Source organism: Pseudomonas sp. PDM32 (genome assembly GCF_019219225.1).
Lineage (GTDB): Bacteria > Pseudomonadota > Gammaproteobacteria > Pseudomonadales > Pseudomonadaceae > Aquipseudomonas > Aquipseudomonas laurylsulfatiphila.
In genome coordinates this window covers 56,519-114,189 of record NZ_JAHUWE010000018.1, presented here as the reverse complement: position 1 = coordinate 114,189, position 57,671 = coordinate 56,519, and the positions used below count along the sequence as shown (strand labels likewise).

The window sequence follows — 57,671 nt, the reverse complement described above, 5'->3', positions numbered from 1 at the left end:
CTGCCCAAAGGCCTGGCCAAACTCTCGCGCTTCCAGACACCGCACCGGGCCATTCTGGCCGGTGGCGTGATCGGCATTGCGGCCATCTACAGCGATGGCCTGGTCAACCTGCAAGGCATGACGCTGACGGCGGCGATGATCACCATGTCGGTATTCGGCGCCATCGTGATGTACATCATCAGTATGCTGAGCCTGTTCAAACTGCGTAAAACCGAACCGAACCTGGAACGCACCTTCCGCGCACCGGGCTATCCGATCGTACCGGGGATCGCGCTGTTCCTGGCGGTGGTGTGCCTGGTGGCGATGGCGTGGTTCAACACCTTGATCGGCCTGATCTTCCTCGGTTTCATGATCGCCGGTTACCTGTACTTCCAGTTGACCGCCCGGCAGCGCTCCGAAGCACCGGCGGACGCTATGCTCGAAGGTATCTAAATGCACCGGTGCCGGGCCCGCTGCCCGGCGCCTGCATGATTGAAGTGCACGCCGCCCCCTGTAGGGGCTGTCGGATGCAACGAGACTGCGATCTTTTGATCTTGCCCTTAAGGATCGCAGCCTCGTTGCACTCGACAGTTCCTACAGGGGAGTCGGGGTGAATTTGCGACATTTACAGAACAGAAGGACACCGTCCCCATGGCCACATTCGCCCATACCGTCGGCGCCCAGACTTACCGCTTTGACAGCCTCAAGGAAGTGATGGCCAAGGCCAGCCCGGCCCGCTCCGGAGATTTTCTGGCCGGCGTCGCCGCGCTCAACGATGGCGAGCGAGTGGCCGCACAGATGGCTTTGGCCGACACGCCGCTAAGTCACTTTCTGCAGGAAGCACTGATCCCCTACGAATCCGATGAAGTGACGCGCCTGATCATCGACACCCACGACAAAAATGCCTTCGCGGTCGTCAGCCACCTCACCGTCGGCGGTTTTCGCGACTGGCTGCTCAGTGATGCCGCCGATGAACAGGTCCTGCGCGCTCTGGCACCCGGTCTGACGCCGGAAATGGCCGCCGCCGTATCAAAGATCATGCGTGTGCAGGATCTGGTGCTGGTGGCGCAAAAAATCCGCGTGGTCACGCAGTTTCGCGGCACCCTGGGTCTGCGCGGGCGCCTGTCCACGCGACTGCAACCCAACCACCCCACCGACGAACCGGCCGGCATCGCCGCGAGCATTCTCGACGGCCTGCTGCACGGCAATGGCGACGCGATGATCGGCATCAACCCGGCCACCGACAGCATTGCCTCGATTTGCGCGATGCTGGAGATGCTCGACGCAATCATCCAGCGCTACGAAATCCCGACCCAGGCGTGTGTGCTGACCCATGTCACCACCTCGATCGAAGCGGTCAATCGCGGCGTCCCTTTGGATCTGGTATTCCAGTCGATCGCCGGCACCGAGGCGGCCAATGCCAGTTTCGGCATCAACCTGAACGTGTTGAAGGAAGGCTATGACGCCGGATTGAGCCTGAATCGCGGCACCCTGGGCCAGAACCTGATGTACTTCGAAACCGGCCAGGGCAGCGCTCTGTCGGCCAACGCTCACCATGGCGTCGATCAACAAACCTGCGAAACCCGCGCCTATGCCGTCGCGCGTCACTTCAACCCGTTTCTGGTCAACACCGTTGTCGGCTTTATCGGCCCGGAATACCTGTACAACGGCAAACAGATCATCCGCGCCGGCCTGGAGGACCACTTCTGCGGCAAATTGCTCGGTGTGCCCATGGGTTGCGACATCTGCTACACCAACCACGCCGAAGCCGACCAGGACGATATGGACACCCTGCTGACCCTGCTGGGTGTCGCCGGGATCAACTTCATCATGGGTATCCCGGGTTCCGACGACATCATGCTCAACTACCAGACCACCTCGTTCCACGATGCGCTCTACGCCAGGCAGACCCTGGGGTTGAAGCCCGCGCCGGAGTTCGAGCAATGGCTGGCGAAAATGGGCATCTTCACTCAATCGGACGGCAGGATTCTCTTCGGTGACAGCCTTCCGCCGGCCTTTCGGCAGGCCTTGGCGCAATTAGGATGAGCAATGACATGGATAAACTACCCTTCGACCCCCACAACCCATGGCTGGAACTGCGACGCCTGACACCGGCGCGAATTGCCCTGGGCCGAACCGGCACCAGTATTCCCACCCGCGCGCAACTGGACTTCCAGTACGCCCACGCCCAGGCACGGGATGCGGTGCACTTGCCGTTCGATCACGCGGCACTCAACTCACAACTGGCCGAACGCGGACACCAAAGCCTTTTACTGCACAGCGCCGCAATCGACCGCAACAGTTACCTGCAACGCCCGGACCTGGGACGAAAGCTGAGTGACGCGTCGGCAAAGACCCTGCGTGACTACGCTGCAGCGCATCCTGGCGGAGTCGATCTGGTGATTGTGATTGCTGACGGCCTGTCGGCACTGGCCGTTCATCGCCATACCCTGCCCTTTCTGGCACGTCTCGAAGAACAGATTGCAGCCGAAGGCTGGACTGTTGCGCCGATAATATTGGTGGAGCAGGGGCGCGTGGCGGTCGCTGACGAAATCGGTGAACTGCTGGGTGCGAAAATGACCGTCATCCTCATCGGCGAACGCCCTGGCCTCAGCTCCCCGGACAGCCTGGGTTTATATTTCACCTACAATCCCAAGGTCGGCCTTACCGATGCCTACCGCAATTGCATCTCCAACGTGCGGCTCGAAGGCCTGAGTTACGGCATGGCGGCACACCGTTTGCTGTATTTGATGCGCGAAGCCTGCCGACGGCAGTTGTCAGGGGTCAATCTGAAGGATGAAGCACAGGTTCAGACACTGGAATCGGACGCGGGAGCCGACATGAAAGATAATTTCCTGCTTGGGCCACCGAATGCCTGAACCGCTTCCGCATTGCACATTCGTACCAGTTTAAGGCAGGATCGTTACACGGCCGCCAAGGGTTTCCCATCGCCGTCAGAGACGTAAGACAGCCACTTGAAGACGAGACCTACCATGCGGATTATTCAAGCGACCCTCGAACACCTGGACCTGCTGACCCCGTTGTTCGTCAAATATCGCGAGTTTTATGGCTCCCTGCCGTATCCGGACTCGTCCCGGGCGTTCCTCGAAAAACGCCTGCGTCGCAAGGAATCGGTGATCTACCTGGCGCTGTCCGATGACGACAGCCACAAGCTGATGGGCTTCTGTCAGCTGTACCCGAGCTTCTCCTCGCTGTCACTCAAACGTGTGTGGATCCTCAACGACATCTATGTCGCCGAGGACGCCCGCCGCCAGCTGGTGGCCGACAACCTGATCCGTACCGCGAAAAAAATGGCCAAGGAAACCAATGCCGTACGCATGCGCGTTTCCACCAGCAGCAACAACGAAATCGCGCAGAAAACCTACGAATCCATCGGATTCAAGGTAGACACCGAATTCAAGAACTATGTGCTGCCGATCAGCGACGAACTCTGAATCACCTGCGCCCTGCTCGCGTTGGCATCGCGAGCAGGTTCGCTCCCACCTGTTCGTTATCAAACATCAGCCCTGTCATGACATTCCCCGCTACAATCTCGACGCGATTTTCACCAGTCGCCTCGTATAATCCCGATATTCCCGGCTTGTAAGAAAAACTACCCCTATCCGTAGTCTTACGCGAAGTCATCCGCACAGGCCTGCAGAGTCGGGCCAATACCACAGGTGCTATCCATGGATTTCAACCCGATCGACATTGTCCTGCATCTCGATGTCTACCTCGACATGCTTGTAGCCAACTACGGGGCATGGATCTACGCCATTCTGTTCATGGTTATCTTTTGTGAAACCGGCCTGGTGGTCATGCCCTTCCTGCCGGGCGACTCCCTGCTGTTCATCGCCGGCGCCGTGGCGGCCGGTGGCGGCATGGACCCGGTATTGCTCGGCGGCCTGCTGATGCTGGCGGCGATCCTGGGCGACAGCACCAACTACATCATCGGACGAACGGCGGGTGAAAAACTGTTCAGCAATCCGAACTCGAAGATCTTCCGCCGCGACTACCTGCAACAAACCCACGATTTCTACGACAAGCATGGCGGCAAAACCGTGACCCTGGCGCGCTTCCTGCCCATCATCCGGACCTTTGCCCCCTTCGTCGCCGGGGTGGGGAAAATGCCCTATCCGCGCTTCTTCGCCTTCAGCGTGCTGGGCACCATCCTCTGGGTCGGCGGCCTGGTGACACTCGGTTATTTCTTCGGCAACGTACCGTTCATCAAGAAGAACCTGTCGCTGCTGATTGTGGGCATCATCCTGTTGTCGCTGGTGCCGATGATCATCGGCATGGTGCGTAGCCGCCTTGCCGGTTCGAGCTCAAAAGCCGAATCGCGCTGACAGGATGTGGTCCCTGAGCGCCTGGCGTCGCCGGCGCACCCTGGCCAGGCACCCGATTGCCGATGACATGTGGCAACGGGTGCGCCATCACCTGAGCTTTCTCGATGGCATCAGTGCCGCCGAAGACCAATGGCTGCGCGAAGCCTGCGTGCTGTTCCTCGAAGACAAGCACCTGACCGCCCTGCCCGGCGTCGAACTGCACCAGGAGCAACGCCTGCTGCTCGCCGCCCAGGCGCAACTGCCGCTGCTTCACCTCGGCGACCTGAACTGGTATCAGGGCTTCCACGAAATCATTCTCTACCCCGATGACTTCCTCAGCCCCCAGCGCCATCGCGACGCCAGCGGTGTCGAGCATGAATGGGACGGTGAGCACAGCGGTGAAGCTTGGCAGCAAGGCCCGATTATCCTCGCCTGGCCCGGCGTTTTGGCCAGCGGAGGCTGGGAAGGCTACAACCTGGTGATCCACGAACTGGCGCACAAACTCGACATGCTCAACGGTGACGCCAATGGCCTGCCGCCACTGCATCCCGACATGCGGGTCAGCGACTGGGCCCAGGTCATGCTAGAGGCCTACGACGACCTGGACCGGCAACTGGAACGCAATCCCGACGCTGAAACCGCCATCGATCCGTACGCCGCCGAAAACCCTGCCGAGTTTTTCGCCGTCACCAGCGAATACTTCTTCAGCGCTCCGGATTTGCTACACGAGGCTTATCCACAGGTGTACCAGCAGCTGAAGCTGTTCTATCGCCAGGACCCGCTGGCAAGGTTGAAGCAACTTCAGGCGCATGACCCTGTCTATCAGGCACACCAGTGAGCGCCATACGACTTCTGGTACATGGCGTCGACACAGGAATATGCCTATAATCGCCGCCACTTTTTGGTCAATCCGGCCAAGTGTTTCTGGTCAACTAACGGGGGCAACGCCCAATGAGCTACAGCAAGATTCCGGCTGGCAAAGACCTGCCGAACGACATCTACGTCGCGATCGAGATTCCGGCCAACCACGCGCCGATCAAATACGAAATCGACAAAGACAGCGATTGCCTGTTCGTTGACCGTTTCATGGCCACCCCAATGTTCTACCCGGCCAACTACGGTTACATCCCGAACACCCTGGCTGACGACGGTGATCCCCTCGACGTGCTGGTCGTGACCCCTTACCCGGTTGCTCCTGGTTCGGTGATCCGCGCTCGCCCGGTCGGCATCCTGAACATGACCGACGACGGCGGCGGCGATGCCAAAGTCATCGCAGTTCCGCACGACAAGCTGTCCCAGCTGTACGTCGACGTCAAGGAATACACCGACCTGCCAGCACTGCTGATCCAGCAGATCGAGCACTTCTTTGCGAACTACAAAGATCTCGAAAAAGGCAAATGGGTGAAGATCGAAGGCTGGGCCGGTGCAGACGCCGCCCGTGACGCGATCACCAAGTCGGTTGCAGCCTATAAAGGTTAAGAGAAGCCGCGAGCTTCCAGCGACAGGCTTCAAGAAAAACCCCGGGTGATCCGGGGTTTTTTGTGGGCGCTTGGTAAGTACGTTAAACATGATGTTTAGCCTTGTTCGATCTTCGTTTTTGTATGTTTAAAATTCCTCAAGAACGTCTTACATCCGGTCGTAAATTACCCACGAAATTTGAACGAGGCGTTTATTCAAACCCTTACCCGCCGTCAGTAGACTCGCGTTCATGAAAAAGAACACTAGCGGCCCACGCTTTAAAGCGCTCCTCGAAGCAGCGAACATCACAACCACCGGATTTGCCGACTTTCTGGATACGGCTCCGCAAAATGTCCATAACTGGTACACCCGCGGCGTGCCTGCCCATTGCATGGAAGAAGTCGCCAGAAAACTCTCCGTCAACAGTGACTGGCTGAAAACCGGCGAAGGCTCGAAAGACGCCCGGCATCTGCGCCTGATCGAGGAGTCAGGCAACATCTTCGACGCCCAAACCATCCGCGGTATCTACACGGTCATCGAGCCTGTCGACGTCGAACTGCCTTTCTACAAAGAAGCTGTCATCGCCCCAGGATCCAACAAAACCCACGTCATAGAAGATCCCGAGACATCCATTCGCCTGCCCCGCAGCCATCTCGACTCACTGGAAATCAACCACGCCGATGCAATCTGCGCCTTCATGAGCGGCAACAGCATGGGCGAGAAAATTGAAGACGGTTCGACCCTGGCGATTGATCGTGGCCTGACCCAGATTATCGATGGCGAGATCTACGCCATCGAACATGACGGCATGCTGCGCATCAAGTACCTGCACCGACTACCGGGCAACTCCCTGCGATTGCGCAGCCACAACCGCGCCGAGTACCCGGATGAAATCTTCCGGGCGGCACAAATCGAGGAACAGAACATCCGGGTACTGGGCTGGGTGTTCTGGTGGTCGACCCTGAACAAACGGCGGCCGGCGGTGCCGTTTCTTTAAACGCTCCACAACGCCCATCGGCCATCCAGCCAAGTGGCCGAACAGCTCTGCACGGCACTTCCCGCTGGGAATTTCCGTCAAACCTGCGTATGCTGCGCCCCACATTTACGCATCCACCCGCCCTGCGGCTCAGATGCGCTGACCTGACAGATAACTTTCTCACCAGGTCCCACAGCCGGACGCAAGATCCGGGTGTACGTTTTGAAGGCTGGCGCGGTTTACCAAAAATGATCCAAGCCAGTCCCCGAGAAGCCGGCCACAAGCCGGCTTTTTAATGCCTGAAAACCAAGCACTACGCAGCTCTCCAAACTAGATATCGATTTGTTCCCCCATTTATTCCCCCACCCCTCCCAAAGCAGATAGTGCGCTTCTGCCAGCACTACATCCATCAACCCAAAACGGCAACATGCTGCTGAAGACAAAATTGGTGATGATTACGCTAGCTCACCTCTGACTCCGAAAGCACAAGTCAGCCCGCCGAAACCAACCTGCTCAACGGAACTATGCCGCTTCTTAGCCTTACTTATGGCTACGCGGTTTTGACATCCGATTCGCTGGTTCCTGAAAAAAAAATGCGTAAATTAAGGATCGTCCGCAGCACTCCGCTGCGCCTTGTTAGGACTCGACGATGGCCGCTAAGCAACCCTCCTCTCTACCCCGCCGAATTCTGCGTTTGCCCACTGTACTATCCCTTACCGGGCTAGGCCGCACCTACATTTACGAACAGATGAAGATGGGAAAATTCCCACAATCCAAACCTATCGGGGTTCGAGCTGTTGGCTGGGATAGCCTGGAAATCGAGGCCTGGGTAAACGAGCGGCTGAATGGGAACTGAACTCATGAAATCTGCGCCTGACAATGAGTCCTTTCTCCTCAAAACCCCACTACCACTAATGTCAGATACAGGGGACACTAAGCTTTACCCTGTGGACTCGCTACCAGAAACTTTGCGCGACGCTACGCTAGCCATTGCAGAGCACGTACAGGCCCCTCTTGCTTTAGCCGGGCAATGCGTACTTGGTGCCTTAGCTCATATAGCCCAGACACGCAGAAATGCCCCCCATCTGCATAATCCTTCTGGCATGCCGTGCTCGCTGAACATGCTCACCTTAGGCATGTCTGGTGATCGCAAAAGCGCCTGTCGAGATTTAGCATTCGCCGTTATCGACAAATCGGAACTCACGGCATATCGAGCATATAAGCAATCACTCAGGGAAACTCACAAGTCAGCCAATTTGCTCACGGGCAAAGCACGAGCCGAATTTCTCATTGCAAACCCGCTGCCAGCAGACCCCCGCAGCCAATATACGGATGCGACATTCGAGCCAATCGCTGGAGATTTCATTCGAGGCAAGTCTGCAGCGTCCTGGGACAGCGACGAAGGTGGACAGCTTTTTGGTGGGTCTTCACTCAAGGCTGATACCAGAGTCTCAACGCTGGGCGGGCTGTGTAAAGCGTTTGACAAAGGATATTTTTCACGCCACAGATCCGCAGGAAACTTGGAGGGCTCCGGCACAGCGGAACATCGACGCCTGAGCATTCATCTTATGGCTCAGCCAGTGGCGGTGCAGGAAGCTCTAGATGATCCTTTGATGAGGGGCCAAGGTTTTCTACCGAGATTCTTATTTGCATACCCCGACAGCATTGCGGGTACTCGCTTCCTAAGCATTGAGCAGCTTGCACTGAACAGCTACAACGATCCACGCCTGCAGCATTTCTGGAACACTTGTAGGGAAATTATGGCCAGTCCCGAGTACATTGATCCCGAAACCAGTGAAGTGCACCCACCGGTACTGGAACTGAATGCCGGGGCAACTCACGTTTGGCTGGACTTCTACAACGAAGTTGAACGCGATCAACACCCACTAGGAAAGTACGGTGCCATGCGCGCCTTTGCGGGGCGTGCTGCCGAAATTGCCCGACGATTGAGTACAGTGTTGGCCTGCGTAGAAGGCGCAGATCTAATCGATGCGGAATGCATGCGCAAAGCCTGCACACTTGTCGAGTACTCTCTGTCTGAATGGCTTCGCTATGGCGCGGGTGAGAAACCTAATTCGGAGCTAACGCATGCCAACGAACTTGTGAATTGGCTTCTTGCCCCATCCCGCGTATTGCATTGGACCGAATTTCACCGCGACAAGCTCAGCAAATCAGGACCTCCAGCCATGCGTCCTGCAAAAGTGCGCGACAAACTGCTGAAGATTTTGGTCGCCCATAATTACTTACTAACCTCCGACAACAAAAACTTCCAGATGAATCCCCTTGCGAAATCTGAGGATTGTGCGGGAATGCAGCAAACATGCGACCTCACTGATATGTGGCGCCTGCGGGAAGGCGCGGGGGGCCTTCGGGAGTCGCCACTTTCCGCGATGCTCCTCAAGCTGTCTACAGGCACAGAAAGCGCTTAAACCGTACGCCCCCTCAGATTCCTCAAATCCCTCAGCCCTCGCCCTGCTGCCGCCATTGAATCGGCTTCAGCAGGACGCTCAAATTCATAGTCTTATGCGCGATCAACCATCGTGTCTTGGCACAAGAAATCAATATCTGGCTGAATAAGACGAATGGGGGCATTTGACCTTAGCGAGTCTGATCCTGGATGCAGGTGTACGCGGTGAAATCCGAATGGCTGGCTATGAACAGATTCTCGACTCTGGAAGTATAAAAGCAACCGGCTCCCTGCCAGCTTGCCCTAGTGCAGCGGGTCAAAGAAACTAGCACGATGGCAGAAAGCTTTCACAGGATGCGATACAGTAAGGCCCTGGGGCGGGGAAGCCATTGATCAGCGCGAAGCGTAGTCAATGAGCATCGTTGCTATACGTGTGGAATGGATTTGGAATAAAAAATGGAAAGTAAGTATCATAACAATAGACCATGGCACCCCGCGGAAACCTACAAGCTTATTGCAAGCATAAAAAATATAAAAAAGAGAAATTTGCTGAGAGGCTATAGTGCGAGGCCCCGCGTCACTGGAAACGACGCTAAAACCATTCGAAACGGAAACACTGCGTATGACAGCATGATCATAGGCGCCCTATTAAAGGGACGACATGGCTTGTTAGATGGAGTACGCGATAACAAAAAAAAGACCAGCACTGATCTATTCACCATGAGCAACTTCCCCCCAGTGGACTGGAGGAACGAAGTTTGCTACACAGCTGGCTACATCAATTCAACATGTGAATCCGCAATTGAGATGTTGTCGGCTATTGAATCACTCGCTCAGCTAGAAAATATGGAGTCTGAGCACGCCATCAAGACATTACTTAATTTAAGTCAAAAACATGGCGCCTCAAACTTTCTATCTTACAAACTTGCTTATCTGAGAACGTCAAGAGAATTACCAGCAAAATTATTGGCTGACGTTTCCAAGATAGAGGATGAAATCTGTCACCGCGAAAATGCTGGACTACACTTTAGCGCGTTAGAAAACTTGAGCTCGAAAATATCTCTATTTTTAGTGGCTCAAAGAAAAATCAGCGGCCTTGCGGGAATGATAGATGGAAATTTTAGAAAGTCACTTTCATTAAGCAACTTCATCCCCACTCCCTTAGATGAAGATGATGTGGCCGGCTATCTACTGCGAGCCTCAGAATCATGTCTGCTTGATACAGTACATGCCACACTTGTAATATTTAATCTCTCGCATGAATTCAAATCAGTTAAAAGAGAGTTTGAGCAGCGCCTAAATCCGGATTTTTTATTAAAACTTACCGAGCTAATTCGATACACCTCCAGTGTGGCAGATGGCGAAATCATCACAGACTACTATCGTTCCTTAGGTGAAGATAGTGACACCCTAGACCTATACAGGACCTCCGCGGCATTTCTTGAGCGGCCTAAATTTGCCATCTACAGAAATAAATTTGATCGCGTAATAAGTGCGCGGCTACTCGCCGAAATAATTAATAATCAAGTGAATGAACCTGAAAAAACGCTTGACGTAAAACACCTGCTGCTGGCACCAGACAAAACTCCTCTTGATGAAAATTTTCCAATCAAACTTGATGCATTCTATAGAACCTTCCTTTTTTTAAGATTGATACGCAATAGAGCCAGCCTACTAAGCTTAACAAGCGACGAGATAAAATTTATATTTGAGAATACCACAGGGTTGGAAACACTATTAACAGAAGACGAAATGAGGACCATCTATGTCACTGCACCTCCAGAGACTAAAAGTCTAGTTACTGTTCTGGCGCTAGCACTATTTAGAAAAAAATCCGTGGATCCGGATATTGACTTTGAGTTCCGAACAGATTTTATCTCACATGTTAACAGTGCGCACCACGGCTCGATTCTAGAATTCATAGATGACCTGCTCAATGATTCACCTCAGATTGCAAGCTACATTGTTGGATCGCTTGATGAGGTTACACTTGAGAAGATGTACACATTAGTTACAAACGCTTCCCAAGCGTCCCAGATACGGTGTGACATACTGCGAGCACTAGGCCAAAAACTCAATCGAATAGAATACTTCATTGAGGCCGACGCCATCACTACACGATCCAAAGTATCCAAACTTCAACAGTACTTTGACAGCAGTCGAATGTATGTTGACAGTATATCCATGAAAAAATGGCTTGATAGCAACCCTACCGTATCCACTGAGCAATACAGAGCTTTATACCCTAGAATTGAAGCCACACTATCTTCAATCGAAAATGACAGTGGCGGTGAAACTCTTATCATTCATCTAAATGACCAAAGTGAATATCTTATTTCACAGATCGCAAAAGACGCATTTGAGCAGTTCTGTTTAAATACAGAGTTCGGAATTGAATCATACCTTGGCCGCCGAATTAGACACAACACGCTTGATGGGGTTACAACGGACACCGTGGACGCAGTATTGCGAAAACCGGAATATCAAGTTGTATTGGCTAACCCTGCCACTCGCCGGACAGTTGAGTCTTGGATGGCAACCTACAAATCCATCGTGGACAAACTAAGAAGAGAGCACTTGCAATTCAAATCTAACGGACGCCTTTTTAATGCCGCCTTAGAACTGGAAGACTCTTCGACCAAGGAAAATATTCGAGTACTAACCAACACACTTAGAGCAACCGGTGGTAGCGAGCTACTCAATGACTTGATCATTGCATTTTGCTGGAAACAAATTACACCACAACTTGAAAGTGCGGCTCACTTTATAAAAACCACCTTATTGCTAGAAGCCAACGCTTCTATAGACAAATACTTCTCATCTTACAACAGCGCACCTGAACTGCAAATTAAAGCTGAATTGCATGAAGCGGTGAACGAAGTATTCAAAAAAGTGGCTGACTGGTTTCAAGTACCACAAACAGGATTCATTTCCGCATCAGTAAGAGACCTATGTCAAATTATTCTCATCGACTTGAACAGGGAAAACCTAGTTGAATTTGTAGGAGACGATCTAGATATAAAATACACAGGCATAAGTGTGCATCGTCTGTACGATTGCCTGGCAGTCTTACTGCAAAACGCGCACAAGCACGGAGAAGACAACACTTTAATAATAATTAGTGTATGTGCGCATCGAGCGGATGCTGACTCCGTACTGAATTTCGTATCGGTGGATATTACGTCTACCGTGGCAGAGCAGGATTACAACGAGTCCAAACAAAGAATATTTAAAGCAATAGCTTCAGCTGAAGCAGGTTCGGACATGGTAACAGAAGGCTATACCGGAATAAAAAAAGTCAAGTTTATTAGCCGAGTAAGTGAAGGCTTTCACACAGTACGATGCCAAGAGAATGATGTAAAAAGAGAACTTAAACTCGGTTTCTCAATACACGCTGAAACTGCCACTGAGGAAGTAGCAAGCGGTGCAACCCAATGAGAATATTACTTGTTGAAGATGAAATTCACAAACGCGATGAAATAATTCAATGCGTAAAAGAAGTTCATGAGTCCTCCCCAGAAATTGTAGACAGTGTAAGCAGCGCCGTACTAAAGGTAATGGAAATTGACTATGACCTTATTATCCTCGACATGGCCCTTTCCACTTTTGGTGAAAGTGCCGACGATCGCAAAAAAGGGCATGACCAAGCCCAGGGTGGAATTGAGGTTCTGCGAGCACTTAAGGCATCCAAGAAATCCACAAAAATTATTATAGTTACGCAATATCCGGACTTCTACATTGGCGGCAAAAAAATCAAGCTTAAAGATTCTCCAAAGATCATCGATGAAAAGTACAATCAAAACGTAACGGGGGCAGTTTTGTACAATTACAAATCTAAAACAACGCTTCAGCGAATAGTTTCACTTTTGAGAGCCGTTCGATGAAAATCTTACTGATTGAGGATGATGACAGCAAGCGCAAGGCCATAGTTACATACCTCAAATCCCGTGGCATTTCAGATGATGATATTCTGCGCGCCAAAAACATGACAGATTTTGCGGGATATCTGAGTTATGACATCGGGCTTTTCATCATAGATTTCAAGCTACCAAATTTCGATAAAGGCACCATTTCGCAAAATGGAAAAGCAATATTAGAATCTATAGTAAAAGCTGGGAAACAAGACGCCTTATTACTAGCAATAAGCTCCTATCCAGCAGAATTTCCTGAGCTACGAGACTTATACGAATCACATGGGTGCATTCTAGCCGACTATTCATTAAAGAAAAACTGGCAGTCGACTCTTGGCCATTTATTGATACAGTTAAAAAAGAATACAAAATTTGACTTTGTCATTTTTTGCGCATTGCACGAGGAACGCAACCCCTATGTCACGTTAATCAACGGAGCCCAAGTTAACCGTGGCGGCGTAGACTGCTACGATGTTGAGATTGGTCGAAAAAAAGGTACTGTCGTACTTCTACCCCAGATGGGGCTGGTAAATGCCGCCGTCACAGCGGGTTTATGTATTGATCGATTAAAGCCGTCTCTAATTGGAATGAGCGGAATATGCGGTGGCTTTCCAGATCGAGCCAATAAGGGCCAATTATTTATCTCAAGTATGGCTTACGAGTATCAATCGGGAAAATGGGCGTCGGATGGTTTTCGCCAAGAACCATATCAAGTCCCCACAGACCATGTAACGCTTACTGACTTAAAGATTCTAGCCAACTCAGCAAATCTAATCTCCGAATTAGAACAAGGTTTTGATGGGAAGCGCCCTACTCAAACACACAAGCCCGAAGTTGGGATATTTACTAGTGGTTCTGCAGTTATTGCCGACGACACTTACCTTAAACAAATTGAGGGCATTCACAGAAAAGTCAACGCCTTAGACATGGAAGTTTTCGCAATACAGCGGGCTGCCGAACTATCCCACCATAAACCTCCTTGCATATGCGCAAAGACTGTCGTCGACTTATGCGACCAAGTTAAAAATGACGATCTTCATGTATACGGATCCTATATTTCAGCAAAATTCATGATCAAAGCAATTCAAAATTTCTTCTCTGCGCGACCACATTAAGCTGACGAATCAGACGATTTTTTGATGCATTAACAACTCCACCCACTTAAAACTTGCTAAATAGCAGACATATAGACTTCAGCCGATTTAAAGACCATTAATCATCAATTTTCAAATCCGGAAACTAGGCATAAACAGAAGATGAAAATGAACAACGATGTAAAACTTGAACGCTCATTAGATCACGCATGGAGATATTTCGAGCTACATGCACAACAGCGAATGACGGTGTTTAATTTTTTCTTGGCAATTTCTGGATTGGTTGCGGCAGGCATCGGTATCAGCTTGCAGCAGGGAATGAGCTTCTCCTTTTTAGTCTCACTACTAGGTGTTTTTTTAAGTTTAATTTCATTTCTTTTTTGGAAATTAGATCAACGCGTATCGTTGATGATAAAAAACTCCGAGATAGCTCTTATTGCTTTAGAAAAAATTGCTACAACCTCTGATGCTTCAATTTTTAGTTCTGATCAAGCACAGAGCAAATCTACAGGACTATTATCAACATGGACATATGGAAAATGTTTCAGAATATCTTTCATGTCAGTAGGCCTTATGGGCATTGTGTTCGCAGCCATTCCTTATTTTATTAATCTTTCATGTAAGCCTTGAGATAGCATGTAAAGGGGGGGGGAAACGTCTATTTTTTTGTCCCCCCCGGTCCCCGCTCCCTTACCTGCGACCTTGCCGAGCGGCATGCCCTTATGCCTTCGGTATTTAGGCTTAAACAGTTAGGCCTAAGAGCCGTAGGCCCACTGCCTTCACCAGTAGCCAGAAAGTCAATCTCAGCAGCTAGCGGAAACCTCCAGCCCGCACTCTTAAAGCCAACAAATGTGTTTCCGCCGCTGTTTTTCCATTAATCCACTCATCTAGCGTAAAACTCAGCTGATTTTTTGGCGAATTGAAATAACGTGCGAGTAATTCAAAATCCTCTCTTAAAACCATTGCATCATGTGGGCTTAGGCTATCGCGAACCTTTTGTACAGAAGAGTGTATTGCGGCTTTGCTGGAGCTATCGAACCTGGGTGGCCCGCTTTCGGCTGATGTGTCGCCACCACATCCGTGCAGCATGATTGCTAGAATGAATATCAGCGCAAGTAGCACCATGATCTTCTTCAACATTTGGCATCCTTACTTGGAAAAAGTGAGCGTGGAATGTTCCGGGTACTCGTGTGAACATTTTCCGAAAAGGCTAGTAAGGCGCGCTGATAGAGGAATCGCTGGTGATGCTCGATCTGGCCATCGCTCAAGTAACCTTTATCGACATCAATTTCCGCCTGGCTCATTAATCACCTCCGTTTCAATGTAGAGGCGTAAGCATGAGTCTGGTTTCTGTGTGTCAGAAGCGCGCTGTGGATAATTTCGCGAGACGCCACATCCCGTGTGTTGTTCTGAGGCTCGTATTTGGTTGCAACCTGTTCGGCCTTCGCGTCACTAGCAGGCCGCAGGCCGGGTAGTGACGCGAAGCATCGGCGATGCGTGGCGGCTTATCGCGACCAGCAACATTCACGATGCACAAACAAATAAATCGCAAAAAACAATCAACTTTCTGTTGATTTGTGGACATCGTGTCCTCGATTTTTATTTTTTAAGCAATTATTCTCTGCCCTAGATCGCACCGAAAGGGTTAGCTGTAAGGTAACTACTGAATGGTGACGAGGTAGTGATGAGAGACCAACGAACCTTAGTCATCTGCAAAGTACCGCCATTCGGTATCCAGCAGATGAGAGGTGGCGGAACATCTGAGACATTCTCGGACGACCGCCATCGCTGCTAGCGAGCACGCCATTCGTGATCGTTGACAGCAACACACCGGTACCCCCCGATACCGGCAGATGGCAAGAGGGGCGTTCTGACTTGGCGCGTCAGAACGGAGGTATCCGCCCGACCCCGTCGGTCGTTAAAACAGCGGCATTCCCAATCCCCAAGATCGAGAATGGATTACCCAAGGGCCCGCCGACTGGATTGTTGGGCTACTGAATCGCGCGAATCAGTAGAAGTAACTTGCGCAGGCGAGCTCTAGCCCGATGAGCCGCATCCCTGGGCGTTACTCAGGGCATTTCGCGATCTCTCCGGCGCGATATGCAGAAACACAGGAGCCTTTCTGGCTGGTCGGCCAGGATTGTAGTACTTCAAGACCCCGTCCCCGGCGGAACCGGACCAGGGCTTGCTGACGTAGTCGCGCCCTCTCGTCACCTGCAGCACCCAACAGGGGTTGACCAGATGACTGGCTGATCAGCCACCCCGTGTCGTCGCGCCTCATTTGCATGCTGCCTAGCGTGCCTCCAGCCACATTCGTGAATGGACAGAGGCTTATCACTTACCGAATAGATAAACCGACGGACATCAAATGAGTAACAACACGCTACGTCACGACTGGATAAAGTTGTGCTCCCGTAACCGCGACGGCTCGCATGCCACCCAGGCCGCTCGCCGCGCTGTATTGAAGCAAGCGGCAAACCAACTGCAGCGTGAGTTGGGATTTCGTAACCTGCGCGCCAACAGCATTGCTCAGCGTCATATTGCGGCACTGGTCAGGCACTGGCAGACAGAACAACTGACTGCTGGCACGATCAAAAACCGCGTGGCTCATTTGCGCTGGGCAGCCGAAAAGGTAGCCAAGTTTGGTGTTGCTGGAATCACCAACGAGCAGCTAGGGATTGAGAAGCGCCGGTACGCCGCCAAGGAGTCCAAGGCCATCAGCCTCAGTAAGGCTCAGATGGACAAAATCACTGATCCGCATATCCAACTGTCACTGCGCCTGCAGGAGCAATTCGGACTACGCCGTGAAGAAAGCCTCAAGCTAATCGTCAACCAGGCGTGGCAGGGGGACCGCTTAATCCTTCAGGCCAGTTGGACCAAAGGGGGACGTCCCAGAGAGCTTGAGGTTCGCATGCCAGAGCAGCGTGAGCTCCTGAATCAGGTACGCGCTCTAACCGGCAAAGGATCACTCATTCCAGCGCAACGAAGTTACATTCAACATCTAAAAATTTACGAGCGCCAATTGTCGACCGCGCGCATTAGCCGCGCGCATGGTCTACGCCACGCATATGCCCAAGCCCGTTACCAGGAGCTGACTGGCCGGCCCGCCCCAGTGCTTCTACGCATGCAACTCAATGACGCCAATATCAACTGCAAGACAGTAATGAACGGCAAACTCTCTGACGCTGACGCTCGCCAGTTGATTTCCAGGGAGCTTGGCCATGAACGAGTTCAAATCACAACTATTTACCTAGGGAGGTAAATGATCATGCGACGTCCACCACTAGAACGCCCCCGTCGGAACAAGAAGCCAGGGTTTCAACAGATACTTCGTCTTGTTGAGCGAATGAGTCGCGATGATTCACGAAAACCAACCAAGCCAAACGAAAATCCTAGTGATGAGCCAGGAAATGAGTTTTGAAGTGATTCCAGATCGGAGGAAACCCAGCTTCGGTTTTTGCCACAGCGTCAACGGTGGCTGAAGCAAGCAAGTGGCCGCTGAACCCTCTCAAAAAGAACCGAAAGCACGTGGCCGATCAGAGCTACCGGATCGATGATCGGCTTCCGTTTACCATGATTTACCAGTGCCAGTTACGATCCACATCAAAGGCTGGTGACACACAATTTATGCCTCGACACTGAGCCTTCATCACAATGATCGAGGGCTTTTTAATGTTAAACGCCTATGCAACATCTGAAGAAATCGAAGAGCTGATCAAACAGCTCATACCCTATGGCCGAGACGGCTGGCGGGTGTGGTCAGCACGCAGACCACAGGGCTTGGAGCATCTCCAACTGGTGGCCATTCCTTGGCTGCTGGGCATCCCCCTCGAAGTCCTTCCACCACATCCAGCCCTGCCTGATGCTCAGATCGAACTCTTGGTCGCCGAGCTAAATCGGCGCAGCGGCTGGGATGCGCACATCCGCGCTCTAACCGAGCAAACATTGGCGACAAAGATTGCCGCTCTCCCCCAGGCGTCTGTGGAATATACAGGGAGAGCGTAAATGAGCATCAAGCCCCACCAGAGGTTGCTGCTGCTTTGGGTGTCGCTGCTGTTGCTGACTTTATCCACTGTCGGTTTACTTAAAAACATCCTGCCCATACCTGAGGTGATAGCACTCATCATTTGTGCCATTCACACCAGCTGGATTGCTCTACTCCTAAATAGGCGAGGCTATTCAGATACAGCCCGCACTTTGCTACTGGTTGTGATTAGCATGTCCGCTGGACTATTCGGAAATTGGTTTGCGGGCCGACTCTAATATCACTATTTATCGCCGTTGTTCCGGCTAAGGGATCGATGTAAAGATTTATCCGCCTTGAGCTGCTGGAAGCTGGCCCCTGATCCATTCGAAAAAGCGGGTGATTTTGGAGCCCGCTTTTTCTTCCCCTCAAACATCCGGAGCTTTATTGGGTAATTGCACAGATTTTCCCACCAACTTGCAATCGACCTGACCAATCATTTGCATCGGATTTGACCATCTTGCTACGTAGCCACGACCGGCATCGACCGACCTATTGCAGCCCCTCGATGCTGTCGGTTGTCAGCCACGAGTCACCCACGGAGATGCCTCATTGAGCCTGGAGCTCCGCTATGTCCCTGCGCTATCACTCAAAAGAAAAGCTATGACAATAGGTCCTTTACGGCGCATCGAAGTCCTTCCTCACTACGGACTGAAATGGCGGGCAGCTTCCGCGCCTGGGTCGGTACGATGGATGAGTCGTCCAAATTGAACAGCCAGACTTTCATACCACCAAGTGCTTCCAGGCTGAGCGCCAAGGCAAGTTCATCGTAGCACCAGGGGCTCTGAGCATAGAACCGACTCCAGAGGACCACTACGATGTCGCTGCGGCGGATCGCTCGCTCTATTGTTGTTAGAATCAGTTGGTCAGAAACGATCTCCCTTTCGCCCAATACTGCCTCAATACCGTAACTCCTTAGCACATTATCCAAAGCCGCACCCATGGCAGTGTCTTGACGCGCAACGCTGATGAAGATGGTTTTTGGCTGAGCATCGTGTGCTATCGACCGTCTTACTCGGTCACGAACTAGTCGATTAGCGATTAACACTGCTTTCGCGACGCTGTCCTCACTTTCCAGAATAGTTGCGTCGAACCCATGATTGAGTCGCGCCCAATTGCGGCGTCGGTAAATACGCTCTGCCGCCCCTCCCAAGAACGCAAAAGGAATGATCGGCAGGCCCTTCGCCTCAGCCAGATGGAGTAGCGTGCTTGCGGTCTTCGATACCTTCCCGCCGAGTGCCACGACGACGTCGGCTTTTTCAAGGGCCTGAAGCTGCGCAAGGAGCCAAGCCTGCGACCAAGAACCGTGTTCTTCAGTCTCCGGCGCAGGATAGTTCCAATCCTGGATCGTCAAATTAGCTCCGAAGGTCCGCCGAAAAAGCTGCCGCTTTTCCTCGACCTTCGGATGAGTTGGGCTGTGGAAATGAATGATACCGCCGTCCTTAGCATCGGCATAACCCATTGCGACATAGTAGTCTGCGGAATCGGGAAATGGACTACAGACAACAAGATGAGCCCCGGCCTGCGCCAATACAGTGCCTAGTTTGAGAGAAGCACGATGTAGTTGAGGCCGTTCAGAATCGACATCGGCTGTCTCACCCGTCTCGCCCCCGATGACGTAGACCGACCTCGCCCACGAATCCAGCCGTTTGGGATCTGGTGATCCACCGGAGTTAGCCTCACTAAGATTTTCGATCTCAAACAAACCCGCTTTGACCGCATGTGTAAATAGCAGAACAGCGTTCTTGGCAGACAACGCTCGGAACATGCCTTTGGCTACTGCCTCAATCTTCGCCTTGCGGGCATCCGCATAGTCAGAGATGCCGCGAATCGCAATAGTTCTGGGTGTTGGCGTATGGATAAGTGCGGCATCATAAACACCCGCAGTTTCCATCTCCATTGCCGCCGCCTTCCGGTCGACATTCTGTTTGATCCACTCCAAGAAGGCTTTGCCCTTACCTACTGCCGGACCGCTTGCGAGATTGAGATCATCACCCGCATAGAGCTTGCACTCTCCGCGCATTTCCAAGCCTGCGCTCACAAGTGCCGTTTCGGTCGTAGCCGATATTAAAGTAGACCTCAGCTGTCGCGTACTGTTCTGCCACGCCTTATATTCCGACTTACGGGTATGTGCAAAAAATTGGAAACGGTTCAATAGTCGCCGGGAAGTCAGAAAGTGATTTCCCGAAATTCGGAATGTCCAATCACCTTCCTCACCATGGGTAGCAGAATTTGCGAGATATTCGTTGACGCTGTCCGGGATAAAAACATCTCCCGGCTCCATTTCGTTAGCGAGTGATCCCGCGATTCCGACCACAACCACGTCTGCAGGCTTAAACTCTCTGATCAGAAATGAGACTGCGGTAGCAGAGTGGGTGTTCCCCATCTTACCGGCTGGAACCATAGCCACGTTGAAATCCCGGCCTGGCGTCGGCCCAGGGAGCCTCCCGAAGAAAGCAGTAAGGTTGGCATCCTTGAGCTCCCTAGCTTGAAATTGGTCTCCCAGTACTTCAAGCACTGACTCAGCTTCTTCGCTGAGAGCCACATAGAGGAGAATATCAACGCGGTCGGTCATGTCTTTCGAGGGTCCCGAATAGATGGGGTTCTTCAGCGAAGCAAGCAGGGCATATTAGCAAGCAGGCGAGAGATTTCGTTGCAAAATGAGCTTCAAGTGAAAGGATCGGGTTGAACCAACAGAGTCGGCGCCATTAGTAATGACCGATCAGGTTTGGCCGAGCTACGCATTCGATTGTGGATCGTGGTTGCTAGATCCTTCGGCACCTCAAAGGGGCTTGTGGTGCTTACCTTACTAGTGCAAAAGAGACAGAACTGACTCCCGGGAGGACTAAGCAAAAAACAGGCTGAGCACTCCACGGCCTGGCCACCCCAATCTCGGGCTGCTCGGGGCATCTGGTTGACGATCAATTCCTCTCGCCGCTTGCGAGCGGGACGCTCATCCTGAACTAGGATCCCCGCAGCACGCTGTGCCTCAGCAATCTCCGATTGGGTCTGCCTGTGCGCTGCCAATGCGGCTTCATTCTCGGCCACTTTGCTTCTTGCTCAACTCTCTTTGTTTCCTCGATCTCCCGCAGAGGAGCCTGTTCCAGCTCCCATTGGTCGTTGCAGCAGGCTCACCGAATGGAATCCTCGTATCCTGCATACAACCATCTCTCAGTAGCACCAACAACGTGGCTAGCCTCGCAAAAACGAGGCCGATTCTCCAGCGTTCGAACGAGGGGAGTATCCTAATCTTCCAGATGGATGACAGACTCACGGCTCGCAGCTTTATCGCGTGCGACAGCCCCTCAGGTACGTTTGAAGTCTGCACTGATGACATTCGTCGCTGGCTTCGAAGTGATGTACTTAATCCAGGCGTGCATCAGCGCGCGACGCTTCTCGAAAAAGTCTGACCTTGAATAAGCACCTTCGGTTTGGTCGCGCTCGTCATGGGCCAGTGCCAGCTCGCAAATTTCGCGTGGAAAATTGGTTCGCTCTCCCGCCCAATCCCGAAACGAGCTGCGAAAGCCATGCCGGGTAATATCGTTATGCCCCAAACCATGCAAGAGGTTTCGAATAGCGTTCGCGTGCATCGCTCCGCTTTTGCCCTGACCTGGAAACAAGAACTGGCTCCCCTCAACTCGCGGCAGGTTTTGAAGCATCTTAATGACCTCGGGAGCTAAGGGGATATTGAACGCTTTCCCCGCTTTCATGCGCTCAGACGAAAGCGACCAAACACCTTGTTGAAGGTCAAATTCACTCCAAGTAGCGAGACGCACCATATGCGATCGAGCCCCGGTCATGATCAACAAGCGCGCTGCGACTGAATCTCGCGAATTGTTGCTCTGCGCCAATCTGAGCATAAGCATTGGTACCTCTTTCCACTTCATTGCCGGGAAGTTCTGGCGTTTCCGAGCTTTTTTCTTCTCAGCCTTGCTCAGCAAATTATCCAAGTGCCCTCGCCATCGTGCGGGGTTTTCTCCCTCCCTTAACCCTCTTGCCTTTGCAGCGTCCAACACTTGCTCAATCTGCCCTCGGACTTCGTCGGCTGTGCGTGTTTTGCTCGCCCATATGGGTTGCAGTACCCTCAGGACGTTCTCGGTCTGAATATCGCAAGCGGGTAATTTACCAATACCGCTAAACACATAAAGCTCCAGCTTGCGCAGCCATCCTTTTCGCCACTTGTCCGACCAACCCGCACCATGTGCGTCCCGGTATTCGATCGCCAATTCTTCGAATGAGATCTGCCGGGCATCCTTTATTCGCTGCGCCTGCTTTTGCAATTCGCGCTCTGCATCACGAGCTGCCAAGGGGTCAGTGCCTGCTATCAACTGCCCACGTTTAGCACTGGCTTCTACACGTGCTGCCTTCAAACCAACCTCGGGATAGCTGCCTAAGCCCATCTCACGACGCTTACCGGCAATCTGGAATCTCAAGACCCAAGATTTGCGCCCGCTCGCTTTCACCACCAAGCGCAATCCATCCCCATCTTCATAGGTGCCTGGCGCTGCCAGATTCTCGACCTGCTTTGGATTCAGCTTACCCATAAGACTCTCCATCCAGTGGGGGAACATCAATTGTTCCCCCATTTGACCCCCCACTTTTATCCGGAAATAAACGATAAAAAATGGACACCTACGGACGAATCTTAGTCTCAACCCCCCGTTAAATCTATCTTCTGCGGAAAATAGCGAATAGCAACGAACAATCAAAACGCCGGCCACAAGCCGGCTTTTTAATGCCTGAAAGAAAGTGATTCACAAAAAAATCACTCAGCCCCTTCAGTATTCTGCGCATAAAACTCCTGCAGCTTGGCTTGCAACAGTTTCTTGTCTGGCAATTGAGTGCGGTACTCCGCAATCAAGGCTGGCGACAGTGAGCGGTTCAAGGCGTACTCGACAATTTCGTCCTCTTTGCTCGCGCACAGCAATACGCCGAGCGCCGGGTTTTCGTGTGGTTTGCGGACATTGCGGTCCAACGCTTCAAGATAAAAATCCATTTTCCCCAAGTATTCCGGCTCAAAGCGCCCGACCTTGAGTTCGATCGCCACCAGGCAGTTCAGCCCGCGGTGGAAAAACAATAGATCCAGCGCAAAGTCCCGCCCACCTACCTGCAACGGATATTGCGAACCCACAAAGCAGAAGTCCCTGCCCAGTTCGATCAGAAAGTCCCTGAGCTTGTGCAGCAGGCCTCCATGCAAGTCCGTCTCTGCATGACCACGCTCCAGAGCCAGAAACTCGACCACGTAGGCGTCCTTGAACACGTTCAGGGCCTGGGGATGAATTTGTCGCAGCGGTGCTGAGACTTTTGCCGGGCTGACCACTGAACGTTCAAACAAAGCTGCCTTGAACTGCCGCTCCAGTTCGCGGCTCGACCACTTTTCCTGGATTGCCATGCGCAGGTAAAACTCGCGCTCCTCCGGGTGTTTGCTCTGGTTGAGGATGACCAAGTTCTGGGTCCAGGGTAATTGTCGCAGCAGTGCTGCGACTTTTGCGTCATGCCTATAAGCCTCGTAAAACTTGCGCATGCGAAAAAGATTCGTACGGGTGAACCCCCGCAATCCAGGCTGCGTATAGGCCAGGTGCTGAGCCAGTTGAGCCACCACCCCATCACCCCACTCCGCCGCTTCAATCTTGCGGCTGATGTAGGCCCCAACCTGCCAGTGCAGCTCTATCAGCTCGGTGTTGACAGCCTGCATGGCGCGTTGTCGAGCAGTCACAATCAGTTGGGTAATTTCACTGAAAGCAGAATCAAGAGGGGTATTGCCAGGAAGATCATCCACGTCAGGGCATTTCCATGTCAGCTGGAGGGCTTTCTCAATTACTCCTGAAACCGACGCAGGAACATTCACAATGTATTTCTGCATGAAACCAACGCTAACAAGCTTCCCACCACCCAGAGAACACTAGCCAAGCCAAAATGGCCGATGCTAAATCCACCCCGTCCAGAAACCGCTCCCCTTACCCCGGAAGTAGCTCTGCCTGTCGGACTTCGCTTTCAAGCTCAACGATGAAGCCCTGTATGGCGCCAAGGATCACGGGCGCAATCGTGTGCAAACCCTGCGCAAGTTGTACCTCAACCTCACGGATAGCTGAACGATTTCACCAACGTCAACTCCCCCACCGCGCGCATCGGCACCACGAAGGTATCCATCTTCTCGCTCGGCGTGCCTTCCTCGGTAATCACCGTCACCTGCGCGGTGGTCAGCGCTTGTACCGCGTCTTCCTGCCCCTCTTCATCACTGCTGTAACCACCGCCAAAGTAGTTCACATAGACCAGATATTGCCCCTTGATCGGTGCAGGCATGGCGAAGATTTCCGGGCCGTAGCCAGTAGTGACGTCGACGTCGAGCGCTGCGCCGTTGGGGGCGACGCGGTCGCCGTACCAGATGTGCGCGCCGTCGGGGGTGATGAGGTGCAGGTCAAGGTCGGTGTTGTCGCTGTCCCATGCCAGTAATACACGTAACTTGGCCGGGGTCGCACCGCCGCTGCTGTTGAGGAATTGCGTGCGGTGACGTTGCTGGCCATCGGGGTTGCGAACTTCGACGCTGTTGCTGCCGTTGGGGAATGAGAACGGGCGATCGAAGCGGCCGGCCGGGTCGATTTTCAGCGGCATGCTCACCCCGTTGACGATCAGCCGGCCGGGCTCTGAGGATTTCGCTGTGGCTTTGATCTGGCCGCTGATGCGTGCGGTGTTGGCCTGCCCTGCCGGGGTGTTGACCGACGAGGCCGGGTAGTTGACGACCTGCCGGAAGCTTTCCCCTTCCCCCTCGGGCGCACCGGTGCGCCAGCCGCCTGCGGGGGTGTCGAGTTTGACGCTGTCCACCGCCATCACTGATGGCAACGCCAGCAGCGAGCAGAGACACAGCAAGACCTGTGGATAACGGAGTTTCATGGTCTATTCCAGCAAGAGGTGGCGGGCGAGCCCTTCGATGTAGGTTTCATTCTGGCCGTTGGGGTGTGCCTCGAAGGCCAGGTGCAGGTATTCGTGGGTCAGGTCGAGGCGGTCTTGCAGTGTCAGCACGCCGCGCACGTAGATACGCTGGCGTTCGCGGTCGACATAGGGGCGTCCGAAGGCCAGGCGGCATACAGCGAAGGCGCCGACTTCGTTGTAGCCGACCTCGCCTTCCAACCGCACACGCCAGCCGCGCCGTTGTTTCTGCAGCCAGTCTTGTGCGGCGGGCAACGCTTCGCAGGACGCGACCGGGTTGTCCCAGCGACTGAGACTGGCGCGTGGGTAGGCGTGCAGCAGGATGGCGTCGTAGCGCTGGCCGGCACCGGCCTGTTCGACGGCTTGCTGCCAGGACAGCTTGTCCGGGCCGGGTTGATCGGAATGATAGGTGACGGTGCTGCCGGCCAGGACCAGGTCGCTGGTCCACGCAGCGATATCGCGGGATTCGGAGGATGCCGGACGCGGCGCGACCCGCTGACGGCTACTGCTGTCGTCGATGCTCAGGCAATCGCCGCTGCGCGTGGCGTTTTGCAGCAGGTACGTGCGGATGGCCACCGCGAGGGCTTTGGCGGCCTCGACCGGCTCGGCAGTGGCTTCGCGCTGGAGCACACGGGCGACGTACTCTTCGCGATCCAGCCGGGCGACGAGCTTGTCGTTCAGCAGAAAGAGTTCGCCGTCACTGTGGATATCCAGCGCATTGCCGTTGGCGAATTCGACGCGGTAGTTACCCTGTAACGCTCCGGAAGACACCGCAGAGCCTCCTGACAAGACACGCCGAAGTGGATAGCGGGAGAACAGGTCGACCTCTACACACTTCCCTGCATCCGCAGGCCAGGCAACAGGAATCGCCGCGGACAATGCCTGCGCGTAATCACGCAGTACCCGCTGACTGGTGCCCCGCCCCCCAGCCCAGACCGGTGCACCATCCGCCGTCCAACCGGCAAATCCGCCCTGGCGTGACGTGGCATCCTGATCTGCCAACCAGCTCCAGGTCTTCACCCGCAGGCGGCTTCCAAGTTCGCCGACGACATTGCCATCAGCGGCATTGAGCACCACGTCGAGCAACACACGTCGGGCTTGATCCTGCGCCGGCAGCACGGCCAACACCTTCAACAGCTGCGCCACCGAAACCCGGGTAGCCGGTTGCAACGAAGGCAAATCCAGCAACCATGGCGGCGCCTGCCGTGTCTGCCAATAGGTTCGCCAATCGGCCTCGCGGATGCCCAGTCGCGCGGGTTCGAAATACAGACCGCATGACTTCACCAACGCCTGATCGCGTTCGATCCTGCCGCCCGCCGTGCAGCAATAGACTTCTTCCTTCGACTGGCCGCGACATTCATAAGCCGGCTCACGCGCACCGGTATCCACCAGCCAGGCGTAGACGAACAACTTCCACACACTGCCCAACGGTGTCTGCAAGGTCTGCGGCAGTGGCTCGTGGGCGACCACCTGAGTTCGGCTCAACGACAATAAATCGCCCTTGAAGGCCAGGCGCAGCGGTTCGTCCTGTGCTGTCGCCAGCACAGGGATCAAACACAGCAGCCACCCCAGCAGCAACCTGTGCACGTCAGTGAACCGTGACCTGGCCAAGGGCTGCCTTTTGTTCCATCGCCTGATGCTGCGGCGCATACACCTGAGTGAATCGCACCGGCGGCAAGTTGAACTGCCCCTTCTGCGAGAAACGCACCAGATGCCGCAGGCGCAATTCGCCACTCAAGGCATCGACCGGAACGGCATAAGCCATTTGCCCCGGTTCGAAACGCGCCTTCTCCAGCGATGTCGGTTCGGTGCCAGCCTTGCCCATGAGCTTGATGCCCCAGGTCGTGCGCTCGACATCGGCGCCCGGTGGCAGCGGCACTTCCAGCAGGCCGTAGCGCAGCGGTTTGGCAGCTTTGCTGGTGACGATCACTTCGTCGAGATAGAGGCTGTCGCTGGACAGCGCCGCGTTGCCGACTGCCTCGAGTTTGAAAGTGAAAGCCTCATCCCCCGGCACCAGTCGCGACAGGCGACGGGTGATGGTCACGGCCATCGGATCCACTGCCGGCTGCTGGCTGCGATAGCTCAATGCAGCGCGCAGCGGACGCTCCTGCACCCCGCTCAGCGTCAATACCGTCGGCACTGGCGCAGGCCCCTGCCACGTCCAATACATCTCACCAGAAACCCCGTACTGTTTCTTCCAGCCTTCACCCGGCGCCAATGCAATGGTGGGCGATGCCTGCTCGATGCTGCGTTGCAGCCAGGTGAGCGCCAATGCCCGTTCCAGAGTCGATTGCTGCGGCAACAGGCGTTGCAACAACGACTGAGCGCGAGCCTGATCGAAGGGTTGCAGCGACAGGTTCAGCGCTTCGGCAAACGGCTGGGAACTGACCGCCAGACGTTGCTGCGCGTCGGCCAGTTGCCGATTGAACGCATCCGGCAAGGCGACCTTCGCCTGCCTGGCCAGCGAGGCCGTCAACACTCGCGCGGCAGCCAGCCCCAATGCGGAGTCAGGATCGCTCATGACGAGGCTGTCTTCGCCATCCTCCATCAGGTTGGCGGCACTGCCCTCACCCGCTTTCGCCAGATCATCCATCAGCCCACTGAGCAAGGTATTGACCGGCAACTGCATCTGTTTGGCGAACGACAGGATCAGCGCCCGCTGCAATAGCGGCGTGTTGTTCGCCTGTTTGGCGTAGACCTCCAGCACCCGCTGCCAATGCTCCGGCGGCAGGCTCAGGTCCAGCACCCGGCTGGCGTGCCAGTCAGCGTAATAGGCGTAGGCGGTGAGGAACGCGTCCGGCTCGCCGTCCATGCCCCACCAGGTGAAGCTCGCCGAAGGGCCGGCCATTTGTACCAGGCGCAGGCGGCTGTTTTGCATGATCAGGCGCAAGCGATCGCGGATCTGCGGATTCGCCGCCAGCGTCGGGTAGGCAATGCTCAACGGCAACAGGCGACTGGCGGTCTGCTCGACGCCACCGTAGGGGTAGCTCAACAGATCGTCGAGGGCCGAACGGAACAACGCTTGCGGACTGTCATCCAGGCGCAGGCGAATATCGGCTGCGTCTGCCGGCAGAGTCAGCGGTGTATCGCCGCTGCTCACATCGAGACTCTGGGATTGCGTCACCCGCCAGCCTTCACCGGTCGCGCTCAGCTGCACCGTCAACGCATCAGCGGTTTTGCCGTCCTGCACCAGCTCGGCGCTCCACTCGCCATTGGACAGTTCAAACGCTGACAAGGGGATGTAGTTGATGCCGCTGTTCAGGGTCACAGGCACGCGCTGTTCGTTGCCGGCGTAACGGGTCACCAGCTCGGCCTTGAGCGGTTTCTCGGCCTGACTGAAGGCGAACACTCCGAGGTCCGGTTTGTCGCCGGTACGGAATCGACTCGGCCCGCTCCACTTCAGGTACAGCGGTTTTTCCGAGCGTACGAATTGCTTCTTCTGTCCGACCTGACCGTCATCGGCGATGGCCCTGGCGGTGATGCGCCAGCGGGTCAGTGAGTCGGGCATCTTGAAGGTGAAGCGGGTTTTGCCGTTGGCATCGGTCAGCAATTCTGGCTGCCACGCTGCCGTGTCGACGTCCTCGCGACGCGGCCGTTCCAGCACCTTCACGCCGCGCTCACTGCGATTGGCTTTGCCCGGTGCACCGGGGCTGCCCGGCAAGGCGACGTCATAACTGATGAACGACAAACTGGCGCTGGTGCGCACGTTGTTGCGCCGCGGGTGATAGAAGAACTGGTCGATGCTCGGCGCCACTTCCGGTTGCAGGGCGTAGACCATTTCATCGACCACGCTGACCGTCAGGTGCGCCGGGATCGGCTTACCGGCAAATTGAGTCGTCAGGTCCACCGAGACGGTTTCGCCCGGCTGGTAGGTGTCTTTATCGGTGGCGATGGCCACCTCGATTTGTGGCGTTACCACCTTGATGCCGGCGTTCTGGAAACTGTACTGGCCGCCCTTGGTGTACAGCACCGAGAAGGTCAGGTTCGGCGCGAAGCCGTCCTTCACCGGGATGCGCGCGCGGTATTGGGTATCGCTGAGTTTTTCCGTCTTCAGCCAGTCACCGCCGCTGGACAGCAGCGCGGTCGCCTCGACCTTGTCCCGCTCCAGCGACAGCAAGGCATCGTTGACCGGTTCCGGGAAAGTGATCAGCGCCAGCGCTTCATCGCCGGTGATGTACTCGGGCTTGTCGAGGACGATTTCCACGGTACCGGGCACGGCCTTGACACCTTCGCCGGTGACTGAATGCCCGGTGGCGCCGACCACGCGACCGTGGTCATCCTTGAGTGTCAGGTTGTAAGTGCCCGGTCGGTCAAAGGCCAGGGTGAAACCTTTGTCGCTTGCCGTGAGTTTGCCTTCGCCGCTGCTCTGGTCTTCCAGACGTACCCAGCCGTAGCTGCCCGGTGTAACGGCCTGCGCCTGCTCGCCTTCGCGGGCGTAGCTGAACGCAACCTTGTCGCCCACCGCGCTGAAGCGTCGGGGCGCGCTCAAGCGGAAGTTCGCCGCGCCACGGTCGATGAGGATTTCCTTGGTGGTCTTGACCCGATACGCCGCGCCGTCGCTGGCAAACACGGTCAGCATGTAGCGACTCGGCTTATCGGCGGCGGGCAGGTCGAGCGTTGCGTTGCCCTTGGCGTCGGTGGTCAGTTCGGTACTGGTCAGCTCCACCGGAAATTGCCCAAGGTATTGCAGTTCGTTGTCGACCATCGACAGCTGTTGGGCGCGCAGGCTCAGGCTCAATTTCGCATTGGCCACCGGTTTGCCGTCCGGGTACAGCAGCACCAGGTTGCCCTTGACCGGTTCGCCGGTGCGGTAATCCTGCTTGGCCAGATTGAGCGAAATCTCGAAGTGCGGCTTGATGTATTCAGCGACGCGGAAGGCGCTGCTGTAGGTCTGGTCCTTGTAGGTGAAACGCAGTTCATAACCACCGGCCACGGCATTGTCCGGCAACTGGAAGCGGCCCTGGGTGCCGGCCCTGGAATCGAGCTTCAGATCGAGGGATTGCAGCGCCGTGCCGGTGGCATCGAGCACGCTCACATTGACGTCGGCAGCGCTTGGCTGCACCGAGTCCCGCGCGTTCTTGAATTCACGTCCGACGATTTTCAGCGACACCCAATCCCCCGGCCGATAGAGCGGCCGGTCGGTGAAGGCATAGAGTTTGGTGTCGTAGATTTCGCTGTCGTAGTAGAAATTCTCGGAGACGAACACCCCGCCCTCTTCGTCCTCGCCGATCACGAAGGAACGCTCGGGGCTGACGTGTTTCAGGCGCAGCAAGCCGTCGCTATCGGTGGCGCCACTGCTCATCACACCCAGGCCGTCGGTCCACAACACATTGACCTTCGGCACCGAGCTGCCTTCGTGTTTGCGCGCAGCCCACACCAGCAATTCGTCACCGGCAATCTTGCTCGCCGTCACGGTGTTGGAGACGAACACCATGGTGGTCGCGCGGTACTTGCCGATCAGCGCTTCCACCAGATAAAGACCCGGTTTGAGATTGCCCAACGGGATGTACACATTGCCCGGCGCGACACTGACAAACTCGCTGGAAGATCCGGCCAGGTTCACCCCCGCCGGTGGCTGGATCGGCTTGGCCTGCCACAACGGATAACGGAACTGGCTGACCACCGGCAAACCCGGTATCAACGCGAATTGCGGCTGCGCATCGTAGGGCGTTGGCGCCGCCATCGCATTGCCCATCTTCAGTTCCGGCACTTCCTCGGTGACTTGTTTACGCGACTCGTAGGAAAACGCCCGCTGCATCACCCGGCGGGATTTGCGATACCAGTTGTCCCACAGGTACGCGAGGGTGTTGGACAGACCTTCACCCTTGAACTGGCCGTCGCTGACCACCCGATGCAGATTCTTCTGGCGCTTGAGGAAGTCCAGCGGCTTGTCGATGCGATACACCCGAATGTCCGCGCCGCCATAAGGTTCCATGCGAAACCGGCGATAGTCGCGGCCCGGCGCTTCGAGGCGCACCATTGCCGGTTCATCGCTGGCAAAACTGCTGTCGGCCAGCAGGAAAAAGCTCTCACCGGCCACTGGCGCATAGCCGCTGGCCGGGACCGAGTCATCGGCATTAACCACCGAGAGTGGCAGCATCCACACCAACATCAGAGACAGAAAACGCAGCATGCGGGCACCGGTCATTGGGAGAGAAAATTCAGTCGATAGACGCCGATGAAGTTGGGGTTGGCTGCATCGGGTATCCATCGGGTGTCCTTCCATGTCATGAGTTGCTGCAGGCTTGCCGAACGCATGCCGTTGTCGGTGGGTGTGGTGGTACCGGTGTGATAGGCGATGTAGCGGCCCATCCAGATCATCAGGTGCTGGTCGTCGCCCTGATCGAAAAACATCAGGTCGCCAGGGCGTGCCTGTGACACATCGCGGCTGACCAGATGGCTGTTGAACTGGATCAATTTGATCGCGTTGACGTACGGCCCGACCTTGCCGCCGCCCTGCTGCCACTGTTGGGCGAGACCGCGCTGGGCATCGCTCAATTGCAGCTCCGGCGGCAGGTAACGATTGGACAGGCCATTGCTGCGCAGCCATTTGTCGTCATGGACTTTCAGCGCTTCATTGGCGGCAAAGCGCACCAGCCCGGCGCAATCCTGCTGATACCAGCGCGGGCTCGGGCCCTGGCTCAGTTGCTCTTGGGCGATGCGCACGAACCAGGCGCGGAACACCTGGGATTGCTGCGGGTCGAGCGATGGCGTCTCGACGGCTTGGGCACCTGCGCTCAGCAACAACGCCAGCAGGCCGAGACTGCGGATCAATGCCGTCACAGCGCTTTCCACTCCAGCGGCAGCCACTGCCAGTGGCCGTCTGGCTCGCTGCCTTGCGGCAAGGTCAGGGCGTATTTGCCGTAGCCACCGAGCGTACGCAGCTTCGGAATCAGGAAGGTTTGCGCGGCGTTGTAGAACACCGGTTCCATGTCCTGGGGCAGGCTGTCGAGGGTTTCCTGCTGCATCAGTTGCGCCATCGAATCGGGGCCGAAATAGACTGGCATCAGCAAGTCCTTGGGCACCACGTCGGCCATCGGCGGGAAGCGTTTGTCGAGGGTGCCGAGGGCCTTGTCCACCAGCTTGTCGTCGAGGGAAAACAGCAACGTCGAGCCATGGCGCGCCAGGCTGACTTTCATGAACGCCTTGCCGGTGATGGCATCGGGATCTTGAGCTTCCTTGGCCGCATAAGGACCGAAACTGGAGCTGACCTGGCGTTGCCACTGATGGCTCTGGTCTTCCTGTTTTTCCACCACCGGGAAGGCACCATCCTCGACATTGCTCTCGTGCGCACCGACCATCGAGCCGAACAGTTTGCCCAGATCCCCATCGAGTTTGCCGCTGTCGTCATCGTTGAGGCTGGCCACCAGCAAGGGCGTGTACAACCGAGAATCGGCATACCAGCACAGCCCCGCCGCGCCGGCCATGTGCTCGGTCAGTGCCTGGGCCACCTTCTCCTCGGCACCGAGTTTCACCAGCAACGGTTTCTGTTGTTCGGCATCCAGCGGCAATGCTACACAAGCGCTTGCGCCCATAGGCATGGCTTGCCAGATCGGTTTGAAATCGAAGTCCGGCTGGTTCTCCAGCTCGTCCATGGCCAGGAAGCTGTGCCAGCCTTTGTCGTCCATGTCGAAACGCAGGCCGGCGAAGTTCGGAATGAAACGCTGGTAACCCATGGCCAGCACACTGGCATTCACCGACAGGCGTTGTTTCACCTGCGGCGCACGAGGCGGCAGGCCGAAGGCTTCGGGAAACAGTTTTTCGCCATTGAGCAGCGCAGCAACGGCCGTGGTCGATACGCTGCCCGGTTCCTCCGTTGCACCGCTTTGCGGATCGTAGAGTTTCGCCGGATTGGACAGCACCACCAGTTTGTCGCCATGGGACGCGAACAACAGCGCCTTGCTGGCGTTGTAGTTGAGCTGATAGAGCGGCACATCTTCGCTGCCGACCTTCACGTCAGCGACCTTGCTCAGCTGCGAGTCGTCCAGCGCGACTTTGGCCATCGGTTCCAGCACCTTGGCCAGGCCGCCGCGATCCATCACCAGCAGGAAATCCTTGAGCCGCCCGTCCGCCCCGCGCCACAACGCCACGTCGGCAGGCTGATCGAACAGTTGCTCGATCAGGGTGTCCTGCAGCTTCAGGTCATGTTCGTAGATGATCCGCCGCAGACTGCCGATCAAGCCGAGGCGATCGGCGTGGGTTTCGTAGTAGAAGACGAAATCTTCGGTCAGGGTTTCCTTGAGGAAGGGCACCGCGAGCAGGTCTCTGGGCAACTGGCTCAAGGAATGGGTTTCCAGCAAACCATCCGGCCGCCCCATACCCAGTTTGTCACTGGCCAACGCAGGCGCCGGCGCCTTGGGCTTGTGCATGAGCCACCCCAACCCACCGGCCACGCCAGCGACCAGGCATATGCCGATCAGCAGCGTCGGCCAATGCAGGGAAGGTTTGGCCGCGGGTGCGCCAGCGGCCGGAGTAACAGTGCTATCACTCATGTTCACAAAACCCGATGTTCATCCGTGGAGCGGGATGCTTAGTAGTTGAAAGTCTTGACCAGCAACAGGTCGCCGATTGCGCGCAGGGGCACGATGAAGGTCTCGCGTTTTTCATCGACGGTGTTTTCGTTAAGCACCAGGTTGATCTGCGAGGTAATCACCTCGTTCTGGTTGCCGGTCTCCTCGAAGTTATAGCCTTCGCTGCCGAAGTTGCCCCAATAGTTCACGTAAACCAGATAGGTGCCGTGCAGCGGTGCGGTCATGGTGAACATCTCCGGGCCGGGTCCATCGACGCCGTCCGGGTCGAGGCCGCCGCCATTGGTCAGCGCCGAGTGCGCCCAGAAAGCGTGCTGGCCGTCGGGGGTAATGATGTGCAAATCGAGTTCGGCCTTCGGGTCGTCCCAGCCCAGCACCACACGAATCCGCGCCGGGGTGCGCAGATTGTTGGCTTCATAGAATTGAACTCGCTTGAGTGACTGGCCTTCAACGCTACGCACTTCGACGCTGTTGGAACCGGCGCCGAACGCATAGGGCCGGGCGAAACGGCCCTGGTCGTCGGTGTACAGATTCAAGGGATTGCCGTTGACCGCCAGCGTGTGCGGCCCACGCTGAGTGCCGAGGGCCTTGAGTTGGCCTTCGATCATCGTGCGATTGCGCTGCACGCCCCGGTCGATGGGCGGCGTGGGATAGGCGACTTGCGGGTTTTCCGTGCGATCCAGCAAACCGTTGTAGCGCCAGCCGCCCACCGGTTCCGACAACTCGGCATTCGGCGCGGCCAGAATCGGGTGCGCGATAGCCAAGCCGATCAGCAGCAAAAGAAATGAGCGCATGCGACGCCTCCTGCCATGCATGACGAAACCTTGCGCCTGATCCTGGGCGCGTTACAGATGGGAATACTGCGTTTCGTCTGAAAGACCCGTGACTGCCAGGTCGTATAGGGCTCGAAGGTTAGCCATTCGGGTGTTTTTTAACAATCGAATGGCTCCGAAATTGCGGCGGGAATCACGATTACCCGATACTGTAGGAGCTGCCGGAGGCTGCGATCTTTTGATCCTGCTTCCCAAAAACAAAGTCAAAAGATCGCAGCCTCCGGCAGCTCCTACAAGGGTGTGCGTCGTCTGTGAGTTTGCCCATAAACCCCCTATCTGCTAGTGTCGCGCCGGTTTAACGTCAACCGGAAATCGCCGCCATGGCCCGCAAAAAAGCTGCACTGGATTTCGAACAGTCCCTCGCCGACCTGCAAACGCTGGTGGAGCGTCTGGAGAATGGCGAATTGTCGCTGGAGGACTCGCTGGCCGCTTTCGAGCAAGGCATCGGTCTGACCCGCGATTGCCAGGCGGCGCTGGCCCAGGCCGAGCAAAAGGTTCAGGTACTGCTCGAGCGTGATGGCGAGTTGGCCGAGGAACCCTTCGACGCGGATCAACCAGAATGATTGCAGCCTACTCGGCCACCAGCCAGGCCCGCGTCAATGCGGCGCTGGAAACCCTGTTCACGGCACCGGGCCCCGAGTTGGCACGGCTGTACGAAGCCATGCGCTACAGCGTGATGAATGGCGGCAAACGCGTGCGTCCACTGCTGGCCTACGCCGCCTGTGAAGCATTGGGCGGCAAGCCTGAGCAAGCCAACGGTGCCGCCTGTGCGGTGGAGCTGATCCACGCCTATTCACTGGTGCATGACGATTTGCCGGCGATGGACGATGACGATCTGCGTCGCGGCCAGCCCACCACCCACAAGAAATTCGATGAAGCCTGCGCGATCCTCGCCGGCGACGGCTTGCAGAGCCTGGCCTTCAGCGCCCTGCTAGACCCGCGCCTGAGCACGTCGGAGGCCGAAATCCGCCTGCAGATGGTCAGCGCCCTGGCACTGGCGGCAGGCCCGGCGGGCATGGTCGGCGGTCAGGCCATCGACCTCGGTTCGGTCGGCCTGAAGCTCGACCAGAAAGCCCTGGAGTACATGCACCGGCACAAGACCGGTGCGCTGATCGAAGTCAGCGTCAAACTCGGCGCCCTGGCCAGCGGCCGTGCCGAGAAAGACGAACTCAAGTCCCTGCAGACTTATGCACAGGCCATCGGCCTGGCATTCCAGGTCCAGGACGACATTCTCGACGTCGAAAGCGATACCGCCACCCTCGGCAAACGCCAGGGCGCGGACATTGCCCGGGACAAGCCGACCTATCCGGCCCTGCTCGGCCTCGACGCCGCCAAGGCCTATGCCCTGGAGCTGCGCGACCAGGCCCTGCACGCCCTGCGACCGTTTGACGCGGCGGCCGAGCCATTGCGTGATCTGGCCCGGTATATCGTCGATCGCCGCAGCTGACGACGAATCCGCCAAAAAGGACCAACGCGTGGGCAGGGGACGATGCATCAGGTAAACTGCCGCATCTTTTATACCTATAACGATTCGCCTGATGCCCACGACGTTTCATGAGATTCCCCGCAAGCGCCCGACCACGCCCCTGCTCGACCGCGCGAACACGCCGGACGGCCTGCGCCGGTTAGGCGAAGCCGAGCTGGAAACCCTGGCCGATGAGTTGCGCCTGGAATTGCTCTACACGGTCGGCCAGACCGGTGGGCATTTCGGTGCCGGCCTGGGCGTGATCGAGCTGACCATCGCGCTGCATTACGTCTTCGACACCCCGGACGACCGGCTGGTGTGGGACGTGGGTCATCAGGCTTATCCGCACAAGATCCTCACCGGTCGTCGCGAGCGCATGGGCACCCTGCGCCAGAAGGACGGCGTCGCTGCCTTCCCGCGGCGCTCCGAGAGCGAGTACGACACTTTTGGTGTCGGCCACTCCAGCACCTCGATCAGTGCCGCGCTGGGCATGGCGATTGCCGCCCGCCTGCAAAACAGCGAGCGCAAGGCGATCGCGGTGATCGGCGACGGCGCGTTGACCGCGGGCATGGCGTTCGAGGCGCTGAACCATGCGCCGGAAGTGGACGCCAACATGCTGGTAATCCTCAACGATAACGACATGTCGATCTCGCGCAACGTCGGTGGCTTGTCCAACTACCTGGCGAAGATCCTTTCCAGCCGCACCTACGCGAGCATGCGCGAAGGCAGCAAGAAAGTGCTGTCGCGCCTGCCCGGTGCCTGGGAAATCGCTCGCCGCACCGAAGAATACGCCAAAGGCATGCTGGTGCCCGGCACACTGTTCGAAGAGCTGGGCTGGAACTACATCGGCCCCATCGATGGCCACGACCTGCCGACCCTGATCGCCACCCTGCGCAACATGCGCGATCTGAAAGGCCCGCAGTTCCTGCACATCGTCACCAAAAAGGGCAAAGGCTTCGCCCCGGCGGAAGTCGACCCGATCGGTTACCACGCCATCACCAAACTCGAACCGCTGGACGCACCGGCCGCTGCGCCGAAGAAGGCCAGCGGGCCGAAATATTCCGGTGTGTTCGGCGAATGGCTGTGCGACATGGCGGCTGCCGATCCGCGTCTGGTCGGGATTACCCCGGCGATGAAGGAAGGCTCGGACCTGGTCGCGTTCAGCGAACGTTTCCCGCTGCGCTACTTCGACGTGGCCATTGCCGAGCAACACGCTGTGACCCTCGCGGCCGGCATGGCCTGCGAAGGCGCCAAACCCGTAGTGGCCATCTATTCGACCTTCCTGCAGCGCGGCTACGACCAGCTTGTCCACGATGTGGCGGTGCAGAATCTCGACGTACTGTTCGCCATCGACCGTGCAGGTCTGGTGGGCGAAGACGGTCCGACCCACGCCGGCAGCTTCGATTTGTCATTCCTGCGCTGCATCCCCGGCATGCTGGTGATGACCCCGAGCGATGAAAACGAGCTGCGCAAGATGCTCACCACCGGTCACCTGTACGAAGGCCCGGCGGCTGTGCGTTATCCACGCGGTAATGGCCCGAACGCGACCATCGAGAAAGACCTCGAACCGATCGAGATCGGCAAGGGTGTCGTCCGCCGCCAAGGCAGCAAAGTCGCCCTGCTGGTGTTCGGTGTGCAACTGGCCGAAGCCCTGAAAGTCGCCGAGACGCTGGATGCGACCGTGGTCGACATGCGTTTCGTCAAACCGCTGGATGAAGCGCTGGTGCGCGAAATCGCCGGCAGTCACGAGCTGCTGGTCACTGTCGAAGAAAACGCGATCATGGGCGGCGCCGGTGGCGCGGTCAGCGAATTCCTCGCCCGGGAAAACATCCTCAAGTCGATGCTGCACCTGGGCTTGCCGGACATCTACGTCGAACACGCCAAGCCTGCGCAAATGCTGGCCGAGTGCGGGCTGGATGAAGCCGGGATCGAGGCATCGATCCGCGAGCGCCTGCAACTGCTCAACATCTAAACGCAAAACCCTGTGGGAGCGGGCTTGCCCGCGAAGAGGCCGGTATATCCAACATCAATGTTGGCTGTACCGACGCCTTCGCGAGCAAGCCCGCTCCCACATTTGATTTGTGTGCACCACGAAACACCATCGGACCACCCATGAAGTTCTCCCGCCTCGCCCTGCCCCTATTCCTGCTACCCACCGCCAACGCCCTCGCCGACACCTTCGAACGCGATCAGGCGCTGAAGCTGCCCGACGTGCTGATCAGCGCCAACCGCCAGGTCGAAGCACGCAACGACAGCAGCGCCGCCAACACCGTGTTCACCCGCGACGACATCGATCGCCTGCAACCCGATAGCGTCACCGACCTGTTGCGCCGTGTACCGGGCGTGCAAGTCTCGCAGGCCGGCGGACGCGGCAGTGTGCCGGGGGTGTACATCCGCGGCACCCAGTCAGCCCAGAGCCTGGTGCTGGTGGACGGCCAGCGCATCGGCAGCTCGACCTCCGGCGACAGCAACCTGCAACACATCAACATCGAACAAGTCGAGCGCGTGGAAGTGCTGCGCGGTTCCCGTTCGGTGATTTATGGCAGCGATGCGATTGGCGGGGTGATCCAGATCTTCACCCGCCGTGGCGGCGAGCAGGGCCTGCAACCGCGCCTGCACACGGCATTGGGCAGCAACCAGACCTGGGAGCGCAGCCTTGGCTTGTCCGGCGGCGATGAGCGAACCCGCTTCAACCTCGGCGCCAGCCTCGACGAAAGCGCCGGGATCAATCGCACCCACGAGTCTTACCCCAGCGATGGCGACCATGATGAGTACCGAAACCAGTCGTTCAGCCTGAGCTTTAGCCACGCACTCAGCGATGACATCGAGATCGGCGCCAACGCGCTGGATAATCGCGGCAAAAGCGAATTCGACAACCCGTTCGGGCGCTTCGACATGAATACGTTCGAGTCGGTCCAACAGCAGCCCGACAACGAATTCGATGTGAGCAGTGTCAGCAGTTACATCGACGCGCGCATCAATGATCTGTGGCAAACCCGCATCGAGTTCGGCCACAGCGAAAACCGCGAGAAGACCCTCGACAAACTCAGTGACGAACGCAGCGTGTTCAACACCTACCGGGATTCGGTGAACTGGCAGAACGACCTGGCGCTCGACGAGCGCAACAGTCTGCTGCTCGGAGGTGACTGGTATGACGACCGGATCAACAGCAGCGCCGCGTTCGATGAAGACAGTCGCTGGAACCGTGCGGCGTACATCCAGCATCGCTATCGGGCTGACAGTTTCTCCACGGAGCTGGGTTTGCGTCACGACGACAACCAGCAATTTGGCAGCCAGAACACCTGGAGCGGTACCTTCACCCTGCCGCTGAACCCGGACAACGAAGTGCTGTTCACCTACAGCGAAGGCTTCCGCGCACCGACGTTCAACGATCTGTACTACCCCGACTTCAGCAACCCGGACCTCAAGCCTGAAACCTCGAAAAGCTATGAGCTGCAATGGCGCAGCCAATTGACCGACAGAAGTCGCCTGGAAACGTCGCTGTATCGCACCGACCTTGAAGACGCGATCATCTTCGGCAGCAACTCGCGCCCCGAGAACGTCGCCTCGGCGCGGATCAACGGCTTCGAAGCCGCGCTGAAACAGGAGTTGTTCGACTGGCAAAGCAATCTCGGCGTGGCGATCATCGACCCGCGCGACCGCGACACGGGTCATACCTTGGCCCGCCGCGCGCGCCGCACTTTGAGTTGGGATCTGGATCGACAGTTCGACCGCCTGGGCCTCGGCGCCAGTTGGCAAGCGGTCAGCAGCAGCTATGACGACCTGAACAATCAACAGCCCCTCGGCGGCTATGCCTTGCTGGGGCTGCGCAGCAGTTGGGAGCTCAATAGTGAAGTCCGGCTGGAGCTGAAGGTCGACAACCTGCTGGACAAGGGTTACAGCCGGGCGTTGTACAGCTACCAAGGCAGCCAGTACGGGTATCGCGAGGAAGGTCGGGCGTGGATGTTTGGCGTGACCTGGACGCCGGAGATCTAAAAGCTCAACTCGATCATTTGTGGCGAGGGGGCTTGCCCCCGTTGGGCTGCGAAGCGGCCCCAAAATCCTATACCCGTATTTCTCAGATACATCGCATTAATCTTATTGCGTGTGCTGCGCACCCGAACGGGGGCAAGCCCCCTCGCCACAGGGTGCGATCAATTGGCACAGCTTGGCAGTCGCCTCTATCATCTGCCCACTCGGCCGCTCCAGGCCCTTGTCCGTCACCAGGCGCAATTGCCCCTGTGCTACCGCCGCCACCTGCGGCCAGGCTTTCCACGCATCGAGCTGCGCCTGATCGCTGGCCAGAATCACCTCGGGATTACGCTGCAACACGGCTTCCACGCTGACTTGCGGTGCCGGCAGTTTCAGGTCGGCAAACACGTTTTGGGCGCCGCAGACCTCCAGCGCATCGCTGATGATCTGCTCGCCGCCGACGGTGTACAACGGCCGATCCCATATCTGATAGAACACCCGCAACGGCTGATCCCGTCGATAGCGTTGACGCAGTGCATCCAACCGCTGGCGCATGTCGCTGGCCAGTGAAACGCCGCGGTCAGGCCGACCGAGCTGAGCGGCAATGGCCTCGATTTGCGCGGCGAGCTGCTCCAGGCTGTGGGGTTCGGCGACATAGGTGGGAATGCTCAGGCGTTTGAGCTGGTCCCGCTGGGCCGGGCCGACGCTACCGGGCCATAGCAGCAACAGATCGGGCTGCAGACTGAGCAGCCGCTCCATGTCCAACTGGCCATAGCGGCCAACGGAGGGCAGGTTCTTGAGTTCAGCCGGTCGCTCACCGGCGTCCAGCACACCGACCAGGAGGTCGGCAGAACCCAGTTCCACGACGATTTCAGAGAGTGACGGTGCAAGGCTGACGACCCGCTCGACCGCGATGGCCGAGCGGCTGGCGGCCAGCAGCAAAACCGCCAGCCAGAGCGCGCGCATCAACCGAGCTGACGCGGAATACGGTAGAGATAGAACAGCACGGCAGTCGACAGCGCCAGCAGCATCAGCGGCACCGCTTCAAGCCCGACGAACACCGCCAGGGCACCGATCCACGCTGGCAGGCCGGCGGCAAGGAACGCCGTACGGCGCTTCGCCGCCAGGTTGATCCACGCGCCAGGTTCTTCAGGGGTATCGAGGGCTTTCTGGGTGGCGATCAGCGCGTGTTTGTAGGCGCCGAAAAACTTCAGGCTGACAAACATCGAGGCGACACCGGCGATGAACAACGGCATCGCCAGCACCGGCAGAATGGCTTCGCTCTGGCCGAACACCGCGTTGATCACAAACAGCGGCAACAGGGCCAGTGCCAGGTATTGCCACCAGTTGACGGACAGTCGCCGCCGAACCTGACCGCGGGTCACGCCCGGTCTACCTCGCCCTGATGCTCATTGCCCATCATGTGGTCGAGCTTGCTGGCCTTGGTCGCCAGGTAGAGTCGGTTATGCGGGTTGTGGCCAGTGTGCAACGGCACGCGCTCGGCGACCGCAATCCCCATGTCGGTCAAGGCTTTGACCTTGCGCGGGTTGTTGGTCATCAGGCGCAATGACTTCACACCCAGGTGCTCGAGCATCGGCAGGCACATGGCGTAGTCACGCTGGTCGGCGGCAAAGCCCAGACGCTCGTTGGCTTCCACGGTATCGGCGCCACCGTCCTGCAGCTCATAGGCGCGGATCTTGTTCAGCAGGCCAATGCCACGACCTTCCTGGCGCAAGTACAGCAACACGCCACGACCTTCACGGGCGATAGCCTGCAAAGCGGCCTCCAGTTGCGAGCCGCAGTCGCAACGCTGGCTGAACAGGGCATCGCCAGTCAGGCATTCGGAGTGCAACCGGCCGAGTACCGGGGCACCGTCGTCGAACTCACCCAGGCTCAGCACAACGTGCTCGCGGCCAGTGCCTTCATCGAGAAAGCCATGCATGGTGAATTGCGCAAAAGGCGTTGGCAGCTTGGAAGCGGCGACAAAAACGACAGGCACCGGTGTGCTCCTGATCTAAAAGTTCTGAAGATTCGCAGAGCCGGCATTGTAACAGCAGGTTCCGAGCGACGCTTAGGCTGAATTATCGGCGATAACTATCAAAAAGTTTGATATGCGGGCCGATCAATCTTTGTAGGAGCTGCCGAAGGCTGCGATCTTTTGATCTTCAAAATCAAAAGATCGCAGCCTTCGGCAGCTCCTACATTGGCCCCGTTCAATTGTCTTCGAATGGGTATGGCTGTTTCCAGCGCTCGAAGATAGGTTTCAGCTCACCGCTTTTGACCAACTGCTCCATGCGCTGATCGAACAGCGCCATCAGGCTACGCGCCTTTGCGGTCTTGGCAAAGCACAGGTACAGCGGCAACTCGGCGATATGGGTACTGCGCAACTGGGAGGGGTCTTTGGCACGATTGCGTACGTAATCGACTTCGGTCTGCCCGTCGATGTAATAGTCGGCACGGTTGTGGGTCAGCATCGACACGATTCCATCGCGCCGCTGCACTTCAGCAAAGTGCTGCACGTTGGGCAGGTAATCCTGATAATCGTAACCACGGACCCAAGCCAGTCGATAATTGCCCAGGGTTTCCGGGGTTGGCACCGGACTGCTTGCCAGGCCCAGGGCGTAGATGTGATCGGTGTCGAAGCTCCAATGGGGATAGAGAACAGCCTCGGACTCATCACGATAGGAACCGACGCAGGCATCGACTTCACCCCGCTCGGCCAGACCCAGCGAACGCAAGTAGGGCTCGGTGCGGATGTCCACCTTGACACCTGCCGGCTCGAACACTTGTCGCAGCACGTCCCAGCCCAGGCCATGACCGTCAGCGGCGGTATAGTCCTCCCAGTCTTCGCTGGCCAGATGAATCACCGACGGCGACGTAGCACCCCCTCCTCCTGCTTGGGCGAAAGAGCAAAATATCGCGAGCACCAACACCATCAATCCACGTAGAACCATCCCTGCTCCCCCGATTAACGCCTGGTCACCCTTGATCAGGCGAAAAACCACACCAATCCCTGCATCGCCAACCAGGCGAACACCCCGGCCAGCACATCATCGAGCATGATACCAACGCCGCCATGCACGTGCCGGTCGATCCAGCGAATCGGCCATGGCTTGAGGATGTCGAAGAAGCGGAACATCAAGAAGCCTGCCAGCAACCACTGCCAACCTTCCGGCACCAGCCACAGGGTGATCCACATCCCGACCATTTCGTCCCAGACGATGCCTTCATGGTCGTGAACCCGCAAATCATCGGCCACTTTGCCGCACAGCCAGAAGCCGAACAGCATGGTGATGCCAAGCATCAGCCAGTAACCCCAGTCGGGCAACATCTGCCACAACGGAATAAAGGGCAGCGCAACTAACGATCCCCAAGTGCCGGGCGCCTTTGGCAAGGTGCCCGAGCCGAAACCAAACGCCAGGAAATGCCATGGATTACGCCAGACCGACGGCGGTACGAATTCCGCCGGGACCTGTTTGGGATGATCTGTCACGGTGACTCCCGAAAATGTTGATAACCCCGGGTTTGCGGGGTGATGTCTTGGCCATCGGCGTCCAGCAACGTCACGCCCTGCCCCATCACCACCTGCCCAATCACATGGATCGGCCAGCCGTCGGCCAGCAATAGCGGCAACTCGACGGACGGTAGGGTAAACGCCAGCACGTAATCGTCGCCGCCGCTCAGAGCCGCCACTTGGGCGTCCGATCGGCCGAGAAAGTCGACCAGGCTCTGCGACAGCGGTAAACGCTCCCGCTCGACTTCGATACCGACCTTCGAGGCCAGCGCGATATGCCCGCAATCAGCGAGCAAACCGTCGGAGATGTCCATCGCCGAAGTGGCTTTGCCCCGCAGCGCCTGCCCCAGGCCAAGCTGCGGTTGCGGCGACCAGTAGTGGGCCAGCAATGGCTCGGCAATGCTCACGTCGGCCGTGCGCTGGCCGAGCACCAATGGCAAGGCACCGGCGGCATTGCCCAGGTCGCCGCCGACACACAGCAGATCGCCCGGTTGCGCACCGCTGCGGGTCAGAGCCTGGCCACTCGGCACGCGACCGAACACGGTCATGGTCAGGCTGAGCGGCCCACGGGTGGTATCGCCGCCGACCAGTGCCACGCCGCAGCCTTGCGCCATCTGGTTCAAACCACGGGCATAGGCTTGCAGCCAATCGGCGGTCACCGTCGGCAAGGTCAGGGCAAGGGTAAAGGCGATTGGAGTGGCGCCCATGGCGGCCAGGTCGCTGACGGCCACGGCCAGCGAGCGCTGACCGAGCAGAAAGGGATCGCAGGGATCGGCGAAATGCACGCCGGCCACCAGCGTATCGGTAGATATCGCCAACTGCTCCCCGGGAGGAACAGCCAGCAAGGCGCAGTCATCGCCGATCCCGAGGGCAACGCCTTCGCCGCCCTGCGCACAAGGCGCGGCGGCGAAGAAATTGCGGATCAGCTCAAACTCGCCCATGGCTTCGTGTCGACATTCCAAGCGCCGATCAGCGCTTGAACGCCTTCACTTCAGCTTCACGCAGACGCGGGGCCAGCTTGTCGAGCACACCGTTGACGAACTTGTGGCCGTCGGTGGAACCGAAGACCTTGGCCAGTTCGATACCTTCGTTGATCACAACGCGGTACGGCACGTCGACGCGCTTGAGCAGTTCCCAGGTGGACAGGCGCAGAACCGCCAGTTCAACCGGGTCCAGCTCTTCGATGGTCAGATCGAGGCAAGGCTTGAGTGCGGTGTCGATTTCGGTCTTGAACTGCGGAACCCCGTGCAGGATTTCGCGGAAGTACGCGCCGTCGACATCGCTGAAATCGTTATCGACCCGGAACTGCGCTTCGATCTCGTTCAGCGACTGCTTGGCCATGTGCCATTGGTACAGCGCCTGAGTCGCGAGCTGACGGGCTTCGCGGCGCTTGGCGCTTTTCGATGGCTTGCCGGCATCCGCAGGCTTTGGATCGCGCGGGTTGAAACGATCGCTATCGTCGCTAATCACTTGGCCTCCAACTGCGCCAGCAGGCTGACCATTTCCAGAGCGGACAGGGCAGCTTCAGCACCTTTGTTGCCGGCCTTGGTGCCGGAACGCTCGATGGCTTGCTCGATGGAGTCAACGGTCAGCACGCCGAATGCAACCGGTACGCCGAACTCCATGGACACCTGGGCCAGGCCCTTGGTGCATTCGCCAGCCACGTATTCGAAATGCGGAGTGCCGCCACGAATGACTGCGCCCAGGGCGATGATTGCCGCGAACTCGCCCTTTTGAGCGACTTTCTGTGCAACCAGCGGAATTTCGAAGGCGCCAGGCGCGCGGATGATGGTGATGTCGCTTTCGCTCACGCCGTGGCGAACCAGGGCATCAACGGCACCGCTGACCAGGCTTTCAACGACGAAGCTGTTGAAACGGCCCACTACCAGAGCGTAGCGGCCTTTAGGGGCGATGAAGGTACCTTCGATGGTCTTCAGGGTCATTCGTTAGATCTCTTAAAGAGCCGGGACGCGTCTCGTACGCGTCCCTCAGTGATATTTGAACCGCGAATTCAAGGCCGGGAACAACCGGTCATTATTCGGAGGGCACGTATTCTACAACTTCCAGATCGAAACCGGATATCGCATTAAATTTCATTGGTGCCGACATCAGGCGCATTTTGCGTACGCCCAGGTCGCGCAGGATCTGCGAACCGGCACCGACAGTGCTGTAGGTGGTCGGTTTTTTCACCGCCGCGTGATCGGCGGTTTCGCGGATATGCGCCAGCAACACGTCACCATCGAGCGGGTGACCGAGCAACAGCACCACGCCGCTACCGGCCTCGGCAACCGCTGACATGGCGGCGCGCAGGCTCCAGCGGCCCGGTTGCTTGACCATCAGCAGGTCACGCAGCGGGTCCATGTTGTGCACGCGAACCAGGGTCGGCTCTTCGGCACACACGTTGCCCAGGGTCAGTGCCATGTGCACGTCGCCTTCCACCGAATCACGATAGGTCACCAGGTTGAATTGGCCCAGTTCGCTGTCCAGCGGCTGCTCGGCAATCCGCTGAACGGTACGTTCGTGGATCATCCTGTAGTGAATCAGGTCGGCGATGGTGCCGATCTTGATGTCGTGTTCGGCAGCAAAAGCTTCCAGCTCGGCGCGACGGGACATGGTGCCGTCGTCGTTCATCACTTCGCAGATCACGCCGCTCGGTTCGAAACCGGCCATGCGTGCCAGGTCGCAGGCCGCTTCGGTGTGGCCGGCACGGGCCAGGGTACCGCCGGCCTGGGCCATCAGCGGAAAGATGTGGCCCGGGCTGACGATGTCTTCAGCCTTGGCATCACGGGCGGCAGCCGCTTGCACAGTACGTGCGCGGTCGGCGGCGGAGATGCCGGTGGTCACGCCGGTGGCGGCTTCGATGGAGACGGTGAACTTGGTGCCGAAACCGGAACCGTTGCGCGGTGCCATCAACGGCAGCTTGAGCAGTTCGCAGCGCTCGCGGCTCATCGGCATGCAGATCAGGCCACGGGCGTGCTTGGCCATGAAGTTGATGTGCTCGGGCTTGCAGCACTCGGCGGCCATGATCAGGTCGCCTTCGTTCTCGCGGTCTTCGTCATCCATGAGGATGACCATCTTGCCTTGGCGGATGTCTTCAACCAGTTCTTCGATGCTATTGAGCGCCACAAGGCACCCCCTTGAGTCAGGATTTGAGGTAGCCGTTGGCGGCCAGAAAGCTTTCGGTAATGGTGCTGCCGGCAGTCGGCTCTGCGGCCTTGTCGCCCAAAAGCAGACGCTCCAGGTAACGGGCCAGCAAGTCCACTTCCAGGTTCACCCGGCGACCAGGCTGATACGACGCCATGATGGTTTCGCTCAGGGTGTGCGGAATGATGGTCAGCAGGAACTCGGCGCCATCGACCGCGTTCACGGTCAGGCTGGTGCCGTCGACGGTGATCGAGCCTTTATGGGCGATGTACTTGGCCAGGTCCTTGGGCGCGCGAATGCGGAATTCCACAGCGCGCGCGTTTTCGGTACGGGTAACCACTTCACCCACGCCATCGACGTGACCGCTGACCAGGTGCCCGCCAAGGCGAGTGGTCGGGGTCAGGGCTTTTTCCAGGTTGACCGGGCTACCGCTTTTCAGGTCGTTCATGGCGGTGCAATCGAGGGTTTCGCGACTGACGTCCGCCGCAAAACCATTGCCTGGTAATTCAACGGCCGTCAGGCACACGCCGTTGACCGCGATGCTGTCGCCCAGTTTGACATCGCTCAGGTCGAGCTTGCCGGTTTCGACGTGTACCCGCACATCACCGCCCTTTGGGGTCAATGCACGAATACTGCCGATGGATTCGATGATGCCGGTAAACATGAGGTTCTCCTCGAGAACAAAGCCAGCGCTATAGCGATGGCCGGAAATTATACGCTCGCTGCTGGCACAGGGATGGCGATGACTCGCCAGTCATCGCCAACTGCACGAATTTCGGTGATTTTGAGTGCCGGCGCATCCTTCATTTGTGCGAGCGGCCAGTCCAGCAGCGGCCGCGCCGAAGAACCCAGGAACTTGCCGGCGATGAAAATCTGGAATTCGTCCACCAGCCCAAGCTGAGCGAAAGCACCCGCCAGCCGTGGACCGGCCTCGACCAGCACCTCGTTGACGCCACGGTTGGCGAGTTCGACCAGCAACTGACGCAAGTCGACCTGGCCATCGTAGCCGGGCACGATCAGGCATTCCGGGCCATTGGCGTACTGCTCTTCCACCGCCACACAGGTGGCGACCAGCGCCGGGCCGGCCTTGAAGAACGGCGCATCCAGCGGAACGCGCAGGCGGCCATCGACCAGCACACGCAGCGGCGGCCGGCTCATGGCCAGTGCTGTTTGCTCGGCGTCCAGTCCGAGCTCATCGGCACGCACGGTCAAGCGTGCGTTATCCGCCAGCAGCGTGTCGGCGCCGGTGAGCACCACGCTGGCCTGGGCGCGCAGGCGTTGCACCGCCGAGCGTGCAGCCGGACCGGTAATCCACTGACTTTCGCCGCTTTCCATCGCCGTGCGACCGTCAAGGCTCATGGCCAGCTTGACCCGCACGAACGGCAAGCCGTGCTCCATGCGCTTGAGGAAGCCTTGGTTGAGCTTTCGCGCTTCGCCCTCCAGCACACCACTTTCGGTGGCGATACCGGCCTGAGCCAGGCGTTGCAAACCACGACCGGCGACTTCCGGGTTCGGGTCCTGCATCGCCGCGACCACGCGAGCCACGCCGGCATTCACCAGCGCATCGGCACAGGGCGGCGTGCGGCCGTGGTGGCTGCAAGGCTCAAGCGTCACATAAGCGGTTGCGCCGCGCGCCTGCTCTCCGGCCGCGCGCAAGGCGTGGACCTCGGCGTGAGGCTCGCCGGCGCGCTCGTGCCAGCCTTCGCCGACAATCTGCCCATCCTGCACGATCACGCAACCTACACGCGGGTTGGGGTGCGTTGTGTAATGCCCCTTGCGCGCCAGTTCCAGGGCACGGGCCATGAAATGGGCATCGAGGATGGCAAGTTCTGCGGGCGTGGTCATTCTTTCACCGGTTCACGGGCCAGGCGATCGATCTCTTCGCGGAACTCGTTGAGGTCCTGGAAGCGGCGATACACCGAGGCAAAGCGGATGTAGGCGACTTCGTCGAGCTTCTGCAGCTCGGCCATCACCAGTTCGCCAACCACGAGGGATTTGACCTCGCGCTCGCCGGTGGCACGCAGTTTGTGTTTGATGTGCACCAGCGACGATTCGAGGCGCTCGACACTCACCGGGCGCTTCTCCAGCGCACGCTGCATGCCGGCGCGGAGTTTTTCTTCGTCGAACGGCTGGCGGCTGCCGTCGGTTTTGATCAGGCGCGGCAACACCAGTTCAGCCGTCTCGAACGTCGTGAAACGCTCGCCGCAGGCCAGGCATTCACGCCGGCGGCGCACCTGTTCGCCCTCGGCGACCAGACGCGAGTCGATGACCTTGGTGTCGTTGGCACCGCAGAAGGGACAGTGCATGGTGGCAGGCAACAAAAAAAGGGAGGGCCATGGTAGCGCATCCCGGTGGCAAGACAAGCCATAGGGTTTGCGGTATACAGACGGGATGATCACTTGATCCATGGAATTCAGGTTTATGGAGCCACCAATGTCGTTACGTCCGCTCATTTTGCTCAGTGTTTTCAGCCTGCTGGTGGCTTGCGGCAGCGATGCACCCAAGCCCCAGCTGCCAACACCTGGCCCGGCGCCGCAGCAAGCGCAGAAGAAAGCCAGGGAGGCCGCCGACCTCGGCCCCCTGCCTGCCTATCAGCGTGAGCTGAGCGGCACCCTGCAGGGCGTGCCGGCAGGCGCCGAAGTCGAACTGGCATTGCTGGTGATCGACGAAAAAGACCGCCCGCAACAATTGATCGCCAGCTCCAGCCTGATCGGCAATAACCAGGTGCTGCCGTTTCACTTACGCTTCAATCCGGAGTCCTTCCCGACCGGCGCCCGCGTGGAACTGCGAGGCCGCGCCAGCCAGTCCGGCCAGTTGATCCTGCACTTGCCGTCGCAACTGATTACCCAGCCGACCACCCAGGCCCTGGGCCAATTGCAATTCGTCAAAGCCCCATGAGTGCACCGCTCGACCTGCAACGGGCCCTGGCTGAATTGCTCGGCGATGCACAACTGGTGGCCTGCCCGTTGCCGGAAACCGATTTGAAGCTGTGGCTGATCGACGGCGACAACATGGACCGCGCCTTCAGCCCCGAAGAGACCCGGCGCATCCTGCATGAGCCACCGTACTGGAGTTTCTGCTGGGCCAGCGGCTTGGCCGTGGCCCGCTATCTGGCCGCAAACCCGCACTGGGTCGAAGGCAAGCGGGTGCTGGATTTCGGCGCTGGCTCCGGGGTGGCGGGGATTGCCGCCGCCAGGGCCGGCGCACTGGAAGTACTGGCCTGCGACCTCGACCCGCTGGCGATTGCCGCGTGTCGGGCGAATGCCGAGCTCAATGACGTGCAACTCAACTACTCGACGGATTTTTTCGCCGAGGCTGATCGCTTCGATCTGATCCTGGTGGCGGATGTGCTGTACGACCGGGCGAACCTGCCGCTGCTCGACCAGTTCCTCAGTCGCGGCCGAGAGGCGCTGGTGGCGGATTCCCGGGTACGGGATTTTTGCCATCCGTTGTACCGGCGCATCGAGATGCTCGAAGCCATGACCCTGCCGGATCTGGCCGAGCCCCACGAGTTTCGGCATGTGAGCCTGTACCACGCGCAGCGTTAGCCAAGAGCTTCGCGAGCAAGCCCGCTCCCACATTGGAATGCGTTCTTCCCTGTGGGAGCGGGCTTGCTCGCGAAGGCGTCCGGTCAGGCAACATACCTCTCATGACTACCCCGCTTTCGGCGCCCCCCCACCAAGCCGTATAGTTGCCCCATTCACGCTTCTACGAGATTGCCCATGAGTCAGGAAACGCCGTACATCTTCGACGCCACGACTGCCGATTTCGACCAGTCGGTGATCGAGAACTCTTTCCACAAGCCGGTGCTGGTGGATTTCTGGGCCGAATGGTGCGCGCCCTGCAAAGTGCTGATGCCGATGTTGCAGAGCATTGCCGAGAGCTATCAGGGTGAGTTGCTGCTGGCCAAGGTCAACTGCGACCTCGAGCAAGACATCGTCGCCCGCTTCGGCATCCGCAGCCTGCCGACCGTGGTGCTGTTCAAGGACGGCCAGCCTGTCGACGGTTTTGCCGGTGCCCAGCCGGAATCCGCCGTGCGCGCCCTGCTCGAACCTCATGTGCAGATGCCGCCACCAGCCGCCGCCGATCCGTTCGAGCAGGCCCAGGCGCTGTTCGACGACAGCCGCTTTGCTGATGCCGAAGCGCTGCTCAAAGAGATCCTGGGTGAAGACAATACCAACGCCAAAGCGCTGATCCTGTACGCCCGCTGCCTGACCGAGCGCGGTGAACTGGGCGAGGCGCAAGCCGTGCTGGATGCGGTCAAGAGCGACGAGCACAAGGCCGCGCTGGCCGGCGCCAAGGCGCAGATCAAGTTTCTCGGTTTGGCCAAGGACTTGCCGGACGCCGCCGACCTGAAGGCACGGCTGGCGAAAGACCCGCTGGACGATGAAGCGGTTTATCAACTGGCGATCCAGCAACTGGCCCGTCAGCAGTACGACGCCGCACTGGATGCTTTGCTGAAGTTGTTCATCCGCAACCGCAGCTACAGCGAAGGCTTGCCGCACAAGACCTTGCTGCAGGTGTTCGAGTTGCTGGGTAATGATCATCCGCTGGTGAGCACGTACCGTCGTAAACTGTTTGCTGCGCTTTATTAAAAATCAAAAGATCGCAGCCTGCGGCAGCTCCTACAGAGGACTTGTATTCACCCTGTAGGAGCTGCCGCAGGCTGCGATCTTTTTACGGTCTACTCGATCCAGCTGTAGAGCGGCGTATCCCCGCCGCTCACCACCTTCACATCCGCACAATGGCGCAAACGCACCAACAGGCGCTTGCCCGCCGCCGCACTGCCGGTCAGGCCCTCCAATTGATCGAGCAAGTCCGGTCCACTCAACTGTCCGGCCTGACGCAGAAAATCCCGGGCGATCTGCCACAGCGCATCATCCTGATTCAGCGGCTTCGCCACCGGGGTGCTCACCGGGGATTTTTCTACCTGCAACTGCGCCCCTAATCGCGCCCAGTCCGCATCGTCCATCTCTAGGGTCAAATCCACCGGCCAGTCGCCGATGCTTCCGCGAATTCGCAACATAAGTCTGCTCCCGCACTTTTCTTCCCTGCATGCTCCCATGGGACTTGTGCAACGCCAAGCAGGCAGTCAAACTCTCCGCACCAATGTTATAAGATTACATAACATTTTCTTCATTTTACTTTTCGGAGACTCGCCATGCGTCGTCTGCTTCTCGCTCTGCCGTTTGCCATGCTGCCGCTGGCTGTCGCCCATGCCGCCGACGAACACGATCATGAGCATGGCAGCCTGGGAGCCCACGAACATGGCGTTGGACGCCTGAATGCGGCGCTGGACGGCAAGACCCTGGCGCTGGAACTGCAAAGCCCGGCCATGAACCTGGTGGGTTTCGAACACGTCGCCACCAGCGATGCCGACAAAGCCAAAGTCGCCGCGGCCCGCGCTCTGCTTGAACAACCGCTGGCCCTGTTCAACTTGCCGAAAGCCGCCGGTTGCGTAGTGGAGAACCAGGAACTGGAAAGCCCGTTGTTCGGTGACACACCCGATGCCGACGATGACCATGATGAAGACGCCAAGGGCGAGCATCATCACGACCACAGCGAAATCCACGCTCATTATCAGTTCACCTGCGCCACACCGGACGCATTGAAGACCCTGGACCTGGCGAACATGTTCAACTCGTTCCCGGCCACTCGGACGATTCAGGTACAACTGATCGGCCCGAACGGGCAGCAAGGCGTTGACGTGACGGCCAAGGCTGCCGCCCTCAAATTCTGAACTCACAATAGATTTCCTGTAGGAGCTGCCGCAGGCTGCGATCTTTTGACCTTCGAAGATCAAAAGATCGCAGCCTGCGGCAGCTCCTACACAGGTCATCAACATTCATGAAGTCGGCTAAATGACCCAAGCACTCATCGAACTGTCCGACCTGGGCTTCAGCTGGCCCGGTCACCCGCCACTGCTGGACATCCCGGCGTTTCGCCTGGAGCGCGGTGAAACCCTGTTCCTCAAAGGCCCCAGCGGCAGTGGCAAGACCACCCTGCTCGGTCTGCTCGGCGGCGTGCAAAAGCCCGATCGCGGCAGCATTCGCCTGCTCGGCCAGGAGCTGACGCAACTGTCGGCCGGTGCCCGCGACCACTTCCGCGTCGATCACACCGGCTACATCTTCCAGCAGTTCAACCTGCTGCCGTTTCTGTCGGTGCGTGAAAACGTCGAACTGCCCTGCCACTTCTCGAAGCTGCGTGCCGAACGGGCGAAACAGCGTCACGGCAGCGTCGACAAAGCGGCCGCGACGCTGCTCGCTCACTTGGGTCTGAAGGATGCAAACATCCTCGGTCGCCGCGCCGATTCGTTGTCCATCGGCCAGCAGCAACGGGTCGCCGCCGCCCGTGCACTGATCGGTCAACCGGAACTGGTGATCGCCGACGAGCCGACCTCGGCCCTCGATTACGATGCCCGTGAGAATTTCATTCGCCTGTTGTTCGCCGAGTGCCGCGAAGCTGGCTCGAGCCTGTTGTTCGTCAGCCACGACCAGAGCCTGGCGCCGCTGTTCGATCACAACCTGTCGCTGGCCGAACTCAATCGCGCCGCCACCCCGTCCGAGGTCTGAGATGTATCTGTTTCGTCTAGCCATGGCCAGCCTGGCTAACCGCCGCTTCACCGCGATCCTCACGGCGTTCGCCATTGCCTTGTCGGTGTGCCTGCTGCTGGCCGTGGAGCGCGTGCGCACCGAAGCCAAGGCCAGTTTCGCCAGCACCATCAGCGGTACCGACCTGATCGTCGGCGCCCGCTCCGGCTCGGTGAACCTGTTGCTGTACTCGGTGTTCCGCATCGGCAACGCCACCAACAACATCCGCTGGGACAGCTTCGAGCACTTCGCCAGCAACCCGAAAGTGAAATGGGCGATCCCGATGTCCCTCGGCGATTCCCATCGCGGCTATCGGGTGATGGGCACCACCGAAGCCTACTTCGAGCATTACCAGTACGGTCGCCAGCAACACCTGGAGCTGGCCGATGGCCGGGCGTTTGCGACCGACCCGTTCGAAGTGGTGCTCGGTGCCGAAGTGGCCGAGGCACTGCACTACAAACTCGGGGACAAGCTGGTGCTGGCCCACGGCGTGGCGGCGATCAGCCTGGTCAAGCACGACGACAAGCCGTTCACCGTGGTCGGCATTCTCAAACGCACCGGCACGCCGGTGGACCGCACGCTGCACATCAGCCTTGGCGGTATGGAAGCGATTCACATCGACTGGCATAACGGCGTGCCGGCCCGGGGCGAGGGTCGTATCACCGCCGATCAGGCGCGCAACATGGACCTCACGCCGCAAGCGATCACCGCGTTCATGCTGGGCCTGAACAACAAGATTTCGACCTTTGCCCTGCAACGGGAAATCAATGAATTTCGTGGTGAGCCAATGCTGGCGATCCTGCCGGGCGTGGCGCTGCAGGAGCTGTGGAGCCTGATGGGCACCGCGGAAAAAGCCTTGTTCGTGGTCTCGCTGTTTGTGGTGCTGACCGGGTTGATCGGCATGCTCACGGCGATTCTCACCAGCCTCAACGAACGCCGCCGGGAAATGGCGATCCTGCGTTCGGTGGGTGCGCGACCGTGGCACATCGCGACGCTGCTGGTGCTCGAAGCCTTTGCCCTGGCGCTGTCGGGCGTGATCGCCGGCGTGGCGTTGCTGTATGTGTGCATCGCCGCGGCCCAGGGTTATGTGCAGGCCAACTACGGTCTGTATCTGCCGCTATCGTGGCCAAGCGAGTATGAATGGACGTTGCTCGGTGGCATCCTGATCGCCGCGTTGCTGATGGGCAGTGTGCCGGCCTGGCGCGCCTATCGCCAATCCCTGGCCGATGGCCTGTCGATCCGTTTATGAGGACGTTGAACATGCCCCGCGCAGTACTTGCGCTGTTGATGCTGGTCGCCCTGCCCCTGTGGGCAGCCCAGCCGCGAGATTTGACCTGGTCGGAGATGATTCCACCGGACGCGCCGAAAGAAGTGCCGAACATGACGCCCCTGCATGACCTGTCGCAGATGAGCAATGCGCTGTCGGCCGAGTCAGCGCCGGCGGCCAAGCAAGACTTGCCCAACGCACCGGTGGTCAAGACCCTCGATGGCCAGAGCATTCGTCTGCCGGGCTACATCGTGCCGCTGGAAGTGAGCGAGGAAGGACGCACCACGGAGTTTCTGCTGGTGCCCTATTTCGGCGCCTGCATCCACGTACCGCCACCGCCGTCGAACCAGATCGTGCACGTCAAGAGCGAAGTCGGCGTGAAGCTCGACGAGTTGTATCAGCCGTACTGGATCGAGGGCGCATTGCAGGTCAAGGCGTCCACCAGCGAACTGGCGGATGCCGGGTATCAGATGGAGGCGGACAAGATTTATCTGTATGAATTGCCGGAGTGAAGCCGGTCGTTTTGTGTGATTAGAAATGCCGCTTTCGCGAGCAAGCCCGCTCCCACACTGGAATGCGTTCCCCCTGTGGGAGCGGGCTTGCTCGCGAAGGCGGCATCAAAAACACCACAAAAATCACGCCCTTCCCACTTTCATTGAGCTGCATCAAAAGACCGAATCGTTAGGCGCCTTACCATTGGACATCGAATATTTTTAACGTCCTCTGGAGCCCCCATGAACAAGTCCTTGCTCAGCGCTTCGCTGGTTGCCCTTGCGCTCGCAGCCCCGCTCGCCAATGCTTTCGAAGCCGGTGACATTATCCTCCGTGCCGGCGCCATCACCGTCGACCCGGAAGCCGACAGTTCCAGCGTCAAGGTTGATCAAGGCCCGCTGGCGGGTGCCGACCTGGGTGGCAAAGCGACTCTGAGCAGCGACACACAGCTTGGTCTGAACTTCGCCTACATGCTCACAAACCACCTCGGTATCGAGCTGCTCGCGGCAACCCCCTTCGAACATGATGTGAAAATCAAGGGCACCGCGCTGGCCCCTGCCAATGGCAAGCTTGGTAGCATCAAACAGCTGCCGCCAACCTTGAGCCTGGTGTATTACCCGCTGGATCCCAAGTCGGCGTTCCAACCGTACATCGGCGGAGGCATCAACTACACCTATATCTACGACGAACATGTCGGCAGCCGAGCCCAGTCCGCCGGTTTCAGCAATTTCAAGGCGGATAACTCATGGGGTCTGGCCTGGCAGGTCGGTGCCGACTACATGCTGACCGACAACGTGATGATTAACGCCCAGGTGCGCTACATCGACATCGATACCACCGCCACTGTGGAAAACAACGCCATTGCACCGGGCACCCGGGCCAAGGTCGATGTGGATGTGGATCCGTTCGTCTACATGATCGGTCTGGGCTACAAGTTCTAAGTAACGTTCACGTGGTGGTGGATGAGGCCGTGGCGAGCAGACTCAATACTGATGACGACCATAACGGAGTCGATCTGGAGCAAGCTCCCTCGCCATAGAAGTTACACACGCTGTAAGTAAATTCCGGCCGTGAAAAAGGCGCCTGTCAAAAGGCGCCTTTTTCATGTCTGCGAGGAAATCGATCTATCGCCCCAGCAACCGCGCCAGCCCCACACGCATCGGTGTCTGCTCCGTGGTAGTGAAGCGCTCCAGCAGACGCCGGTTGTTCGCCCGGGAATGACGGATGTCACCGGAGCGCGCCGGGCCATAGCTTACCGGCGGCAGCTGGCCGACCACAGCTTCAAGCGCTTCGAGCATCTGCTTGAGGGTCGTCGCCTGGTTCCAGCCCACGTTGACCGCACCCACTTCGGCCCGGGGCTTTTCGATGGCCTGCACCAGCAAGTCGACCAGGTCTTCGACGTAGACGAAATCCCGGGTCTGCTCGCCATCGCCGAACACGGTGATCGGCAAGCCCTTCAGTGCTCGCTCGCTGAAAATGCTGATCACCCCGGAGTACGGCGAGGACGGATCCTGGCGCGGGCCGAAGATGTTGAAGAAGCGGAAAATCACCGGCTCCAGCCCATGCTGACGACGGTAGAAATCGAAGTAATGCTCGCTGGCCAATTTGTCCACAGCATACGGAGTCAGCGGCGCCTTCGGGGTGTCTTCGTCGATCGACTCGCCCTCGCCATTGTTGCCATACACCGCCGCGCTGGAGGCGAACAGCACGCGTTTGACCCCGGCCTGGCGCATGGCTTCGCAGACGTTCAGCGTGCCGATGAAGTTGCTCTGGTGCGTACGCACCGGATCGTCCACCGAGGCCTGCACCGACGCCACGGCGGCCAGGTGCGCCACGGCGCTGCAACCGGCCATTGCCTGGGCGACCAAAGCCGCATCGGCCACGTCGCCGACGATCAGTTCGACCTTGGGATTATCCAGCGGCAGATTACTGCGCTTGCCGGTGGACAGGTCATCGAGAATCCGCACCGCATGGCCCTTGGCGAGCAGGGCGTCAGTCAGGTGCGAACCAATGAAACCGGCACCACCGGTGATCAAAACGGGGCCGTCAGCCATGGCGATAGAACCTGTCCAGTAGACCGGGAAGCGCCGCACGCCAGGCGCGAGGCTTGATCCCGAAGGTGTGCAGAATTTTTTTGCAGGCCAATACCGCGTGTTGCGGCTCTTCCGCAGCATCCGGACGCGCGGCGTGGGCCTGGGCGGTCGGGGCTTCGATGGCCAGTGGATGCAGGCTGCGGGCTTCGGTCAGAATCGCCTGCCCCAGCGCCAGCGGCGTGGTCGCCTCATGCCCGGCGTAGTGGTAGGTGCCCCACAGCGGCGCTGCGCAATCGAGTTGCTTGAGCACTGAAATGATCACCCGGGCGGCATCGTCGACCGGCGTCGGATTGCCGCGCCGGTCGTCGGCCATCAGCAGTTCTTCGGGTTGTTCGGCACGGGCGAGGAAACGGCCAAGGGCACCATCCGGGCTGTCGTCCAGCAGCCAGCCGAAACGCAGCAGCACGTGTTGCGGGCAAGTGGCGCGAACGCTTTGCTCGATCCGCCACAACGCCTGCCCCCGCAAGCCCAAGGGCACGGGTTCGTCTTTTTCGCTATAGGCCGTTGCGCGGGAACCGTCGAACACACGATAGCTGGAAGGTTGCAGCAGAACGATGTTGTGGTGCTGGCACAGTTCCGCCAGACGCTCGATCGCGCGCTCCTGGCCGGCCAGACGCTGTTCGCTGACCGCTTCGGCCTGAAACCAGTCGAAGTAGTAGGCAAGGTTGATCA

Annotated in this window: 55 protein-coding genes (2 of these 55 running past the window's edge); 29 read left to right on the top strand and 26 right to left on the bottom strand. The window is 57.9% G+C overall.

Going from position 1 to position 57,671, the window contains the following annotated elements; translation table 11 throughout:
• The 14 genes from eat to KW846_RS27960 form a co-directional block, all read left to right on the top strand.
• Positions 1-432 carry the final stretch of an ethanolamine permease gene (gene eat, locus KW846_RS28025; RefSeq protein ID WP_104451318.1) on the top strand. It extends 942 nt beyond the left edge of the window, so 432 of the gene's 1,374 nt are visible here — the last part of the coding sequence; its start codon lies beyond the left edge, outside the window; its stop codon occupies positions 430-432.
• 198 nt (positions 433-630) lie between these two features.
• Entirely contained in the window at positions 631-2,025 is a 1,395-nt protein-coding gene (locus tag KW846_RS28020) for an ethanolamine ammonia-lyase subunit EutB (protein ID WP_116582886.1), read from the top strand.
• Positions 2,022-2,858, top strand: a complete 837-nt coding sequence (gene eutC, locus KW846_RS28015) for an ethanolamine ammonia-lyase subunit EutC (RefSeq protein WP_371321780.1) — start codon at positions 2,022-2,024, stop codon at positions 2,856-2,858. The genes KW846_RS28020 and eutC overlap by 4 nt, the downstream gene beginning before the upstream one ends.
• Positions 2,859-2,972: 114 nt before the next feature.
• The gene (locus KW846_RS28010; protein WP_007970197.1) at positions 2,973-3,434 is read left to right on the top strand and encodes an N-acetyltransferase; all 462 of its coding nucleotides are present in this window, start codon (positions 2,973-2,975) and stop codon (positions 3,432-3,434) included.
• A 234-nt stretch (positions 3,435-3,668) separates the two neighbouring features.
• Positions 3,669-4,325: a DedA family protein gene (locus KW846_RS28005; protein ID WP_095965734.1), complete on the top strand. Its 657-nt coding sequence runs from the start codon at positions 3,669-3,671 to the stop codon at positions 4,323-4,325.
• Between the two features lie 4 nt (positions 4,326-4,329).
• Positions 4,330-5,142: a zinc-dependent peptidase gene (locus tag KW846_RS28000; protein ID WP_218486242.1), complete on the top strand. Its 813-nt coding sequence runs from the start codon at positions 4,330-4,332 to the stop codon at positions 5,140-5,142.
• 113 nt (positions 5,143-5,255) lie between these two features.
• Complete coding sequence (gene ppa / locus KW846_RS27995) at positions 5,256-5,783, top strand: inorganic diphosphatase (protein ID WP_007894323.1); 528 nt, start codon at positions 5,256-5,258, stop codon at positions 5,781-5,783.
• A gap of 229 nt (positions 5,784-6,012) precedes the next feature.
• Complete coding sequence (locus KW846_RS27990; RefSeq protein ID WP_007970191.1) at positions 6,013-6,759, top strand: S24 family peptidase; 747 nt, start codon at positions 6,013-6,015, stop codon at positions 6,757-6,759.
• A 628-nt stretch (positions 6,760-7,387) separates the two neighbouring features.
• A complete protein-coding gene (locus KW846_RS27985) occupies positions 7,388-7,594 on the top strand; it encodes an AlpA family phage regulatory protein (RefSeq protein WP_218486241.1) in 207 nt (68 codons plus the stop codon).
• Positions 7,584-9,167: a DUF3987 domain-containing protein gene (locus tag KW846_RS27980; protein ID WP_218486240.1), complete on the top strand. Its 1,584-nt coding sequence runs from the start codon at positions 7,584-7,586 to the stop codon at positions 9,165-9,167. The genes KW846_RS27985 and KW846_RS27980 overlap by 11 nt, the downstream gene beginning before the upstream one ends.
• A 434-nt stretch (positions 9,168-9,601) precedes the next feature.
• Positions 9,602-12,583, top strand: a complete 2,982-nt coding sequence (locus tag KW846_RS27975) for a hypothetical protein (protein ID WP_218486239.1) — start codon at positions 9,602-9,604, stop codon at positions 12,581-12,583.
• The gene (locus KW846_RS27970; protein ID WP_218486238.1) at positions 12,580-13,029 is read left to right on the top strand and encodes a response regulator; all 450 of its coding nucleotides are present in this window, start codon (positions 12,580-12,582) and stop codon (positions 13,027-13,029) included. The genes KW846_RS27975 and KW846_RS27970 overlap by 4 nt, the downstream gene beginning before the upstream one ends.
• Entirely contained in the window at positions 13,026-14,171 is a 1,146-nt protein-coding gene (locus KW846_RS27965) for a hypothetical protein (protein ID WP_218486237.1), read from the top strand. The genes KW846_RS27970 and KW846_RS27965 overlap by 4 nt, the downstream gene beginning before the upstream one ends.
• Before the next feature lie 147 nt (positions 14,172-14,318).
• Positions 14,319-14,780: a hypothetical protein gene (locus tag KW846_RS27960; RefSeq protein ID WP_218486236.1), complete on the top strand. Its 462-nt coding sequence runs from the start codon at positions 14,319-14,321 to the stop codon at positions 14,778-14,780.
• A gap of 180 nt (positions 14,781-14,960) precedes the next feature.
• Here KW846_RS27960 and KW846_RS27955 read toward each other — a convergent pair whose 3' ends face one another.
• Both KW846_RS27955 and KW846_RS27950 read right to left on the bottom strand, forming a co-directional pair.
• Positions 14,961-15,290 (bottom strand): DUF6694 family lipoprotein, encoded by a 330-nt coding sequence (locus KW846_RS27955; protein WP_218486235.1) that lies wholly within the window; start codon positions 15,288-15,290, stop codon positions 14,961-14,963.
• A complete protein-coding gene (locus KW846_RS27950) occupies positions 15,284-15,454 on the bottom strand; it encodes a hypothetical protein (RefSeq protein ID WP_218486234.1) in 171 nt (56 codons plus the stop codon). The genes KW846_RS27955 and KW846_RS27950 overlap by 7 nt, the downstream gene beginning before the upstream one ends.
• Positions 15,455-16,518: 1,064 nt before the next feature.
• Here KW846_RS27950 and KW846_RS27945 point away from each other — a divergent pair.
• The 3 genes from KW846_RS27945 to KW846_RS27935 all read left to right on the top strand — a co-directional run bounded on the left by KW846_RS27945 (position 16,519) and on the right by KW846_RS27935 (position 18,413).
• Positions 16,519-17,412, top strand: coding sequence for a phage integrase N-terminal domain-containing protein (locus KW846_RS27945; RefSeq protein ID WP_218486233.1), 894 nt, complete (start codon positions 16,519-16,521; stop codon positions 17,410-17,412).
• Between the two features lie 410 nt (positions 17,413-17,822).
• Entirely contained in the window at positions 17,823-18,155 is a 333-nt protein-coding gene (locus KW846_RS27940; RefSeq protein ID WP_218486232.1) for a hypothetical protein, read from the top strand.
• Positions 18,156-18,413, top strand: a complete 258-nt coding sequence (locus KW846_RS27935; protein WP_218486231.1) for a hypothetical protein — start codon at positions 18,156-18,158, stop codon at positions 18,411-18,413.
• A 362-nt stretch (positions 18,414-18,775) separates the two neighbouring features.
• Here the strand turns inward: KW846_RS27935 and KW846_RS27930 are convergent, their stop codons facing one another.
• The 9 genes from KW846_RS27930 to KW846_RS27890 all read right to left on the bottom strand — a co-directional run bounded on the left by KW846_RS27930 (position 18,776) and on the right by KW846_RS27890 (position 34,423).
• Complete coding sequence (locus KW846_RS27930) at positions 18,776-20,749, bottom strand: TIR domain-containing protein (protein WP_218486230.1); 1,974 nt, start codon at positions 20,747-20,749, stop codon at positions 18,776-18,778.
• Positions 20,750-21,479: 730 nt separating this feature from the next.
• Positions 21,480-22,718, bottom strand: a complete 1,239-nt coding sequence (locus KW846_RS27925) for an integrase arm-type DNA-binding domain-containing protein (protein WP_218486229.1) — start codon at positions 22,716-22,718, stop codon at positions 21,480-21,482.
• Positions 22,719-22,939: 221 nt separating this feature from the next.
• The gene (locus KW846_RS27920; RefSeq protein ID WP_218486243.1) at positions 22,940-23,953 is read right to left on the bottom strand and encodes a PDDEXK nuclease domain-containing protein; all 1,014 of its coding nucleotides are present in this window, start codon (positions 23,951-23,953) and stop codon (positions 22,940-22,942) included.
• 299 nt (positions 23,954-24,252) lie between these two features.
• The gene (locus KW846_RS27915) at positions 24,253-25,065 is read right to left on the bottom strand and encodes a YfaP family protein (protein WP_218486228.1); all 813 of its coding nucleotides are present in this window, start codon (positions 25,063-25,065) and stop codon (positions 24,253-24,255) included.
• 3 nt (positions 25,066-25,068) lie between these two features.
• On the bottom strand, positions 25,069-26,688 hold the full coding sequence (locus tag KW846_RS27910; protein ID WP_218486227.1) for a DUF2300 domain-containing protein: 1,620 nt from the start codon (positions 26,686-26,688) through the stop codon (positions 25,069-25,071).
• Position 26,689: 1 nt separating this feature from the next.
• The gene (locus KW846_RS27905) at positions 26,690-31,249 is read right to left on the bottom strand and encodes an alpha-2-macroglobulin (protein WP_218486226.1); all 4,560 of its coding nucleotides are present in this window, start codon (positions 31,247-31,249) and stop codon (positions 26,690-26,692) included.
• Positions 31,246-31,884: a DUF1175 family protein gene (locus tag KW846_RS27900; protein WP_218486225.1), complete on the bottom strand. Its 639-nt coding sequence runs from the start codon at positions 31,882-31,884 to the stop codon at positions 31,246-31,248. The genes KW846_RS27905 and KW846_RS27900 overlap by 4 nt, the downstream gene beginning before the upstream one ends.
• On the bottom strand, positions 31,881-33,593 hold the full coding sequence (locus KW846_RS27895) for a DUF2138 domain-containing protein (protein ID WP_218486224.1): 1,713 nt from the start codon (positions 33,591-33,593) through the stop codon (positions 31,881-31,883). The genes KW846_RS27900 and KW846_RS27895 overlap by 4 nt, the downstream gene beginning before the upstream one ends.
• Before the next feature lie 38 nt (positions 33,594-33,631).
• The gene (locus tag KW846_RS27890; protein ID WP_218486223.1) at positions 33,632-34,423 is read right to left on the bottom strand and encodes a YfaP family protein; all 792 of its coding nucleotides are present in this window, start codon (positions 34,421-34,423) and stop codon (positions 33,632-33,634) included.
• A 359-nt stretch (positions 34,424-34,782) separates the two neighbouring features.
• Between KW846_RS27890 and KW846_RS27885 the strand changes: the two genes are divergently transcribed.
• From KW846_RS27885 to KW846_RS27870, 4 genes are all read left to right on the top strand, one after another.
• Positions 34,783-35,025: an exodeoxyribonuclease VII small subunit gene (locus KW846_RS27885; protein WP_007970180.1), complete on the top strand. Its 243-nt coding sequence runs from the start codon at positions 34,783-34,785 to the stop codon at positions 35,023-35,025.
• On the top strand, positions 35,022-35,909 hold the full coding sequence (ispA, locus tag KW846_RS27880; RefSeq protein ID WP_007970179.1) for a (2E,6E)-farnesyl diphosphate synthase: 888 nt from the start codon (positions 35,022-35,024) through the stop codon (positions 35,907-35,909). Before KW846_RS27885 ends, ispA begins: the two co-directional genes overlap by 4 nt.
• A 91-nt stretch (positions 35,910-36,000) precedes the next feature.
• Positions 36,001-37,899: a 1-deoxy-D-xylulose-5-phosphate synthase gene (gene dxs / locus KW846_RS27875; RefSeq protein ID WP_218486222.1), complete on the top strand. Its 1,899-nt coding sequence runs from the start codon at positions 36,001-36,003 to the stop codon at positions 37,897-37,899.
• 140 nt (positions 37,900-38,039) lie between these two features.
• Positions 38,040-39,923: a TonB-dependent receptor domain-containing protein gene (locus tag KW846_RS27870; RefSeq protein ID WP_218486221.1), complete on the top strand. Its 1,884-nt coding sequence runs from the start codon at positions 38,040-38,042 to the stop codon at positions 39,921-39,923.
• 102 nt (positions 39,924-40,025) lie between these two features.
• Here the strand turns inward: KW846_RS27870 and KW846_RS27865 are convergent, their stop codons facing one another.
• The 12 genes from KW846_RS27865 to nrdR form a co-directional block, all read right to left on the bottom strand.
• Positions 40,026-40,865 carry a cobalamin-binding protein gene (locus KW846_RS27865; protein ID WP_218486220.1) on the bottom strand — a complete coding sequence of 280 codons (840 nt, stop codon included), beginning with the start codon at positions 40,863-40,865 and terminating at the stop codon, positions 40,026-40,028.
• On the bottom strand, positions 40,865-41,284 hold the full coding sequence (locus tag KW846_RS27860; protein ID WP_102702040.1) for an MFS transporter: 420 nt from the start codon (positions 41,282-41,284) through the stop codon (positions 40,865-40,867). The genes KW846_RS27865 and KW846_RS27860 overlap by 1 nt, the downstream gene beginning before the upstream one ends.
• The gene (gene ribA / locus KW846_RS27855; RefSeq protein ID WP_007970170.1) at positions 41,281-41,898 is read right to left on the bottom strand and encodes a GTP cyclohydrolase II; all 618 of its coding nucleotides are present in this window, start codon (positions 41,896-41,898) and stop codon (positions 41,281-41,283) included. The genes KW846_RS27860 and ribA overlap by 4 nt, the downstream gene beginning before the upstream one ends.
• A 214-nt stretch (positions 41,899-42,112) precedes the next feature.
• Positions 42,113-42,853 carry an ABC transporter substrate-binding protein gene (locus KW846_RS27850; RefSeq protein ID WP_218486219.1) on the bottom strand — a complete coding sequence of 247 codons (741 nt, stop codon included), beginning with the start codon at positions 42,851-42,853 and terminating at the stop codon, positions 42,113-42,115.
• 35 nt (positions 42,854-42,888) lie between these two features.
• Entirely contained in the window at positions 42,889-43,392 is a 504-nt protein-coding gene (locus KW846_RS27845; protein ID WP_007970166.1) for a phosphatidylglycerophosphatase A, read from the bottom strand.
• The gene (gene thiL, locus KW846_RS27840) at positions 43,389-44,354 is read right to left on the bottom strand and encodes a thiamine-phosphate kinase (protein ID WP_218486218.1); all 966 of its coding nucleotides are present in this window, start codon (positions 44,352-44,354) and stop codon (positions 43,389-43,391) included. The genes KW846_RS27845 and thiL overlap by 4 nt, the downstream gene beginning before the upstream one ends.
• A gap of 28 nt (positions 44,355-44,382) precedes the next feature.
• Positions 44,383-44,883, bottom strand: coding sequence for a transcription antitermination factor NusB (gene nusB, locus KW846_RS27835; RefSeq protein ID WP_007970164.1), 501 nt, complete (start codon positions 44,881-44,883; stop codon positions 44,383-44,385).
• Positions 44,880-45,356, bottom strand: a complete 477-nt coding sequence (ribE, locus tag KW846_RS27830) for a 6,7-dimethyl-8-ribityllumazine synthase (RefSeq protein WP_003228649.1) — start codon at positions 45,354-45,356, stop codon at positions 44,880-44,882. The genes nusB and ribE overlap by 4 nt, the downstream gene beginning before the upstream one ends.
• Positions 45,357-45,447: 91 nt before the next feature.
• Positions 45,448-46,539 (bottom strand): bifunctional 3,4-dihydroxy-2-butanone-4-phosphate synthase/GTP cyclohydrolase II, encoded by a 1,092-nt coding sequence (ribBA, locus tag KW846_RS27825; protein WP_007970163.1) that lies wholly within the window; start codon positions 46,537-46,539, stop codon positions 45,448-45,450.
• Positions 46,540-46,555: 16 nt separating this feature from the next.
• On the bottom strand, positions 46,556-47,221 hold the full coding sequence (locus KW846_RS27820; protein ID WP_218486217.1) for a riboflavin synthase: 666 nt from the start codon (positions 47,219-47,221) through the stop codon (positions 46,556-46,558).
• 47 nt (positions 47,222-47,268) lie between these two features.
• The gene (gene ribD / locus KW846_RS27815; RefSeq protein ID WP_218486216.1) at positions 47,269-48,402 is read right to left on the bottom strand and encodes a bifunctional diaminohydroxyphosphoribosylaminopyrimidine deaminase/5-amino-6-(5-phosphoribosylamino)uracil reductase RibD; all 1,134 of its coding nucleotides are present in this window, start codon (positions 48,400-48,402) and stop codon (positions 47,269-47,271) included.
• Complete coding sequence (gene nrdR, locus KW846_RS27810; RefSeq protein ID WP_003228656.1) at positions 48,399-48,863, bottom strand: transcriptional regulator NrdR; 465 nt, start codon at positions 48,861-48,863, stop codon at positions 48,399-48,401. The genes ribD and nrdR overlap by 4 nt, the downstream gene beginning before the upstream one ends.
• A 127-nt stretch (positions 48,864-48,990) precedes the next feature.
• On the opposite strand from nrdR, the gene KW846_RS27805 reads away from it, so the two are divergent.
• The 3 genes from KW846_RS27805 (at position 48,991) to trxA (ending at position 51,152) form a co-directional block, all read left to right on the top strand.
• Positions 48,991-49,455: a YbaY family lipoprotein gene (locus tag KW846_RS27805; RefSeq protein ID WP_218486215.1), complete on the top strand. Its 465-nt coding sequence runs from the start codon at positions 48,991-48,993 to the stop codon at positions 49,453-49,455.
• Positions 49,452-50,105, top strand: coding sequence for a methyltransferase (locus KW846_RS27800; RefSeq protein ID WP_218486214.1), 654 nt, complete (start codon positions 49,452-49,454; stop codon positions 50,103-50,105). The genes KW846_RS27805 and KW846_RS27800 overlap by 4 nt, the downstream gene beginning before the upstream one ends.
• Positions 50,106-50,279: 174 nt before the next feature.
• A complete protein-coding gene (gene trxA, locus KW846_RS27795) occupies positions 50,280-51,152 on the top strand; it encodes a thioredoxin (protein ID WP_218486213.1) in 873 nt (290 codons plus the stop codon).
• Between the two features lie 89 nt (positions 51,153-51,241).
• On the opposite strand, the gene KW846_RS27790 is transcribed toward trxA, so the two are convergent.
• Complete coding sequence (locus KW846_RS27790) at positions 51,242-51,583, bottom strand: hypothetical protein (RefSeq protein ID WP_218486212.1); 342 nt, start codon at positions 51,581-51,583, stop codon at positions 51,242-51,244.
• A 135-nt stretch (positions 51,584-51,718) separates the two neighbouring features.
• Here KW846_RS27790 and KW846_RS27785 point away from each other — a divergent pair, with 135 nt between their 5' ends.
• The 5 genes from KW846_RS27785 (at position 51,719) to KW846_RS27765 (ending at position 55,847) form a co-directional block, all read left to right on the top strand.
• Positions 51,719-52,297 (top strand): DUF2796 domain-containing protein, encoded by a 579-nt coding sequence (locus tag KW846_RS27785; RefSeq protein ID WP_218486211.1) that lies wholly within the window; start codon positions 51,719-51,721, stop codon positions 52,295-52,297.
• Between the two features lie 121 nt (positions 52,298-52,418).
• The gene (locus KW846_RS27780) at positions 52,419-53,129 is read left to right on the top strand and encodes an ABC transporter ATP-binding protein (protein WP_007970153.1); all 711 of its coding nucleotides are present in this window, start codon (positions 52,419-52,421) and stop codon (positions 53,127-53,129) included.
• Between the two features lies 1 nt (position 53,130).
• A complete protein-coding gene (locus KW846_RS27775; RefSeq protein WP_218486210.1) occupies positions 53,131-54,396 on the top strand; it encodes an ABC transporter permease in 1,266 nt (421 codons plus the stop codon).
• 11 nt (positions 54,397-54,407) lie between these two features.
• Positions 54,408-54,926, top strand: a complete 519-nt coding sequence (locus tag KW846_RS27770; RefSeq protein WP_218486209.1) for a DUF3299 domain-containing protein — start codon at positions 54,408-54,410, stop codon at positions 54,924-54,926.
• A gap of 222 nt (positions 54,927-55,148) precedes the next feature.
• Positions 55,149-55,847, top strand: coding sequence for an OmpW family protein (locus KW846_RS27765; protein ID WP_126047801.1), 699 nt, complete (start codon positions 55,149-55,151; stop codon positions 55,845-55,847).
• Between the two features lie 183 nt (positions 55,848-56,030).
• On the opposite strand, the gene KW846_RS27760 is transcribed toward KW846_RS27765, so the two are convergent.
• Together KW846_RS27760 and KW846_RS27755 are read right to left on the bottom strand one after the other, a co-directional pair.
• Complete coding sequence (locus KW846_RS27760) at positions 56,031-56,960, bottom strand: NAD-dependent epimerase/dehydratase family protein (RefSeq protein ID WP_218486208.1); 930 nt, start codon at positions 56,958-56,960, stop codon at positions 56,031-56,033.
• Positions 56,953-57,671, bottom strand: the 3' portion of a protein-coding gene (locus tag KW846_RS27755) for a sugar nucleotide-binding protein (RefSeq protein ID WP_007970144.1). 166 nt of this gene lie beyond the right edge of the window; only the last 719 of its 885 coding nucleotides appear in the window; its start codon lies off the right edge, out of view; its stop codon occupies positions 56,953-56,955. Before KW846_RS27755 ends, KW846_RS27760 begins: the two co-directional genes overlap by 8 nt.

Excerpts from the sequence above, each read along its gene's own strand:
- KW846_RS27915 (WP_218486228.1), bottom strand. The coding sequence starts at position 25,065 with ATGAAACTCCGTTATCCACAGGTCTTGCTGTGTCTCTGCTCGCTGCTG.
- KW846_RS27950 (WP_218486234.1), bottom strand. The coding sequence starts at position 15,454 with ATGAGCCAGGCGGAAATTGATGTCGATAAAGGTTACTTGAGCGATGGC.
- KW846_RS27775 (WP_218486210.1), top strand. The coding sequence starts at position 53,131 with ATGTATCTGTTTCGTCTAGCCATGGCCAGCCTGGCTAACCGCCGCTTC.
- KW846_RS27940 (WP_218486232.1), top strand. The coding sequence starts at position 17,823 with ATGTTAAACGCCTATGCAACATCTGAAGAAATCGAAGAGCTGATCAAA.
- KW846_RS27970 (WP_218486238.1), top strand. The coding sequence starts at position 12,580 with ATGAGAATATTACTTGTTGAAGATGAAATTCACAAACGCGATGAAATA.
- KW846_RS27805 (WP_218486215.1), top strand. The coding sequence starts at position 48,991 with ATGTCGTTACGTCCGCTCATTTTGCTCAGTGTTTTCAGCCTGCTGGTG.
- KW846_RS27820 (WP_218486217.1), bottom strand. The coding sequence starts at position 47,221 with ATGTTTACCGGCATCATCGAATCCATCGGCAGTATTCGTGCATTGACC.
- KW846_RS27785 (WP_218486211.1), top strand. The coding sequence starts at position 51,719 with ATGCGTCGTCTGCTTCTCGCTCTGCCGTTTGCCATGCTGCCGCTGGCT.
- KW846_RS27935 (WP_218486231.1), top strand. The coding sequence starts at position 18,156 with ATGAGCATCAAGCCCCACCAGAGGTTGCTGCTGCTTTGGGTGTCGCTG.
- trxA (WP_218486213.1), top strand. The coding sequence starts at position 50,280 with ATGAGTCAGGAAACGCCGTACATCTTCGACGCCACGACTGCCGATTTC.
- ribD (WP_218486216.1), bottom strand. The coding sequence starts at position 48,402 with ATGACCACGCCCGCAGAACTTGCCATCCTCGATGCCCATTTCATGGCC.
- ppa (WP_007894323.1), top strand. The coding sequence starts at position 5,256 with ATGAGCTACAGCAAGATTCCGGCTGGCAAAGACCTGCCGAACGACATC.
- KW846_RS27975 (WP_218486239.1), top strand. The coding sequence starts at position 9,602 with ATGGAAAGTAAGTATCATAACAATAGACCATGGCACCCCGCGGAAACC.
- ribE (WP_003228649.1), bottom strand. The coding sequence starts at position 45,356 with ATGACCCTGAAGACCATCGAAGGTACCTTCATCGCCCCTAAAGGCCGC.
- KW846_RS27990 (WP_007970191.1), top strand. The coding sequence starts at position 6,013 with ATGAAAAAGAACACTAGCGGCCCACGCTTTAAAGCGCTCCTCGAAGCA.
- dxs (WP_218486222.1), top strand. The coding sequence starts at position 36,001 with ATGCCCACGACGTTTCATGAGATTCCCCGCAAGCGCCCGACCACGCCC.
- KW846_RS27800 (WP_218486214.1), top strand. The coding sequence starts at position 49,452 with ATGAGTGCACCGCTCGACCTGCAACGGGCCCTGGCTGAATTGCTCGGC.
- KW846_RS27760 (WP_218486208.1), bottom strand. The coding sequence starts at position 56,960 with ATGGCTGACGGCCCCGTTTTGATCACCGGTGGTGCCGGTTTCATTGGT.
- KW846_RS27945 (WP_218486233.1), top strand. The coding sequence starts at position 16,519 with ATGAGTAACAACACGCTACGTCACGACTGGATAAAGTTGTGCTCCCGT.
- KW846_RS27850 (WP_218486219.1), bottom strand. The coding sequence starts at position 42,853 with ATGGTTCTACGTGGATTGATGGTGTTGGTGCTCGCGATATTTTGCTCT.
- KW846_RS27770 (WP_218486209.1), top strand. The coding sequence starts at position 54,408 with ATGCCCCGCGCAGTACTTGCGCTGTTGATGCTGGTCGCCCTGCCCCTG.
- KW846_RS27765 (WP_126047801.1), top strand. The coding sequence starts at position 55,149 with ATGAACAAGTCCTTGCTCAGCGCTTCGCTGGTTGCCCTTGCGCTCGCA.
- thiL (WP_218486218.1), bottom strand. The coding sequence starts at position 44,354 with ATGGGCGAGTTTGAGCTGATCCGCAATTTCTTCGCCGCCGCGCCTTGT.
- KW846_RS28005 (WP_095965734.1), top strand. The coding sequence starts at position 3,669 with ATGGATTTCAACCCGATCGACATTGTCCTGCATCTCGATGTCTACCTC.
- KW846_RS27865 (WP_218486220.1), bottom strand. The coding sequence starts at position 40,865 with ATGCGCGCGCTCTGGCTGGCGGTTTTGCTGCTGGCCGCCAGCCGCTCG.
- KW846_RS27980 (WP_218486240.1), top strand. The coding sequence starts at position 7,584 with ATGGGAACTGAACTCATGAAATCTGCGCCTGACAATGAGTCCTTTCTC.
- KW846_RS28000 (WP_218486242.1), top strand. The coding sequence starts at position 4,330 with ATGTGGTCCCTGAGCGCCTGGCGTCGCCGGCGCACCCTGGCCAGGCAC.
- KW846_RS27925 (WP_218486229.1), bottom strand. The coding sequence starts at position 22,718 with ATGGGTAAGCTGAATCCAAAGCAGGTCGAGAATCTGGCAGCGCCAGGC.
- ispA (WP_007970179.1), top strand. The coding sequence starts at position 35,022 with ATGATTGCAGCCTACTCGGCCACCAGCCAGGCCCGCGTCAATGCGGCG.
- nrdR (WP_003228656.1), bottom strand. The coding sequence starts at position 48,863 with ATGCACTGTCCCTTCTGCGGTGCCAACGACACCAAGGTCATCGACTCG.
- KW846_RS27930 (WP_218486230.1), bottom strand. The coding sequence starts at position 20,749 with ATGACCGACCGCGTTGATATTCTCCTCTATGTGGCTCTCAGCGAAGAA.
- KW846_RS27985 (WP_218486241.1), top strand. The coding sequence starts at position 7,388 with ATGGCCGCTAAGCAACCCTCCTCTCTACCCCGCCGAATTCTGCGTTTG.
- KW846_RS28010 (WP_007970197.1), top strand. The coding sequence starts at position 2,973 with ATGCGGATTATTCAAGCGACCCTCGAACACCTGGACCTGCTGACCCCG.
- KW846_RS27955 (WP_218486235.1), bottom strand. The coding sequence starts at position 15,290 with ATGTTGAAGAAGATCATGGTGCTACTTGCGCTGATATTCATTCTAGCA.
- KW846_RS27780 (WP_007970153.1), top strand. The coding sequence starts at position 52,419 with ATGACCCAAGCACTCATCGAACTGTCCGACCTGGGCTTCAGCTGGCCC.
- KW846_RS27790 (WP_218486212.1), bottom strand. The coding sequence starts at position 51,583 with ATGTTGCGAATTCGCGGAAGCATCGGCGACTGGCCGGTGGATTTGACC.
- KW846_RS27895 (WP_218486224.1), bottom strand. The coding sequence starts at position 33,593 with ATGAGTGATAGCACTGTTACTCCGGCCGCTGGCGCACCCGCGGCCAAA.
- KW846_RS27960 (WP_218486236.1), top strand. The coding sequence starts at position 14,319 with ATGAACAACGATGTAAAACTTGAACGCTCATTAGATCACGCATGGAGA.
- KW846_RS27905 (WP_218486226.1), bottom strand. The coding sequence starts at position 31,249 with ATGACCGGTGCCCGCATGCTGCGTTTTCTGTCTCTGATGTTGGTGTGG.
- KW846_RS28020 (WP_116582886.1), top strand. The coding sequence starts at position 631 with ATGGCCACATTCGCCCATACCGTCGGCGCCCAGACTTACCGCTTTGAC.
- KW846_RS27890 (WP_218486223.1), bottom strand. The coding sequence starts at position 34,423 with ATGCGCTCATTTCTTTTGCTGCTGATCGGCTTGGCTATCGCGCACCCG.
- KW846_RS27870 (WP_218486221.1), top strand. The coding sequence starts at position 38,040 with ATGAAGTTCTCCCGCCTCGCCCTGCCCCTATTCCTGCTACCCACCGCC.
- KW846_RS27965 (WP_218486237.1), top strand. The coding sequence starts at position 13,026 with ATGAAAATCTTACTGATTGAGGATGATGACAGCAAGCGCAAGGCCATA.
- KW846_RS27885 (WP_007970180.1), top strand. The coding sequence starts at position 34,783 with ATGGCCCGCAAAAAAGCTGCACTGGATTTCGAACAGTCCCTCGCCGAC.
- eutC (WP_371321780.1), top strand. The coding sequence starts at position 2,022 with ATGAGCAATGACATGGATAAACTACCCTTCGACCCCCACAACCCATGG.